General features: G+C 33.6%; 37 protein-coding genes (1 of these 37 running past the window's edge). 13 read left to right on the top strand and 24 right to left on the bottom strand.

Translation table 11 applies throughout. From position 1 onward, the window contains the following. From ACYSNM_RS10785 to ACYSNM_RS10755, 7 genes are all read right to left on the bottom strand, one after another. Positions 1 to 2,355: the 5' portion of an ATP-binding protein gene (locus ACYSNM_RS10785; RefSeq protein ID WP_461756916.1), read on the bottom strand. 705 nt of this gene lie to the left of the window's left edge; 2,355 of the gene's 3,060 nt are visible here — the first part of the coding sequence; its start codon is at positions 2,353 to 2,355; the stop codon falls past the left edge of the window. Beyond that, positions 2,355 to 2,837 carry a hypothetical protein gene (locus ACYSNM_RS10780; RefSeq protein WP_461756915.1) on the bottom strand — a complete coding sequence of 161 codons (483 nt, stop codon included), beginning with the start codon at positions 2,835 to 2,837 and terminating at the stop codon, positions 2,355 to 2,357. The genes ACYSNM_RS10785 and ACYSNM_RS10780 overlap by 1 nt, the downstream gene beginning before the upstream one ends. Positions 2,838 to 2,844: 7 nt before the next feature. Next, the gene (locus tag ACYSNM_RS10775; protein WP_461756914.1) at positions 2,845 to 5,115 is read right to left on the bottom strand and encodes a dynamin family protein; all 2,271 of its coding nucleotides are present in this window, start codon (positions 5,113 to 5,115) and stop codon (positions 2,845 to 2,847) included. Between the two features lie 271 nt (positions 5,116 to 5,386). Continuing rightward, positions 5,387 to 5,983 (bottom strand): hypothetical protein, encoded by a 597-nt coding sequence (locus ACYSNM_RS10770; protein WP_461756913.1) that lies wholly within the window; start codon positions 5,981 to 5,983, stop codon positions 5,387 to 5,389. A gap of 67 nt (positions 5,984 to 6,050) precedes the next feature. After that, positions 6,051 to 6,947 (bottom strand): helix-turn-helix transcriptional regulator, encoded by an 897-nt coding sequence (locus ACYSNM_RS10765; protein ID WP_461756912.1) that lies wholly within the window; start codon positions 6,945 to 6,947, stop codon positions 6,051 to 6,053. Positions 6,948 to 7,052: 105 nt separating this feature from the next. After that, positions 7,053 to 7,685 carry a YcjF family protein gene (locus tag ACYSNM_RS10760; RefSeq protein ID WP_461756911.1) on the bottom strand — a complete coding sequence of 211 codons (633 nt, stop codon included), beginning with the start codon at positions 7,683 to 7,685 and terminating at the stop codon, positions 7,053 to 7,055. Between the two features lie 93 nt (positions 7,686 to 7,778). Beyond that, the gene (locus tag ACYSNM_RS10755) at positions 7,779 to 8,669 is read right to left on the bottom strand and encodes a helix-turn-helix transcriptional regulator (protein ID WP_461752846.1); all 891 of its coding nucleotides are present in this window, start codon (positions 8,667 to 8,669) and stop codon (positions 7,779 to 7,781) included. Between the two features lie 334 nt (positions 8,670 to 9,003). Between ACYSNM_RS10755 and ACYSNM_RS10750 the strand changes: the two genes are divergently transcribed. The 6 genes from ACYSNM_RS10750 to ACYSNM_RS10725 all read left to right on the top strand — a co-directional run bounded on the left by ACYSNM_RS10750 (position 9,004) and on the right by ACYSNM_RS10725 (position 13,576). Beyond that, positions 9,004 to 9,279, top strand: a complete 276-nt coding sequence (locus tag ACYSNM_RS10750) for a type II toxin-antitoxin system ParD family antitoxin (RefSeq protein ID WP_461756910.1) — start codon at positions 9,004 to 9,006, stop codon at positions 9,277 to 9,279. Positions 9,280 to 9,490: 211 nt separating this feature from the next. Next, positions 9,491 to 10,399, top strand: a complete 909-nt coding sequence (locus tag ACYSNM_RS10745) for a hypothetical protein (RefSeq protein ID WP_461756909.1) — start codon at positions 9,491 to 9,493, stop codon at positions 10,397 to 10,399. Next, on the top strand, positions 10,393 to 11,028 hold the full coding sequence (locus ACYSNM_RS10740) for an ATP-binding cassette domain-containing protein (RefSeq protein WP_461756908.1): 636 nt from the start codon (positions 10,393 to 10,395) through the stop codon (positions 11,026 to 11,028). Before ACYSNM_RS10745 ends, ACYSNM_RS10740 begins: the two co-directional genes overlap by 7 nt. Positions 11,029 to 11,560: 532 nt before the next feature. After that, the gene (locus ACYSNM_RS10735) at positions 11,561 to 12,283 is read left to right on the top strand and encodes a GLPGLI family protein (RefSeq protein ID WP_461756907.1); all 723 of its coding nucleotides are present in this window, start codon (positions 11,561 to 11,563) and stop codon (positions 12,281 to 12,283) included. Positions 12,284 to 12,374: 91 nt separating this feature from the next. Beyond that, on the top strand, positions 12,375 to 13,124 hold the full coding sequence (locus ACYSNM_RS10730) for an SDR family NAD(P)-dependent oxidoreductase (protein WP_461756906.1): 750 nt from the start codon (positions 12,375 to 12,377) through the stop codon (positions 13,122 to 13,124). A 257-nt stretch (positions 13,125 to 13,381) separates the two neighbouring features. Then, positions 13,382 to 13,576 (top strand): hypothetical protein, encoded by a 195-nt coding sequence (locus ACYSNM_RS10725; RefSeq protein ID WP_461756905.1) that lies wholly within the window; start codon positions 13,382 to 13,384, stop codon positions 13,574 to 13,576. Between the two features lie 157 nt (positions 13,577 to 13,733). On the opposite strand, the gene ACYSNM_RS10720 is transcribed toward ACYSNM_RS10725, so the two are convergent. Continuing rightward, complete coding sequence (locus ACYSNM_RS10720) at positions 13,734 to 15,164, bottom strand: RtcB family protein (protein ID WP_461756904.1); 1,431 nt, start codon at positions 15,162 to 15,164, stop codon at positions 13,734 to 13,736. 94 nt (positions 15,165 to 15,258) lie between these two features. Further along, the gene (locus tag ACYSNM_RS10715) at positions 15,259 to 16,353 is read right to left on the bottom strand and encodes a slipin family protein (RefSeq protein ID WP_461756903.1); all 1,095 of its coding nucleotides are present in this window, start codon (positions 16,351 to 16,353) and stop codon (positions 15,259 to 15,261) included. Positions 16,354 to 17,096: 743 nt separating this feature from the next. Here ACYSNM_RS10715 and ACYSNM_RS10710 point away from each other — a divergent pair. Next, a complete protein-coding gene (locus ACYSNM_RS10710; RefSeq protein WP_461756902.1) occupies positions 17,097 to 18,119 on the top strand; it encodes a helix-turn-helix transcriptional regulator in 1,023 nt (340 codons plus the stop codon). 121 nt (positions 18,120 to 18,240) lie between these two features. Here the strand turns inward: ACYSNM_RS10710 and ACYSNM_RS10705 are convergent, their stop codons facing one another. Then, entirely contained in the window at positions 18,241 to 19,212 is a 972-nt protein-coding gene (locus ACYSNM_RS10705) for a porin family protein (protein ID WP_461756901.1), read from the bottom strand. 4 nt (positions 19,213 to 19,216) lie between these two features. After that, the gene (locus ACYSNM_RS10700; RefSeq protein ID WP_461756900.1) at positions 19,217 to 34,693 is read right to left on the bottom strand and encodes an MBG domain-containing protein; all 15,477 of its coding nucleotides are present in this window, start codon (positions 34,691 to 34,693) and stop codon (positions 19,217 to 19,219) included. A 414-nt stretch (positions 34,694 to 35,107) separates the two neighbouring features. Between ACYSNM_RS10700 and ACYSNM_RS10695 the strand changes: the two genes are divergently transcribed. Further along, complete coding sequence (locus tag ACYSNM_RS10695; protein ID WP_461756899.1) at positions 35,108 to 35,236, top strand: hypothetical protein; 129 nt, start codon at positions 35,108 to 35,110, stop codon at positions 35,234 to 35,236. Here the strand turns inward: ACYSNM_RS10695 and ACYSNM_RS10690 are convergent. Further along, positions 35,233 to 36,489 (bottom strand): erythromycin esterase family protein, encoded by a 1,257-nt coding sequence (locus tag ACYSNM_RS10690; RefSeq protein WP_461756898.1) that lies wholly within the window; start codon positions 36,487 to 36,489, stop codon positions 35,233 to 35,235. The two genes, ACYSNM_RS10695 and ACYSNM_RS10690, sit on opposite strands and share 4 nt — an antisense overlap. 155 nt (positions 36,490 to 36,644) lie before the next feature. Further along, on the bottom strand, positions 36,645 to 38,108 hold the full coding sequence (locus ACYSNM_RS10685) for a hypothetical protein (protein ID WP_461756897.1): 1,464 nt from the start codon (positions 38,106 to 38,108) through the stop codon (positions 36,645 to 36,647). 1,132 nt (positions 38,109 to 39,240) lie between these two features. Between ACYSNM_RS10685 and ACYSNM_RS10680 the strand changes: the two genes are divergently transcribed. The 3 genes from ACYSNM_RS10680 to ACYSNM_RS10670 are packed head-to-tail and all read left to right on the top strand — an operon-like array spanning position 39,241 to position 40,715. Continuing rightward, on the top strand, positions 39,241 to 39,459 hold the full coding sequence (locus tag ACYSNM_RS10680; RefSeq protein WP_461756896.1) for a helix-turn-helix domain-containing protein: 219 nt from the start codon (positions 39,241 to 39,243) through the stop codon (positions 39,457 to 39,459). Further along, entirely contained in the window at positions 39,444 to 39,764 is a 321-nt protein-coding gene (locus ACYSNM_RS10675) for a HipA N-terminal domain-containing protein (RefSeq protein ID WP_461756895.1), read from the top strand. The genes ACYSNM_RS10680 and ACYSNM_RS10675 overlap by 16 nt, the downstream gene beginning before the upstream one ends. 6 nt (positions 39,765 to 39,770) lie before the next feature. Continuing rightward, on the top strand, positions 39,771 to 40,715 hold the full coding sequence (locus ACYSNM_RS10670; RefSeq protein ID WP_461756894.1) for a HipA domain-containing protein: 945 nt from the start codon (positions 39,771 to 39,773) through the stop codon (positions 40,713 to 40,715). Between the two features lie 477 nt (positions 40,716 to 41,192). Here the strand turns inward: ACYSNM_RS10670 and ACYSNM_RS10665 are convergent, their stop codons facing one another. The 8 genes from ACYSNM_RS10665 to ACYSNM_RS10630 form a co-directional block, all read right to left on the bottom strand. Beyond that, the gene (locus ACYSNM_RS10665; protein ID WP_461756893.1) at positions 41,193 to 42,302 is read right to left on the bottom strand and encodes an efflux RND transporter periplasmic adaptor subunit; all 1,110 of its coding nucleotides are present in this window, start codon (positions 42,300 to 42,302) and stop codon (positions 41,193 to 41,195) included. Positions 42,303 to 42,321: 19 nt separating this feature from the next. Next, positions 42,322 to 45,498 carry an efflux RND transporter permease subunit gene (locus ACYSNM_RS10660; protein WP_461756892.1) on the bottom strand — a complete coding sequence of 1,059 codons (3,177 nt, stop codon included), beginning with the start codon at positions 45,496 to 45,498 and terminating at the stop codon, positions 42,322 to 42,324. Positions 45,499 to 45,508: 10 nt separating this feature from the next. After that, positions 45,509 to 46,894 (bottom strand): TolC family protein, encoded by a 1,386-nt coding sequence (locus tag ACYSNM_RS10655; RefSeq protein WP_461756891.1) that lies wholly within the window; start codon positions 46,892 to 46,894, stop codon positions 45,509 to 45,511. Between the two features lie 102 nt (positions 46,895 to 46,996). Further along, complete coding sequence (locus ACYSNM_RS10650; protein ID WP_461756890.1) at positions 46,997 to 47,425, bottom strand: hypothetical protein; 429 nt, start codon at positions 47,423 to 47,425, stop codon at positions 46,997 to 46,999. A gap of 146 nt (positions 47,426 to 47,571) precedes the next feature. Beyond that, complete coding sequence (locus tag ACYSNM_RS10645; protein ID WP_461756889.1) at positions 47,572 to 48,963, bottom strand: phosphatase PAP2 family protein; 1,392 nt, start codon at positions 48,961 to 48,963, stop codon at positions 47,572 to 47,574. Between the two features lie 339 nt (positions 48,964 to 49,302). Further along, positions 49,303 to 49,836, bottom strand: a complete 534-nt coding sequence (locus ACYSNM_RS10640; protein ID WP_461756888.1) for an ankyrin repeat domain-containing protein — start codon at positions 49,834 to 49,836, stop codon at positions 49,303 to 49,305. Positions 49,837 to 49,873: 37 nt separating this feature from the next. Beyond that, positions 49,874 to 51,397, bottom strand: coding sequence for a catalase (locus tag ACYSNM_RS10635; RefSeq protein WP_461752823.1), 1,524 nt, complete (start codon positions 51,395 to 51,397; stop codon positions 49,874 to 49,876). A 339-nt stretch (positions 51,398 to 51,736) separates the two neighbouring features. Further along, positions 51,737 to 53,134, bottom strand: a complete 1,398-nt coding sequence (locus ACYSNM_RS10630) for an SLC13 family permease (protein WP_461756887.1) — start codon at positions 53,132 to 53,134, stop codon at positions 51,737 to 51,739. A gap of 930 nt (positions 53,135 to 54,064) precedes the next feature. Here ACYSNM_RS10630 and ACYSNM_RS10625 point away from each other — a divergent pair. After that, a complete protein-coding gene (locus ACYSNM_RS10625) occupies positions 54,065 to 54,538 on the top strand; it encodes a hypothetical protein (protein ID WP_461756886.1) in 474 nt (157 codons plus the stop codon). Continuing rightward, positions 54,531 to 54,911: a hypothetical protein gene (locus ACYSNM_RS10620; protein ID WP_461756885.1), complete on the top strand. Its 381-nt coding sequence runs from the start codon at positions 54,531 to 54,533 to the stop codon at positions 54,909 to 54,911. Before ACYSNM_RS10625 ends, ACYSNM_RS10620 begins: the two co-directional genes overlap by 8 nt. A gap of 352 nt (positions 54,912 to 55,263) precedes the next feature. Here the strand turns inward: ACYSNM_RS10620 and ACYSNM_RS10615 are convergent, their stop codons facing one another. The 3 genes from ACYSNM_RS10615 to ACYSNM_RS10605 all read right to left on the bottom strand — a co-directional run. Next, entirely contained in the window at positions 55,264 to 55,560 is a 297-nt protein-coding gene (locus tag ACYSNM_RS10615) for a DUF6680 family protein (protein WP_461756884.1), read from the bottom strand. Positions 55,561 to 55,611: 51 nt separating this feature from the next. Further along, positions 55,612 to 56,361 (bottom strand): IS21-like element helper ATPase IstB, encoded by a 750-nt coding sequence (gene istB, locus ACYSNM_RS10610; RefSeq protein ID WP_461756883.1) that lies wholly within the window; start codon positions 56,359 to 56,361, stop codon positions 55,612 to 55,614. A gap of 72 nt (positions 56,362 to 56,433) precedes the next feature. Continuing rightward, positions 56,434 to 57,671, bottom strand: a 1,238-nt coding sequence (locus ACYSNM_RS10605; protein WP_461756882.1) for an IS21/IS408/IS1162 family transposase, incomplete at its 5' end; no start/stop codon positions are given.

Genomic DNA, 57,671 nt, shown 5'->3' with positions numbered 1-57,671 from the left:
ACTTTGTTTTGTTGAGATTCTATATTCATTTAACTTCATCAATAAAATCCCCATAAACAATGCTTTACTCTCAGAAGAAGCAACCCTTGATAAATCTACTATTACATTTTCATCGAATAAATCTCTATCAGGAATAGAATCCGAAGAAAAAATCACCTTATTTATACCATTTGTCATACTTCTTACTCTAGATACTAAAGCTCCTTCGTAATTACTTTTCACCTCCTGAGAAAAAACACTTTGTGAAATAACCCTCTCTAAGGATAACAGTAATTCCGTAAAAGTAGGGTAGATAACTTTTTCTCCATAAAACTTAGACTCATCTAAAAACCAACCTAATGATGTGTATGCGTCTTCAATAGCCTCTTTTAAAATATTAGGCATTGCAGCTTCCATTGGCCAACAAGCATTTAATATTTCAATAAATCTATCAATATGCTCATAGACATGGATTTCATCAGGAAATTCAAATGGATTAATCTTTAATAATTCTGACACGTTAGGATTTGTACCATAGACATTAACACCTTTTCTATTACCAAACTCATCCTTATATTCTCCTTTCACTGGCTCAATGACCATAAACTTTATATCATTTAAAATAAGTTTATCTAATAAATTATAAGTTACATTCGATTTTCCAGAACCTGTACTCCCAGTTACAAAAATATGACTCGTAAATTTATTATAATCAAGAACAATATCATTTTCAAAAATTTTATTATAATTATAAAGTTTTCCTATAGTAATACCCTTGTCTACTTTTATATCTGGATTGCTTCCAAAGGGTGTAATTTCAATAACGTCTAGGCCTTTGATTGATTTATGAGGGAAATTTATCTGAACCGTTAACTCATCGGTTGTAACTGCTTGCCCTAAAAAACCATAATCAACAATTCTAGGTATTTCATATCTTCTTAAATATTCAATAACCTTATCACGTTCCTGCTTTTGTAAAACGCTAAATGTTTTTACCACTGCAGCTTCAAAATTAGATTCAGCTCCTTTTACAACACCATTATAAATATTGGCAGCAATTACACTATTTTGAGCAGTAGTGGATAAGAAAAAAGCTCCCACGTTCCAAAAACCTACTCCTTTACCTTGTTCTAAACGGTCTACTTGCTTATCTAATCTATCTAAAAAATTGCTTACCTTTTTATTTGTAAAAGTTTTTTGTCGGGAACTATTTATCCCCTTACTTTCACTTTTTGTATTACTCGTAGATTCATTGGTAGAATTTGTATAAGATGTAGAGTTTGTATAAGATCTAGTAGTCCCACTTGTTTTACTGCCTTCTCCTTTTTCCTTTAGATCTAACAATCCTATTTTTCTACTTTTTAGATCATTGGAGCCTGTTAGAGTATCTTTAACTAAATCTTTACCTGCTAAAACACTTCCTACTCCTAATGCAATTGGCGCTGTTCCTACTTTTAGTGTAAACTCCAACATCTTAGCTAATCCGCCTCCTGTTTTTGATCCCGCTCCAAAAAGTCCATTTAGCATTCTACGCCCTAACCAAGGAGTAGAATTTATAGAATTACTTGTGCTAGTACCATCAGATGTACTAGTGGTAGTTGCTTTTGAAGAGGAACTACCACTAGTGAAAGAAGAGGAGGAACTTTGTGAATAATTTTCACCTTCTGTTACAACAAATTCTTTTTGACTTGATAATACACTAGAAATTTTCTCATAAACATCCAAGTTAGCATCTACCATGCTACTTTGGATAGGGTCAGCAATAAAAATAGCGGTAAAATCCTTACCATCCATTCCTAAGATAAGGTTTTCTATTCCTTGAATAAAAGAATCGTCCTCTTTGTTTTTTAAAGAAGGTATCCCTACAACTGAAGTAATCTCATTACATTTAGAAAAAGCTTTACTATTCAAGTCTAAAACATGGTCATTACGTAATACTGTATTGTTATTACTAAAAGATGTCCCAGGAAAGTTCCCAGTCAGTGCTCCTTTTAGTACTTCAGCTTTTTCATTTATCGCTTGCGATGATTTTACACCGATATATAGTTTACAAACTTTACCATCAGATACTATCTTATAAATAAGAGAACTATTAATTGAATGTAATGCACTAAATACAGATTTTAGTTTATTAGAAATCTTAACATCTTCTTGATAAACGAACTTCTCCATACAGAAAAATCTAATATTCTCCATAATCTCGTCCCTATTTATCTTCTTCAAAGGTACTTCGGACAGGACATTATTAATATTCAAGATTTCTAGCTCTTGATTATAATAGTATTTTTTTTGCAATTCAAACACAATTCGCTCAAAATCTAGTTCACTGCCCTGTGAGCTAGATACAACCTGCTGCTGATCTATTAATGATTTCATTAGTCTACAATTAAATATATTAGAATTGCCCCTAGTAATAAGCCTCCGCCAATTAACAAGTATTTCTTCTTTTTTTGCTCGTCCTCATAAACTTCTAAAGTTTCATTCTCTTCTAGTTTATAAATGCCATCCCTTTTCATTTGGCTTTCATAAGTATTGAGTCCATCGTCAACTACTTCTTTATAAGCTACTGCATATAAGTCGATGAGTTTATCAAAACGTTCTTTAGAAAAATTATCTTCCATATTAATAGCTTCATCAGCATATAAACTTTTAAAATTGGAGTTTTCCTTAGCCCAAATTCCATTATGCTCGTCAAAAGTAAAGTCAGTATGTAGATTAATATATTCTAGAGCGTTGTTAAGTTCCTTTCTATCTCCTTTCAAAAAGAAAATAGAATTTAACAACTCTTTTTTTAACTCTTCTATATTTCCCTCAGCAATAAACTTCATTAGGAAATCATTTTCTGTAAATTTTCTCATAGTCTTATTATTGTTGTAAAATAGAATAGGCTTTTGTGTTTTCTAAAATTCGCTTTGTTTGTTGTAATTCATTAATTAATGCAGTCTTTTTAGACTCGTCGGAAATAATTCCTTGCTTAGTGTTTTCAAATACTTGTTCTTTCTCACTTTCAATATACTCATCCATCTTACTGATAAACTCTTGATCCATATTCAATACCTGCTTCTTAAAAGCTAGCTCTCCATCTGCAAGAATCTTATCCAATTCATTCAGAGCTTCTCGTCCATGACGATTATAAAATTCACTAACGTTTACGATCGTTTTATTCTCAAAATAGGTTTCTTCTCTTTCACCTACTTTAAATCCAAAAATTTTTTTAAATCCAAAAATTTTTTTATCAACAACCCTCCTTTTCTCCTCCTTAATTACTCGTTCATATTGCCCCAAAATATTACTCTGAAAACTATTTATTGAATTTAAAAGCCTAGAATTAAAAAGATTAGTTGCAGTAGATGTACTTTCAATTTTAAAGTAATTTTGAGAAAGATCTTTCAATGTAAGTAAACGTTTTTCCAGAATCTTAACCATACTAGAGTTAAGTGTAGTTTCCATACCACTCTTAGCGTTTCTTAACTCTCTGTTAATAGTCTGTAAAATACTATTTGCTTCTACCTTATTAACTTTATCCTTCCCACTAACTAAAGCTTTCAAATTATTACTTACTTGAGTAATTCTTTTCTTTTCATTATTTAGTCCCTCATCACTTATCTTTAATTTTTTAATTTCATTACTAAAGGTTTTTTTTTTCTGATCTATTTCATTTAATGCCTTTTCTTTTTGTTGTACTCTTCTTAAAACATCTTCCTGTTTTGATTTATTAAGCTCTTCTTCTCTATTTTCAATACTACTCTCAACAACGTTGTATACATTTTGACTTATAATATACAATTCTCTTATTAAATTCTTCTGATGATGATCTTTTATATAATCCTCTATATATAATTTCAAACCTTCTAGTCCTGAGAAAACTAAATCTGCAGATTTTTCATCTGTAATAACTTTCTCTAACAAATATTCTTTCTTTTCTGAGCTCAATGATGAGTTCTCAACAAGCTTATATCCTTCTAATCTCCTTTCTTTATTGGGTTTGATCTTCTTTCTAAAAGCTTCTAAGGAATCTTGCTCAGCGTAATCATCTTCCGCTAAATCCAACTGAGATAACTTGGCATACTCTGCACTTATTGGAAAAATTTTGGGATTCAAAATTCCATAAGTCTTCAAATTACTGATCACCTTTTCAATTATATCCTCAATACTCTCCTTATTCTCTTTTGCATTAACTTTAATTTCGTCAACACGATTAAGTACGAATAAAATTCGTTCTAAAGTCTCCCCATTTTCTTCAATTACGCGACTAATTTCTTCGAGCATCTCTTTTTCATCATTCACTCTTAATTGTTGGGCATTTAACACGAATAGTATAATAGGCAAGTTCTTACTATCCTTAATATAGGTATAAATACTCTGACTATGTGCACTATTTTGAGAGTTATTTGGCCCAGGCGTATCTACAAAGCTTAAATTGAAGTTATGTGTATTTAAATTATTAACTGGTCCTTCAATTTGAATACGTAAATCAGATTGGGAGTTCGCTTTTTCATTCCAAGTAGAAATAAACTTATTGTCAATACTTGGAACCTCTATTTTCTTATCCTCTCCTTCATATACTAAACCTTTGAAGCTTTTCAAATCATTATTAATGGCTATCTCACAAGTTGTAGCTGTAGTAGCTTCGTTATATGCAGGTAGGATGTTTTGTCCCATAATTGCATTTAAAAGAGTTGACTTTCCAGCACTCATAGTTGCAATAACAGGTATCTCAACTTTATTATTTCTTAAAGTTTCAATCTTTTCTCTATGTGCTTCTATAGCTTCAGAAATTATTTTATCTTTACTATTTAAGGTTACTTCGATGAACTCTTCAACAGCTCTATTTCTATCTGTAATAACGGATTGGTTTATTTCATTCAAACAATATTGAATCTTAATGACTTTTTCAGAATCCAATAATTCTTGAAGGTAAATTCTTTCATAAACATCTAGTCCATGTACATCAATAACAAAACTCTCATTATTAGTTACATGCTTAACTTTATTAATAAAACTTCCAAACCAATCCGTTATTCTATGCCCCTTACCATCATTGATAACTTGTTGTAAACTAGATAAAACATTACTATTTGTACAGTTTACACTTGCTTCATAAGAAAGCGTATTATATTCAATTGTAAATTTCATTCCTTAATTTTAGATTTTAAATATTCCAGTTTTTATTGTATTAAGTTGAAGTTAAATAAGAATGACGGAGATACATCAATTTATTTTGTAAACTATATAGTATTGTTAGTAAATCTCGATTACTAGGCTTATTAGATTGACAACCTTTTTTTCTAAGTACTTTTCTAACCAAATACTTCAAAAAAGCCATCTATAACTCCCAAAATATGATATGCAAATATCCTAGACTACATCAGCTCTCTATTAAATTAGAACAAAAGAAATGTTCCCCTTAACTTTGTAGGAATTCCATAATTCTTAAGTGCCACCAATCCCAACTATATCCTGCACTAGGATGAGTGATACTCATTACTTTGACCTTTTTATTATCGGATAATAAATACTCCCAGGTTTCAATTGGCTCTTCACCCTGAAATACAATATCTTTGCCTTGTTTACCTACATTGGGTAAATTGTCATACAACCTTTTTCCCCATACAAGTACATAATCTGGTCTTAATAGCTCAAGTGCTTCAAAAAAGGCAGAAGTAGACTCTTCAAACTCCTGTGTACTTGGTGATCTTCTTGGTCCAGAAATTGGAAATTGAACATAATTATAAAAAGCAATAGAATCCCAAACCTGCTTCTTTTTTAGTTGATCTAAATCACTACCTATCATACTTTTGGCAAACTTTGTATAAGTATTTTTGTAAGGTTCATGAGCACTAAGAGGATCTAGTATATCCTTTATGATATCATTTGTAATACTAGAGACAGCCTCACTCGGGTCATTACAATAATGACTCTCTCCTAAAACTAAAACTTTTTTGGATTGGAATCCATCTTGGTAGTTTTCTCCAACCCATGGTGTAAATTTGATTTTATTCATTTCTTTCTTTTTATATTAATCTTATATGTATTGTAAACTCTAGAGTATCTGGAGTTCCTTTGTTGATTTATTTGGAATATAAATCGCTTAATTCTACTATTATTTGAGCTATTTCCTCTCTTAAAGCAAGTGGCTGAATTACTTGACAGTTACTCCCATACTTCAATATTTCCATCTTAAGTTCATGGGTAGGATACACAAAAAGCTCCACGTCAAATTCATATCCATTAGCACATATATCTAGTATGACTTGACTAGAATGTATAGGAAGAGATTCTAAATACTTATATTGAGATATATCAAATCTTAAAACTATCTTTTGAAGCTCCCCATAGGTTTCAATTCCGATGGCATCTTTATAGTGCTTATAGACATCAAAATCAATGGGTTGTTGTACTTCTTGAATAATAGCTACATTGTGCATTCTATCTAAAGCATAGTTTCTGATTGCCTTTTTATCCAGATCATAACCGATTAAATAAAATCTACCTTTAGCTTCTTTAATAGCTATGGGAACACATTTCCTGTCACTACTATCCTGCCAATAACTATCTAAAGTAAAACTTAGGGCATGACTATCTTTAATACACTTAGCTATGAGTTCAAAATATTTAGTCCCCTTATCAATAGTTTTCTCTAAGAACAAGAATCTACCAAATTGCTGTTGATTACTATAGGCAGAGACCACATCAACGGCTTCAATAAAACGATCTAATTTCTCTACTTCAGTTTCTAGAACAATGTGGTAGTAGTTATTTTTCCTATCAAATTCAATCTCCACTCCCCAAATAGTTGCAATTTCATTGCAATCCCTTTGAAAAGTTCTTGGACTAATTTGAATATCAAAGCCGTCGTAGTTCTGCTTTTCTGCTAAATAATTTTGTATTTGGATAAAGGTTCTACCTCCATTTCGCAAACATTCAATGATTGCGAAATGTCTTTTTATAAAATGCTTTTTAGACATATCTTCTAATTTGACTAACAAATATACAAGTTATCCCTTTGCTTTTTATCCACCTCAACAATCCTATAGTCCTATGCTAGTATTTGTTTTATTACCCTTTATAACTTAAGAGTTCTTATAGCGCTCCATCTCTTTTTCAAACTCCCTTTCTTGTTCTTTAGTAGGCTTAATGCTGTCTTTATTTTTAGAGTATTCCGTTTTACCTTCTTTGATGATATCTTTAATACTCTCTTTATTATTTTTCATGAAATCGTTCACTTCTGATTTTACCTCATCTGCTGAGAAATCAAAACGTCCATCGTGCTTTTGTGCCAAGAGAGTTAATGCTTTAAAATAAACATAACCTGAAGCAAGAGTAACAGCATATAGCGTACCTGCCATTAAAGCCATACCAGCAATTGTTCCAATTCCAGGAATGAGTTTAAAGACACTCCCAAGGGCTACTCCAGCAGCATAACCAAGTAAATTTGTTGCTACTCCTGATACGATGGTCTTGACGATGTTTTCCTTTAATTTTATACCTAATGTCTTGTTTATATTGAGATACATTCCCCATATCGCAGCTCCTGAAGCAACCATATCTACCCCTGGAATTGGAATAAAAGCAGCACCTACTGCAAATACAGCATGTGTCTTAACAATCCCTACTAATTTCTCAGGTAAGATTTTACTTGCTGAAGAGTCAATTGCTATAAGTAAATTAAAGGCTGCTTTGTATAATTTCGTATTGGAATTCATTGTATTTGTTGTTTTAAATGGTTACTTATTTTTGATTTAATAAAGAGTAATAATCTCCTATTACTTATTTTGTGGATTTGCCTTTTACTTTAGTTAAACTCTATATAACTGAGCTAGTTCCTTAACTATATCCAGCATTTCAAGGCGAAAACTCTCTGGAGCTAATACCTCACAATTACTGCCATACCTAAGTAATTCCATTACCAGGTCATTCGTTGGATATAGCTGTAATTCAACTTGGAAAGTATAGCCTTCTTCTTTAATTATTTTCTGAGAAGAGTGAATAGGAAGGGATTCTAAGTATTTTAGCTGGGATTGATCAAAGCGTAGAACAATGCGACTTACCTCTCCATAAGTCTCTATTCCAAAAGCGTTTTGATAATATTTACTTATGTCAAAATCGGGTGTTTCATATACCTGTTCTAAGACACCAAACTTGGAAATTCGATCTAATCCATAATTTCTGAAGTCCTTCTTGTCTAAATCATATCCGATCAGATAATATCTATTTTGAGACTCCTTGATTCCAATGGGAATGCATTTTCTAGTAGAGGGTGCTTGCCAATAACTGTTTAATGTAAACTTAACACCATAATTATTTTGAATAGCGTAACCTATACTAAGTAGAAATTCAGTTCCTTTTGCTTTTTTATTCTCTAGATGTAGATAATCTCCTAAGACTTCTCTTTTCTTAAAAGCAGAAACCACATCAAATATTTCTATGATTCTTTGATTGTAATCTTTTTCTAAATCATCTATAATCTCATAAACTCTTAGTGATTTATTATACTTGATTTCAACTCCCCAAACAGACTCAATGTCTTTGCAGTCTCTTTGAAAGGTTCTCTTACTAATATTGAAATCAATACTATAATAGTTCTCATTATCCTCTAAGTATCTTACAATGTCTTCAAAATTTTTCGGACTCTTTCTAAGACATTCAACTATTGCTAGTTGCCTTTTAATAAAATCTTTTTTAACCATTGCTTATTTATTTATAGGACAAACATAAAGTGACACTCGGCCATATGTTGTCGCTAAGGAAAAAGATTTTGTTTTTTTGTGATAATTCGGAAACTACTACTGTATAATTACAGCTCTGAGATGGTGTTTAGTTAATATAAGTATCTCCTTTAAAAATGGAGATTATACTAAAAAACAATACACTACTAATAACTTTACGCACTTCAAATAAAAGCATCAATCCATTTTATTTAAATACTTTATAAACAAACAACAACTCTTTTCAGTTGGAAATAATTTGGAATAAATACCTTATATTGGTATGTATTTTTTTAAAAATTTAAATAACGACCTTATGGCTAAGAACACATCCATTTTATTAGGTGATTATTTCGATAAGTTTATAAAGACACAAATAAAAAGTGGGAAGTATACTTCAGCAAGTGAAGTTATTAGAGCTGCTTTACGACTATTTGAGGTAGAAGAATCTAAAAAAACAGAACTTTTACAAGAATTAAGAAAAGGAGAACACACTGGTTTCTCAACTAATTTTGAACGGGAGAACTTTAAGCAAACTTTGCATCTTAAATATGACGCCAAAGAAGACAACTTACAATTCCCAGGAATATAGTTGGATTCATAATCCAGTCTATTTTTTATAAAATAAACTAAATAGCACAAGATTATTATAAATGGCAAATACTTCTAATTTTAAATTCCCCCATTTCATATCTTCTATGACTAAATATATAATGACTTAAAAATTTTTAAGTAGCTTTAGACTTTTATACAAGTAACTTACACTCTTAGGATTTGCCCTATAATAATAGTAAGTAATCGATATGACAGAGACCTCCATTAGGATCATATATGACTTAGTCAACATTCGTCTTCGTAAGTTTATTACAAGAAAAGACAAAACAGCAATAGGCTTAATTTGTACGGCATATGGCTTACTTTGCTATTTATTATACGCAAACTGGAAAGAAATTGGCTTTCTTACTTATTTTTTGTTTTTGGACAACCTAATTTATCATGCCACTAGAAAGGATATAAATCTACTTAAGGTATTTAAACATTATAAAATGATACTCTTTGCAGAGTACACCTTTTATACCTTACCACTTTTATTGTTGCTACTTGTAAAAAAACAGTACCTACCCATTTTGTTAATTCTGGTGGTAACCTATGGCTGTATTGTATTTATGCCTAAGATCAGGACAAAGAAAATCCAATATCCCTTTTACTCTATAGATCCTTTTTGGCGGATATACTTCAGAAAATACTACCTAGCTTTAGTAGTAGCCTTTCTACTGTTTATCCATTATATGGGTATTAGAGTAGCAAATAGTAACCTACAAATCTTCTGTCTTCTAATGGCGAGTCTTCTAAGCTGCTTACCTAGTTTTGATAGAGAAAATCCTATAGAGATAAATTATAATCCATATGTATCTAAACAGTATTTAAATCTCCTTATAAAAGCCAATCTCTTAAATAGCCTTTATCTATTTGTTCCTTTTATAGGCTTATCCTTGATACTGGTAAAAGACCCTAATATATTACTATGGGCGGTATTAGCTATACTACTAGTAGGATACAATGTTATTTTAAAATATGCTTTCTTTCAAAGTCCTTTAAAGCAACAGCTCTATTTTACATTTACCTTTTTAGCAATGGGCTTACCTTTACTTTGTGTACCACTGCTTTACAAAAGAGCTATTAAAAACTTAAACCACATCAAAAAATGCTAGATATTGAAATTTTGCAAAAGAAGTATGGCAATCAAATTGTACTTGAAAATTTACATTTACAAATTGATTCTCCGGGTATATATGGCATAATAGGTAAAAATGGACAAGGTAAAACAACTCTTTTTAACTGCGCCTTACACCTAGAAGATTTCCAAGGACATAGCCTTTTGCAAAGGGAAAAAGTTTGTTTACAAAATACAGGGTACTGCCCTAGCGAACCTCATGTATATGATCAATTAACTGCCATAGAGTTTTATCAATTCTATGCCAAGTTATTAAATGTACCTTTTCAAAAAGGCCAAGAGCTATTCCCGGTGGACTCTTCTAAGTTAATCAAAGACTTATCCACTGGTACCAAAAAGAAAGTATACTTAAATGCAATATTGCAAAAAAAGTACAAAATGTATTTTTTAGATGAGCCATTTAATGGGTTAGATATAGAGTCGAATTGGATTTTAATGAATGCCTTAAAGCATTTAGCTAAAGATACTATAGTTGTGATATGCTCTCATATACTTGAAGTGTTATATAGTAATTGTGACACCATCTATATGTTAAAAGACAAACAACTTACCTCTTTTAATAAGGAAGAATACCCACTGATTGAAAAGGTCTTTTTTGCACGATAGAAAAAGGTTTGTGCTAAAAATAAAAATACTCTTTGTAAAGTATCTAAATACCTTTTATAGTCCTAACCACTACTATTATAATATAAATTTCAATTAAATATAGCCTTTTTTTATATTATAATATAAAATCTAAAACGTATCACATAACTGTTTATCAACACAATAGTCAAAAAACATAAAAACCTTACATACGCATACTTAAAAACAAATCTTCAAAAGAAAATTAAAACTTGACAAACAAATCAAAGAAGATGTTTATGGGAAACCTGGAACTCCAAGACGAGGTAATCTTGAAAAAGATTTTGATTCGTTTACTAGGAGACTACAATTCAAAAAGTAGAATTAAAGGATTTACAAAATACAACAGCAAGTACTCCTTAAATAATAAGATAGGATGGTGTACTTTATTTTGATTACCTCATCTATCTCTACTACTAGCTTTTGAAAGCATTTTATCTAGATTTCACACCTATTTATCTTGGTTAAAATAAGTATCTTTAAAACAATCTAACTTCTTTACTTTATATCTGTTATGAGTGATCAAAAAAAATATAATTGGATAGTTTTACTAGGGATGCTTTTACTCTCCTTTACTTTGTTTTCACAAAACATAATAGTATCCTATGGCTATAGGACCGCAATAGATACTCTTGAAAACTATACAAATAGCTATACCTTAATGTATAAAGATGGTAGGTCTTACTTTAGCAAAGATACAGCCAATCTCAAGGATTCCCTTATAGAGATAGTACCACATACTACAAGACAAAATCAGCTAATTCATTCAGAACATATAAACAAAGAATTTTATTACTTAACAGATATTAATCAAGACTCTTTATTTGCTATAATAAACAATAAACAAGTAGTAGATCGTCCGTTAGACTGGGGGTGGCAACCTAGCACAGGCACCAAAATGATTCAAGGATATCTATGTACAAAAGCTGTTTCCAACTTTATGGGGAAAGATTTTGAGGTTTGGTATACTATTGAACTTCCCTATAATACTGGGCCTGAATATTACCACGGACTTCCAGGGGTAATACTACAAGCCTCCGATGGTAGTTTTGAGTACTTGGCAACAGCCATAGAATTTCCTGATAGTCTCCAAGATATTGCAGCGCCTAAACTTCTACCAGGTAAAAAACATACCTTTTTAGAAACCCAAGTGATTCCTTTAAAACCATCAAAAGATAAACCCATTCGCAAGATGATACACGACCCTACAGAACCGTTTCGCTTTAGGGTAGATTAGATTATAAATAAAAAAAGCGCCACTTTTAGTTCTATCTACTTTTTACAAACATCTGATTTTCGTATATTTAAGTATTCTAAAAATACTAACTATGAAAACATTAGATCAAAAAGTAGCCTTAGTAACTGGTGGAGCATCTGGCATAGGATTGGCAATTGTAAAAGCATACCTCAAAGAAGGAGCCAAGGTGATGCTATCGGATATTGATCCAATTAAAGGTCAAAAAATTGTAGATGATTTAAAAAGTAAAGGCGCACAAGTGGCCTTCTTTAAAGCAGATTGCTCCTTAGCAAAAGACAATGAAGATTTAGTAAATAAAACTATAGAAGTATTTGGAAAACTAGATATTGCTTGTAATAATGCAGGTATAGCTGGAGAGGCGAATCTAACGGAAGATTATTCATTAGATAGCTGGAAAAAGGTAATTGACATTAATCTTAATGGCGTCTTTTATGGGTGTAAATACCAACTGAAAGCAATGCAAAAAAACGGATATGGGGTAATTGTAAATATGGCTTCTATACACGGTAGTGTTGCAGCTCCTTTATCTAGCGCTTATACCACTGCTAAGCATGCGGTAGTAGGACTTACAAAGAATATTGCAGTAGAATACGCCTCTAAAGGAATTCGATGCAATAGCGTTGGTCCTGGATATATTGATACTCCTCTACTTGCTCATATTCCAATAGAGCAAAGAAATGCTCTGATTGCAAAACATCCTATTGGAAGATTAGGAAAAGCAGAAGAAGTAGCTGAATTAGTACTTTTTCTAAGCTCCGAAAAGGCATCTTTTATAACAGGTGGATACTATTTAGTAGATGGTGGGTATACGGCTATATAAAGCAAAAACATACATAATTATACTTATCCAAAAAATAAGGCCAATAGAGATTTGCTTAAAATAACAAAGAGGTAAAATAATCCAATTATTTTACCTCTGTAGGGGGTGCGGGCTTGCTCCCAACACTTAGGTTGGGTCCCTCACCAGTTCATACAAATATACTATATTTAAAATACTTTCTCGTGTGTTATGAAATTCTACTTACATTGCACTGTGGATTTAAAACTCCTAAGTAAATACTTTTACATACAACAAAGATGAAAAAACTAAAACAAATAAGCATTGCTGTTTTTACCGCACTAGTGCTGAGTTCTTGCGCTGTCCAAGTGAAATCCAACGCAAATCACGATATACCTCCTGGACAAATGAAAAAGATAACAGGTTCTAAATCAGCAAAACCTTATGCCCCAGGACAAAACAAGGCTAAAAAGCACAATAAGAAACATCATTAATATATTGATATAACTTATTAATTGCTCTGTTTATAACCTATAAAAATAGCTTAACTCCATTAGAACTTTATAAGTTCTAATGGAGTTAAGCTATTTGTTTTTTGCTCACCTATCAGTAGCGGCAGACACTACTGGGTTTTGGTTCTGATCTTATTTTTTAATCTTCCCTACTCCCATCATCTGCCATACGTACAATCTTAGGTATAAATTTAGCGACAACATCTATTAACTCATCTTGGGCAGCCATCACTTGATGTATATCCTTATACGCCATAGGAGCCTCGTCTTTCCCGGCGCCTATAACTTCTACACCATGATCCTTTAGAACAGCTTTAATATCATTGGTTTTTAAATTTTTAATTGCCTGAGTACGGCTCATTTGTCTTCCCGCGCCATGAGAGGCAGAGTTCAGAGCTTGCGCTTCTCCTTTTCCTCTTACTAAAAACCCTGGTGCTGTCATAGATCCTGGAATGATTCCCATTACTCCTTTAGCTGCAGGAGTAGCACCTTTACGGTGAACAATCACCTCTTTACCTTGGTAGGTTTCTTTCCAAGCGAAATTATGGTGGTTTTCAATCTTTGCTAATACCTGGGCTCCAATAGCACTTGTTAACTTAGCATGAATCACCTCATGGCAAGCAGAGGCGTAATCACCAGCCAAGTTCATCAGTGTCCAATATTCCTGACCTGCTTGTGAATTCATATCCAAATAAGCTAAATTCTTAGCCTCATTAGGCAACTTACATACTCCCTTGGCAATATTAGTATACTGTCCTGCAATAGTAGCTCCAAGACCTCTAGATCCCGAATGGGTTAATAAAGCTAAATAAGTTCCTTTTTCTATATTTAGAACCTCATCGGTCTTCTCAAACTCCATCAATCCCCATTCTACGAAGTGATTTCCTCCTCCTGAAGAACCTAATTGTTCCCATGCTTTATCCTTTAAGTTTCGTATAAAAGGATTTAGGTTAAATTCGTCTCGATCTAAAATAGCATGCTGTGACTTATACTGTCCTAAAAACCCATGTCCAGCCCCAAATTTGGTATGCTTTACTAACTGTTCTTTTAATAGATTTTCCATTGCGTAGAACTCTAGGCCTTTTATATCAAAAATAGATAAAGCCATTCTACATCCTATATCTACTCCTACTCCATATGGAATAATAGCATCTTGTGTGGCTAAAACCCCACCAATAGGTAAACCATAGCCAAAGTGAGCATCAGGCATTAAGGCTCCTGCAACTGCAACGGGTAATTTTACCGCTACCTCCATCTGTTCTATAGCTCCCTTTTCAATATGTTGGGCCCCAAACACTTTATAAGGTACTGCTTCCTTTTTTAAGGGGATTACCTCATTTTCTATTTCTTTCTGCTCCCCTTGAATAATTGCTCTAGCTAATTTTCCAAAAATAGGATGGCTAATATAATCTTGCGCACCATCTAATACTTTTTTATAATGTTCTAGCATCTGTTTTTTTGTAAGGCCTGTTCTTTTCTTATTGGCCTGTAGAGCAACTTTAAGGATACTTGACTCAGGATAACCTAAGTCTATTAAATCATTTCCATTTATTGGGGTGTTCTTTTTCATTTTAATTCTTTTTCACTGTGGTTAAATGTACTCTTTTAAAAATAAAAGAGCATTAACCAGCATAATTAGGACAATATGTTTTGTTTTATCTGTTTTATCTAGCAAATACTTCTTTGAGCTGTGTTAGTACATTCCCACCTCCAGATAAGCTGATTTCTCCAACTTTATCTGCAATCTTCTCAATGTACTCCATCTCTTTTAATCGCATAAGCATATCGTTTTCCTCCATGAGTTTGGCAGTATTTAGCAAACTTCTTGTAGCGGCAGTTTCCTCTCTACGAGTAATCATATTTGCTTGGGCTTTTTTCTCGGCAATCAAGACCTGGTTCATAATCTCACGAATATCCCCTGGCAAGATAATATCCCTGATACCACATGTCTTTAAGGCAATACCTAAAGCGCTAACTTGCTCTTTGGCATCTTGCAAAATACTTTGGGATACATTTTCTTTATTGTCCATTAACTCATCAAAAGACATACGGCCTACCTTTTCTCTTAACAATAGCTGAATAGTAGCATACATCTGTTTCTCTGCATCCTTATTCTCACAATAAGCCTTCAAAAAATCCTCTACTTGAAACACAGCAGTAAAGCTTACCCTTAGCTGTACCTTGTCTTTAGTTAAGATTTCCTGGCCATTAATTTCCATGGTCTGCTGACGTGTATCTACCATAGCAATATGAACTTTGATATCGTTTTTCCAATAGCTGTATTGCCCAGGGTTTAAAATCCCTTTGAACTGCTCATCCACAAAAAGTAGTCCTTTTTCATTAGCACCTACAGTGTAATTTCTTAGAAAACAGGACATATTGGCCTTATTCCTAATACTTCTGTGAATACTTGAAGCAACTTCTATATCGCTAATTGTATAACGCTCAAATCTGTACATTTTAGCTTTTTTCCAAAAGATATAACGCCCAGAAGAAAGTACAGTATGAAATACTTTATTCTTATAGACTAATACTACTTCATTATCCATCACATCGATAACCTCTAAGAGATTCGCTAAATCACTATTCTCTAATAATGCATCTATATCCTGTCCATAGGAAAACATTTCTGATGTATTATACTGCGTAACTTCCCTTTTACCCCACAACCAATAGTTTCCTTGGGTATATACTTTATCTAATTCTCCTTGTTTAAAAACTAAGGCTACATGATTGGTTTTTACTTGTAATTTTTTCATAACTATATCTTTATTTTTTTTGTCATTGCTTATAAAGCAGCAGTCCTAACTAAAGTCAACTAGCGCTCAGCGGAACAATAAATTGTCTAATAAACAGAATTACTCGTCTATAGTCTAGAGCACTTTAAAAAAAGTAAGTGACTCGTCCTATACAATCCCTAATCCTTTTTTATGTAGACTAATCTATCATTCAGGCTTTACTAGCTTTTCAATAAGCTTCTATAAAAGAAACAGATTAAAAACCCCTGTTAGACTGCGCTTTTAAAAATGGAGGATTTTTATTGAAGTCCTGCCTCACTTCTTCCATATTTGCTTTTAAGGCAACTGTCATTCTACTCTAACCCCTTTGGTTATACTGCATTTGCAATAGTGGGACTTTAACCCACGACCCGAATCACATAACTAAACCACTAGTCATTCCTTTAATAGAATGTGAGGAGTCGAACCTCATTGATCTATTTCTACAAACAGAATAAGAGAAACTATTGTGTCTTACTTCCGCGCTATACAGAAACGCTTCCAAGGTTTGCATCTTTCGAACATTACAAAGATGCATACCAATGTGCGCAAACTAATTACGCAGTATAATTTTATTTCAATTAATTTTTCAAAACATTAAAAATCAATTCATTAAATATAATAAATCGTAAAAAAACAGTAAACAAACGACATAGTACGCATTTACTCTGCGTAGTTAAAAGTAAAAACAGTATATTTGATATGAAAACAGATCAAAATAAAGCATGGCAACAAATAAATTAGCATTACTGCGCTACCGTCTTTTGGATGAATGTCTACAAAATAGATTTAGAAAATGGACCTTAAATGACCTTATTGAAAAGGTTGCAGATGGCCTATACCAATACGAAGGAATTGAAACAGGTATTAGCAAGCGTACCATTCAAATGGACATTCAAACCATGCGAAGCGACACCTTAGGGTATAATGCACCAATTATTGTTGTAGACAGAAAGTACTATACCTATGAAGATCCAAGCTATAGTATTAGAAACTCTCCATTTACCGAGACCGATATGGACAAGCTTAAAGAGGCTGTTTCCATTTTAAAACACCTCAATGGTTTTAGTCAAGTTCAAGAGATGAGTGAAGTTATTGCCAAATTAGACAATAACCTATTAACCCATAAGACAAAGGCTCCGAGTTATATTCAATTGGAAGGTAATCCCCTATTAAAGGGAATAAAGTTTATTACCCCGCTTTATGAGGCCATCAAAAATAAGCAGACTCTTTTAATTGAGTATAAATCCTTTAAATCCAAAGAAGCTACCAAGTTGTTTTATTATCCTTATTTACTAAAGGAATACCGCAACCGCTGGTTTTTAATTACTAGAAGTAATAAGACTTCTCATCTACTTACTCTTGCTTTAGATAGAATGTTACAGGTACATAGTATACCATCAGAACCCTATGTAGAATACACAGGAGTTGATTTTGAAAGATATTTCCAAGATGTATTAGGGGTTACTAAAACACAAATGGACCGCGCTCAAAAAGTAATACTTTGGGTGAATACTTATCATGCTCCCTATGTCAAGACAAAGCCCTTACACCCCTCCCAACAGGTATTAGAGCACAATGAAAAAGGCATGACAATACAATTAAATGTAGTACCTAACTTTGAATTAGAACGTGAGATCTTAGGTTTTGGAGAAGCCATGGTAGTTATCTCTCCACGTTTTTTACAACGACAGATTGCCAAACGAGTAGAGAAAATGCACCAACAGTATTTGAAGCGAGAAATCTAAGGTTTATGCTAAATAATAAAAGAACAACTGAAACAAAAAAAAGAACCGCATATCCTAAAATATACGGTTCTAATCTATTATAATTATTTCTTATTTTTTGTAAAATACACTAGAGGTAAAACTACCCTCCGAAACTATAGGAGAGTTTCACTCCAAAATTATGTGCCTTAAATTTCTTGGCATTGGCTTGATAAATACTGTTGAGTACAATTGGATTTTCCACTATCCCCTGGTACTCCACCAAATGAACATTATTTGTTTTACCAGTAGTTTGGGAGGATAGTGCTACATCCATAAATAAGGACACATGTATAAAGTCAAAATTGCCAATCTCTATCTTTGTTCCTACTTCAAGAAGATAGGAAAATCTAAAGTCTCTTTTTTGTTTACTACTTTGACTCCAATCTCCTAAATCACCAAACCCTAAATAAAGCGGCTGGTCAAACTCCACATCATACTGTGGGAAATAAGCCCTTGTTTGCAAGTCCTCTACTTTTAAATTCACTTTATTTTTAAGTGGCATTCCAAACTTAAATCCAGTTCTAGCATATACTTTACCTTGATCTAAAATATCATAATGTACTAAAACAGGAATAGACAAATAAGCCATATTCCATTTTTGGGTAACTTTTTGACTAGAGTACTTAAATATAAAAGCTTCTTCTTCTATATCGAATGTCTCGTATTCTCCCCTACTATCCTTAGCAGTTACCTTAGAGTTTAATTGACTATACTCTAAACCTACAACTATTGCCCAGTGGTAATCCAAGGCATACTTATAGTTTACTCCCAAATTAAAACCCCCTTCTACTTTACCTGAATACCCAGAAGGTACTTTGGTTAATGAAGTGAAATTAACCCCTGCATAAAACTCTAGGTTTTTATAATCTAAAGGAAAAAGAGGATTATTTGCAAACGGTGAATTTTTCAAAAAAGGTAATTCATCTGAATCTTTTACTTCTTTAGCCTGTAGTAAGCACCCCGTGCACAAGAACAAAAAAAGCACTGTTTGTTTGAAGTTATTTTTAGTAGGTATTAAACAAAGTAAACTTTGTTTAATACCTCTTTCTAATTTATTTATAGTTGTCTTCATTCTATTATTTTTTAACCATTAATGTAAAGGACTTCAATTTGTTATTGTATCTCAGAACTAAGAAATACAGACCTTCTGTTAAGTTATTATTGATGTTTACTTGAGATAAAGTATTTTGTAAATCTCCACTAGCTACAAGCTGTCCCTTGATGGTATATAACTGATAAAACGCACCATTAAACTGCTCACTTGGGAAATCAAAACGTATAGATACATCCTCTCCAATTCTAACTGGGTTAGGAGCTACTTCAATATTATAAGTAGCTTGAGCATCAAAACTTACCTCACAGGTATGGATTACCTCTCCATCCAAAGTAGTTAAGATTGCAGAATACTCAGCATTTCTATCAATCACATCATTTATAGTTTGACCAGCGCTGTATACTTGACCCGATGCAATTAACTCCTGATTTTTGAATATCTGGAAATCTTTAAATTGGAATCCTCCATTGGTTAGTGGATTATTGTTTATAAAGATCAGATTATCATACTTGGTCATTAATACATTAGAGGTATCTGGAGCAACCTCAAACTCTATAGTAAATTCCTTAGTAAGACCGCTACTTGTCGATAGTGTTATTACTAAATCCTCCGATACAGGCTGTCCATTTACAACGGCCACTTTGAAGTCTTTACCTGGAGTTACCTTTGTGTTTGGATCCGTTACTACCTCTACTTCAATAAAGGCCTGGTCTTGTAAACAAGATAAAGGTATTCTCATAATAGGAGATACATCTGTATATACCTCACCATTGATAATTAACTTATCTATCTCTAAGTTTCCTCCCTCTACTATTAGGTCTTGTGTTAGAGAAACAGCATTGTAATTATGATTCCCTTTTTGGGTTGCAGTTACCTTCATACTTCCCACCTGACTAACTGTTACTAATCCATCTATTGTTCCACTAGCTACATCACTTGGTTTTTTATCCTGGTAAGAGTATTCAATTGCCAAGCCACTTGTCGCACTAGCTTTTAATTGAAGGGTTTTAGTTTCATTGATGTCCACTACTATAGTAGAGTCAAAACCTATAATTTGTTGGTCTGCCTTTCTAATTTGGAAAGTAGAACCAATAAATTCAAGGTCATAATTGGCATTAGCCTCTAAGGTTCCTTGCTCAATTGGATAACTTCCTACATCTTCTCCACTTTGACGATCTAAAGACCCTTTAAGTAAAGTACTAGAAGATTCTCCAGTTGGAATACCACTTACACTGTAAGTGAATACAGGATCCTTTTGCCCATATATCTTAGCTCCATTTTCGGCTAAAACTATCAATTTAGAAGCAACAATTTGCAATTGAGCACCAGAGAAATCAACAGTATAATTACTATTAGACACTAAGCTTCCTTTGGTAATAGCATATTTTCCAACGTTCTCTCCTTTTTGTCTGTCTAACTTACCATTCAATACCTTATCAGCTGCATCTTGGAATTGTAGTCCTTGTACCTCATAAGACAACTCAGGATCTTTCTGCGAATAAACCTTCAGCTGATTATTAGCTTTTACCTTTAAGGTACTCGGTGTTATACTCAGCTCATTACTACTAAAGTTAATAGAATAATTTTCACTAGCTCTTAAGCTTCCTTGGTTGATAGTATACTTTCCAACATTCTCTCCTGCAGATCTTTCTAAGCTACCTGTCAATTGATCCTCATAAGCCATTTCACTTACCTCATAAGTCAATACAGGATCTATTTCACCATAGATTTTTTGCTGAGCCTGAGCCTGTATATCCAATTGCAATGGAACAATCTCTAAAGTATTACTCACAAGAACTGGCTCTTGGTAATTGGAATTACTCTCTAAAGAACCAATGCCAATGGCATAACTACCAACATCTTCTCCTTGGTCTCTTAAAAGACTACCCCAAACTATTTGATCTGGGCTTTGATCATATTGCATTCCTTCTACCTGATAGGTAAGCTCTGGGTCAATTTGACCATAAGTTTTAGTTTGATGATCCACTACAATTTTCAAACTTGCAGGATTGATCAACAACTTAGCTCCTTGGTAAGTCAGGTCATAGTTATTATTAGCAACCAATGATCCTTGTAAAACAGAATACTCCCCAACATCATTTCCTCTTACACGGGTTAAACTACCCTCTAATGTATCCTGATATACTAATCCATTAGCTTTATAAGTAAGGGCAGGATCTGCCTGTCCATACATTTTACTTTGAGCATCTGCTTGTATGGTTAAAGCAGCTTTTGTAATAGTTAGATAATTCGAAGAGTACTCAAAGGTGTAATTGTTCCCAGGATTAATACTTCCTTTTTCAATTAAATAGGTTCCAACTTCAAGGCCTGATTCTCTTTCTAAACTACCTGTAATTACACTTTCTGTATCCCCATTTTCAAGCCCTTGTACTTGGAAAGACAATTGCTTATCTGCTTGTCCATATACCTGGTTTTGAGCATCTGCAACAATGGTTAATTCCGCAGGCACAATATCTAAATAGTCTTCTATGAAGGTCACTTTATTACCTTCTCTAGAGGCTAAGGTCCCTTTGGTAATTGCATATCTACCTACATTTTCTCCTGCAGGGCTATTAGCCTGTTCTCTAGTTAACTCACCTATCAACACATCATTTCTAGTTAAGCCTGAAACCGCATAAGACAATCCTGGCTCCTGTTGTCCATAAACTTTATAAGCAGCAATAGCCGTTACGGTAATTTCATTTTCAGTAATATAAAACACACCTGGTATATAATCAATAATATAGTTGGCATTAGCCTTTAAACTACCTTGACGTATAGCGTACTTACCTAATCCATCTCCTGGATCTCTTTCCAAAGATCCATGAAGAACACTTAAAGTGGAATCACTATATTCAAAGCCATGGGTTTCAAAAGTCAACACAGGATCTTCAGTGTCGAATACCTTACTTTGATTATTGGCCTCAACTATTAGCTTCTTAGGAGTAATTTCAAAGTTGTTCTTTTTATAAACAAGTGTATAGTTAGGAGTTGCTTTTAAACTACCTTGTAAAATACTATAAACATTTACCTGTTGACCAGGCTCTCTTTGTAGCTCTCCACTTAAAACTTGGGTTTGTTTATCTTTATTTGTCAAACCGCTCACAAGGTAAGTTAACCCTGGGTCTATTGAACCATACACTTTAGTCTTAGCCGCTGCAGAAACTACTAACTCAGCAGGGGTAATACTTAAATCAGCACCCTTGAAATCTAAGTAGTAATTCTTATCCACTACTAGCTTATCCTCTAAAATAGGGTAGTCTCCTACATTCTCTCCCCCTTGTCTATACAAAGATCCTTTTAAAACATCTATTTGTTTATCGTTTGCTTTTAATCCCGTCACAGTATACTGAATACTCGGGTCTGCAGAACCATACACTTTAGACTGTGGCTCAACCTCTAGAGTTAGAGCAGCAGCAGTAATATTTAAAACCGAAGGTACAAATTCAAAAGAGTAATTTCCATTGGCTTTTAAATCTCCTTTTTCAATAGAGTACTTCCCTACATTTTCTCCTTTTTGACGGCTTAGGCTACCTGTAAAGACAGTCTCTTGGTCTTCCTGGTTTTGTAATCCTTCTACTGTATAATCCAATATTGGATCTGCATCTGCGTAGATCTTCGTCTGAGGATTTGCAGAAACAGTTAACTTACTTTTTGTAATAGTAAAGTCTGCTGGCTTATAGGTGATATAATAGTTGTTATTAGAAGATAAGTCTCCTTCTAAAATAGAATATTTTCCAACATTCTCTCCTTCTTCTCTTTTAATATCACCAGTTAATACCTGCTTTTGTGTTTGGTTGAAAACCAATCCTTGGGTATTGTATTTTAATACAGGGTCGTTCTCTCCATACACCTTTTGAGCAGCAATGGCAGAAATAATTAGCTCTTTACTTTCAATAGTAAAAGTAGCAGGATCAAACTTCAACTCATAGTTATCTGAGGTTTCTAAACTACCTTCTAAAATAGAATATTCCCCTACATCTTCTCCTTTTTCTCTAGTTAACTTCCCTTTAAGTACCTCATCTACTTTATCCCATGAAGCTACTCCTTGGTACTGATAATCTAAAACAGGATCTACTTGTCCATATACCTTACCATGGGCAATAGCGTGTAGGTAAAGAGGACTTTTTAAGATAGTAAAGGTACTATGGGTAAAAGAAATACTGTAATTCTTCCCTGCATCTAAAGTTCCTCGTTCTATAAAGTACACCCCAACATCTCTATTGCCTTCTCTTACTAAATTACCCGTTAAAATCGCTTTTGTATCTCCATTTTGGAATCCTTCTACTGTGTAGGTTAAAACAGGATCAGCATTTGCATAAAGCTTTGTAACCGAATCAGCCACTACAGCAAGCTCAGCTGGAGTAATGTTAAACTCATCTTCAATAAATTTTAATTTATAGTTACTTTTCACCTCTAAGGTTCCTCGTACAATTTTGTATGTTCCTACATTCTCCCCTTGTTCTCTTTCTAATTTTCCAGTTACAGAGTCTCCAGGCTGTAATCCTGTAATGACATAAGTTAGCTCCGGATCACCTTGTCCATACACTTTACTTTGAGCATCTGCTAAAACAGTTACTTGTTTTTCTGTGATATGAAACACTCCTTCTATAAAATCAATATTATAATTAGCATTACTTTTTAAACTGCCTTGCAAAATAGCATACTCACCTATGTCTTCTCCTGACTTTCTAGCTAGCTTTCCTACTAATACATTATCTTTTGAATCACCACTAGCAAAACCTGTGGCTAAATAATTCAATTCAGGATCTTTTTCCCCGAATATCTTACCTGTATTTTGAGCCTCTACTTTTAACTCTAGTGGTGTAATGGTGAATTTACCATCTGTGAAACTCATCGTATAGTTCTTATTACTTTCTAGAGTTCCTTGCTCAATTGGATAGGTGCCAACATTTGTTTGTGTAACATTCTTTAAACTTCCAGAAATAACATCTCCAATAATATCCTGGTTGACTAAATCCTCTTTATTATACCCAAAGGTTAAAGGTGGTTTGTTTTGAGCATAAGGGCTTGTTTTATCCTCTGCCCATACCTTTAAAGGCGCTGGAGTAATCGTTAATTTACCCTCCACGTACTTTTGGATAGTATAGTTTTTATTTACTACCAACTCATCTCCATGAATAATATACTCCTTAACATCTTGTCCAGGATCTCTTGTAAGAACTCCTCTTACTATTTCTTCTTTAGTCTGACCGTAAACTAATCCTTCTACTTGGTAAGTAAAAGCCTTATCGGATTGTCCGTATACTTTAGTCTGGTTATCGGCAGTAATTACTAAGCCTTTTGACTCCACGGTTAGCTCCCCTGGTTCAAAGACTATAATATAGTTTGGATCAGGTGTAAGATTTCCTTGCTCAATTACATAGGTTCCTACCTCTGGCTTATCTTGTGTAGATAAACTACCACTTAATACACTACTTGCTTCTTGTCCAGGTAAAAGACCAGATACGCTATAAGGTAGATTAACAGGCTCTGTCCCATAAGTTAAAGTAACATCATCGGCTTTAACCGTTAAAACACGTTGAGTAATACTCAATATACCAGGGGTATAGTCAATATTATAATTACCTGTTACATCCTCTAAAGTACCTCGAGTGATAGTATGATCTCCTAGAGCTTCTCCTGGTGTACGAGAAAGCTCGCCTTTTAATACATCTTCAGCGGAATCATCGAATTGTAAACCATCTACCTGGTAGGTAAATGCCGGATCATTCTGACCAAACTCTTTACTTACATTATCAGCTTTTACTGTTAATTCAGCTTTTGTAATAGTTAATACATTAGAATTAAAAGTAGTAATATTATAGTTTCCATTAGAGTTTAAGTGCCCTTTTTCAATGGCATAGGAGCCAACATTTTCTCCTTCTTCTCTAGTTAAAACACCTTGTAAAGCATCTTTAGGCTCTTGCTGGTATACTAAGCCCTCAACAGTAAAGGAAAGCACTGGATCAATTTGTCCATATATTTTTTCTGCTGGCTTAGCACTAATAGTCAAAGGAGCCGGAGTTATGGTGTAATTTCCTTGAGTAAACGACATAGAATAATACGGCGTACTTTCAAGACTTCCTCTTAAGATCAAATAACTACGAGCATCTGTTCCTTGCTCTCTGGCTAATTTACCAGATACAACCGCATTAGTGTCCCCATTTACTAATCCTTCCACAGTATAATCTAAAGACGCTTCTGCACCTCCATAGACTACACTTTTATTATTAGCTATAACCTTTAACACAGCCTTGTTAATTCTTAAAACACCACTAGTAAAATCAATAGTGTAATTATTATTCGATAATAAAGTTCCTTGTACAATATTAGATTGTAATGGATTAACAGTCTCTTCTATATTTAACTGTCCATTAAGTACATTTTGCTCAGAATCATTATACTGCCATCCGCTTGCCTTATAGGTTAACTCAGGAGTATTTTGTCCATAAGTCATATTTTGATCCACTGCCTTAATTTTTAAGACAGCAGGCGAAATTGTAAATAGAGCAGACTTAAATTCTGACACTTCATAGTTATTATTAGGCTTTAAAGTTCCTTGAAGTATAGTATACTCCCCTACATTTTCATTTTGCTCTCTAGATAAAGCCCCTGTAAATACCTGGCTTGCTAGCTCATTGTATTGTAATCCTTCTACTTTATATAAAAACTCTTTATCCTCTTGTCCATAAATTTTAGAGGAAGCCATAGGTGTAACAATAAGTTTAGCTGCACCTATCACTAAATCATTACCTATATAATCGATTTCATAGTTATTATTTCCTTCAACTAATGCTACACCTCCTTGATTAATAGGATATACTCCTTTTTCCTTACCAGGTTTTCTGGTTAAACTTCCCTGTAATATTGCACTGTTATCTCCAGAAACAAAACCAGAAACGCTATAATCTAACTCTGGATCTACCTGTCCATATATTTTATTTTTTGCATTGGCAGTGATAGTTAATTCAGCTGGTGTAATACTAAAATATGCTCCCTTAAAGGTTACTGTATAATTATCTGCTCCTACTGTGTCTTTAATAGTAATAGCATAACTACCTACATTCTCTCCTTGTGCTCTTTCTAAAGTCACTTCGATTTCATCGCTAGCTAACTTTCCTGAAAACTCAGGAGATAATAAAACAGGATCTGGCTCTCCATAGACTTTCTCTTGAGCAAGTGCGCTTATGATTAAAGCTGCCTTTTCAATAGTGAAATTAGCCTCGCTGTAAGTCAATTTATAATTATCCCCAGCAGCTAAGGTGTTTTGCAGAATCGTATATTTACCAACATTCCCTCCAGGTTTACGGCTTAATTCACCTGTAAAACTATCTCCTTGCATTAAACCTTCAGAAGTATAACTATAGGATGCAGGATCCTGTGTTCCATAAACTTTACTAGAAGGAGTTGCCCAAACATGAACTGGAGCTGGCGCTATAACCATATTAGCTTTCAACTCTAAATTTTGGTAATTACTTCCTTTATCTACTAAGGCCTTCACTATATAGGTTCCAACATTAACAGGAGCCTCTTCTAATGAATTATCATCATCATCGGTATCAGCATTAGCTTCAAAATAAGTATAAGTAACCTGATTTGTAGAAACATCCCCATCAACCAAAATACTCTGGCCTTGTTTGTTGTACACAAAAGAAGCATCACTTAAAGTCACGTCATCAATAGGAGCTGGAGTAATATTTAATGTTCCTTGAAACACTCCTTCCTGGTAATTTGTTCCTCTATCAACAGTAACGGTCAAAGTATATACTCCAACATCTGTAGGACATTCTTTTGAACTATATCCATTTGGACCTGTATAAAGTTTTTCAATTTTATCACCCTGTTCTAAGCCTTCCACCTCTAAACAAATTGGCTTTCCTTCATAGAATTCTTCACTATCTATTACTTCTACTCCTTGAATAGGAGCAGGCTTGATAGTCAAGGTGCTATTTAAAGTTAAGGTAGCAATACCTTGACCATAAACTAATGCTTCAACTGCATAATCCCCAACATCAATAGGCCTATCAACAAGCACAATCCCATTACTATCGGTATAAGTATAAGTATCAAAAGCACCATTAGGAACATCGCCTGTAACCTCTAAACTATGTGGTTGTCCATCATAAGTAAATGTCATTGGATTTAAAATTAAATCTCCTGATACATCTTTAGTTACAATAGTAAGAATTGCATTCCCTTGCCAAGGATTGTAATTTTCTCCTCTAGTAACGGTTGCACTCACATAATATTTGCCATCCAAAATTGCATCATTGACTCTATTTCCTGGTGTACCGTCAGCATTAGCTTGGTAATAAACATATTCAACATCATCATCAGGTTCATTTCCTTGTACCTTTATGGTAATAACTTCTCCTGTATAAGTAGCCGTTTGATCTTCAAAAGTAATTCCTTCTATATTACCTTTTACTATAGTTATAACCCCCGATAATTCCTTAATCTGGTAATTATTACTACGATATACTGTTGCATTTGTTGTTTGACTTCCCAACTCTTCACGAGAATTATAATCATCAAAGTCAACTTTATCTGTTGGCAAAGTATTTATAACGGTAAGGCTTTTTGACGTACCATCATACGGGAATGTTTGACTAGGAAGTTCCACATTAGGTATTTCTGCCTGATTAATAATTAGGCTACTTTCTAATTCTAAAGCTTCATAGTTTGGATCAGTAACTGTAGCCACTACCTTATAATCTCCTGCGTTAATAGCCTCTTGTACAACTACATCACCTAAGCTATAAGTATACTCCACCCCACTTTGATCACTAGGAAGAGCTCCTGTAATTTCAAGTTTTTTACCTTCTCCATCATAAACAAAGGACTGGGATGTAAGACTAACTCCTGGAATAGTTGTTCCAAGGGTAATTGTAAGTACACTTGGCATAAACTTATAGTCATAATTTGAGGCGGCGCTACTAGATAAAGTACCCGCAGAAATAGCATACTCCCCAACGTCTTCCCCTTCTTCTCTTGTTAACTCTCCTTCTATAGTATCCTGGTAATACAAATCACTACTTAAAGTATAACTAAGTATAGGATCTGCTTGTCCATACATTTTAGTTTGTGGGTCTGCAGTTATTTTCAGTGGAGCTTTAAATATATTTAAAACACCTGGTTCAAAGGAAAAGTCATAATTATCTATCACTTCGATATTATTTCTTTTTATCGTTAAAGTTCCTTGTAAAATTGCATAATTGGCAACATTTGTTCCTACCTCTCTAGCTAACCTACCCTGTATTTGATCATTACTTCCTACAACACCTTCTACAGAATAAGTTAAAGTTGGATCTTTTAATCCATACTGTACACTTAGATTATCTGCAATGATTTTAAGTGGAGCCTTTGTAATAGTCAAGGTAGCTTCCTTGTTTAAAACCTGATAGTTAGCCCCATTATCTAAAACTCCCTGTACTTTGTAGGTCCCAACTTCAATTGGATTGTGATCCATTTGTTGATTATTAGAATCAAAATATTGGTAATTTACTCGACTATTCTGTGGAATACTTCCTGTAAATAAAATAGTTTGCTCACTAGAGTTATATACTCTTGAGCTATTATTTAATGCAACACCTTCTATTGGAGCTGGTAAAATAGTAAGAGTCCCCTTAACTGTTTGTGTTAAGTAGTTCTCATTTCTATATACTGTAGCCTCTAAAGTATATACACCTACATTAATAGGACATTCTGAAGAGCTAACACCATTTTGATCGGTATAAACTAAAGTTAGAGTATCTGTTGGTAAGTAACCTATTACTTCCAAACACAAAGGAACTCCCTCATAATTCTCTTCAGAATCTACAATATCTACCCCTTCAATTGCTGCTTTTAATATAGTTAGTGTTGCATCTAGATTAATATCATTATAACCTTGGGCAACAACTTTAGCGCTAACCTTATAAACACCTGCAGCTATAGCGCCTCCATGTACTTCATTACCCTTACTATCTTTATAAATATAAGTAATATCTGCCCCTGGAGGAATTTCACCACTTACTTCTAAAATGTGAGGATTACCATTATAGGTTTCTTCTTTACTATCTAAGTGTACTTTATCATCACTCGATGCATTCTTAATAATAAGAGTAGCTGTTTTTTCCCAAGTTGAGTAATTAGCATTTCTAGTAACGCTTGCCTCTACGGTATATATCCCCGGCAAAATACTTTCTGTTACCGGTTTTCCATCCTTTTTATATACGTATACTACACTATCTTCCGCAGTAGTTCCTTTTACAAAAATTTTAATATTTTCTCCAGTATAGGTAATCTCTTGATCATTAAAACTCAAACCTGTAATAGGCGCTTGTTCAACTTTTAAAACTGCAGAAAGTGTTTTGTCTTTATAATTTTCATTGCGCTTTACTAAAGCCACTACATCTACTTGTCCAACATCGGTTAAACTATTATTTTGATAAGTAATATTATCTTCCGCTAGTACATTACCACTTACCTTTAAGGACTTCACACTTCCATCATATTGGAAGGTTTGGTCTTTAAGCTCTATACCTGTAATTTCAGCTGGGGTAATGGTCATATCCGCCTTTAAGGTTAAAGTAATATAGTTAGGATCACTTATTATAGCGCTTGCCTCATACACACCTGCATCTGTAGGCGAATTTACTAACTTCTCATTTTGTCTGTACTGGTATACCACCTTACTATTTTCAGAAGGCAATGTTCCTTTAATTTTTAAACCTTTGGCACTTCCATCATAAATAAAACTATCCTCTTCTAAGGTTATTCCTATAATGTTAGCAGGCAAAATAGAAAAAGTGGATCCTGTGAAAGTTAGAGTATAATTTTGCTCAGGTAGACTCAAAGTACCTTGAGTAATTTCATAATCTCCTATGTTTTCCCCAGACACTCTTTGTAACTCTCCTTGAATATTATCGTGATAATACACCTCTCCTATTTGAGTGTAAGTAAGCACAGGGTCTTTTGTCCCATAAACTTTACTACTTGGAGTAGCGTTAATTTGTACACTTGCTTTTCCTATAGTATAGTTTGCTCCTATGAAATTGAAATCATAATTACTCTCTACTAAAACTCCTTTATTATAAATATGTAAAGTTCCTTGGGTAATTGGATAATCCCCTGCATTTAAATTAGAGTTACTCTCTAGGTTACCAATTAACTGATCTGCTTGTCCAAGTTTACCTTCAGTTATAGTGTAATCTAACACTGGTTTATCTTGTCCATAAATAGTTGTCTTATCATTAGCCTTAACAGTTAATGGAGCTTTGGTAATTGTTAAAGTAGCATTGCTTACTAATGGAGCATAATTCGATCCATTACTCAAAGTTGCCTCTACATTATATACCCCAACATAAATAGGTGCATTACTCATTGAATTATTATTGCTATCACTATAAGAAAAGCTTGGAGTAGCACCTGAAGGTACATTTCCTGTAAAGGCAATACTTTGCATTTCTCCATCATAGACAAAACTCTGGTCATTAAAATACACCCCTGTAATTGGAGCAGGTAAAATCTCTAATACCCCTTTTACAGTTGCTTCATTATAATTTTCATTTCTATAAACGGTAGAAGTCAAAGTATAGACCCCCACATCTACAGGACAGTCTTCCGAGTTATATCCATTACTACTTGTATATACGCTTGTTATTTGATCTGTAGATTCATTACCCTTTAGAGTTAAACACAATGGAGTCCCTTCATATACTTCTGAACGTCCTGAAATGGATAAACCTCCTATATCTGCTTTTTTGATCTGTAAAGTAGCATTCTTGGTAACTGGTTGAACATTATCTCCTTCTAATATTCCTTCTACCTTATAAATACCTGCATTTACTGGCATTTGACTAGTAGTAGAACTCGCATCTAATACATTGGTATAAGTAATGCTTGATTGTGGATTATCTGGAAGATCACCCGTAAACTCTAAACCATGGGCTTGTCCATCGTAAGTAACGTCTCTACTTACTAAGAAAACCGCGCCATCGATATTTTTTGGTGTGATTGTTAAAGTAGCAGTATCGCTCCATGTGTTGTAATTTTTTCTTTCTACTGTTCCCGTAGCGTCATATACTCCTGGATTTATAGGAGTCACCTCTTGTCCTTTTTGGGTATAAATAAGGTTTTTTGTATCACCTGGTTGAACTCCTTTTATCTCCATAGTTATAGGATCTCCATAAGTAATAGATTCGTCATTTAAGCTCAGTCCCACTATATCTATAGGTGTAATTTCTAAGTCGGCTTTTAAAACAAGAGGTTTAAAATTTTTATCATTATCTCTACTTACAGTAGCTACGATCTCATAGTTACCCACTTCTGTATAGTCTTGCCCACTGTAACTTACAACGTCTTGATCCGTTTTCCCAGTAACAGATAAAGATTTAGGTGTCCCATCATATGGGAAACTTTCTCCTTTTAACTCAATACCAGTTATTTCTGCTTTAGTAATTATCATTTGAGCTGACAATTCCAAAGAAGTATAATTTGGATTACTGACAGTGGCCTTAACTATATAAGTTCCTGCCTCTGATGGTGCCTCCAAATTAGGCACTGTAATATCAATTACTTCATAGCTATAGCTTACTGTTGTCCCTAGTGGCAAATCTCCCTCTACCACCAAAGTATGAGGTTGACCATCATAAGTGAAATTTTGATCATTAAGCTCCAAATTGTTAAAGCTAGCGGGAAAAATCTCCAAAATAGCTCCCGTAAATTCTAAGTCGTAATTTAAAGGAGGAGCAGCTAGGGTACCTATTTCAATGTTGTAGGTTCCAACATTATCACCTGGGACTCTGGATAATTCTCCCTCAAGGCGATCTTGATTGTATAAAGTACCAACAACTTTATAAGTTAAAACAGGATCTGGTGTATTAAAGACTTTAGTCTTAGAATCAGCAATAATTGAAAGCTTTGCTGGATCAATAGTTAGGATGCCGTTTTCAAAGTTTACTGTATAATTGCTTTCTACATTCACTCCAGTATTTACTATAGTTAATCCTCCTTTAGAAATACTGTAATTTCCTATGTTTTTTCCAGTTTCTCTTGTAAGTTTACCTTGAAGAGTATCTCCAAAAAACAGCTCACCCTGTGTAATAGTATAAGTTAGCTCGGGATCGTTTTGCCCATAAGATACAGTAGCGTTATCGGCTTTAATCGTTAAAGGCGTTGGAGTGATAGAGAACTTAGAGGTTGTATCGATAATAAAATCAACGTTTGCTATACTAAAGCCATCTTTAATTTTAAAGTCATAAGTACCAACATGTTCTCCAGATTGCCTTTGAAGTAAATCTGCAGGTAAATTCAAAGAAGCTCCAGCCTGATTTACAGTATAGGTAAATGTTGGATCGCTTTGCCCATATATTTTAGATAAATTTGTCTCAGGGGTTACAACCACCTGTATAGGTAAGATTTCAAATTTTTTGGATGTATCTAAAGTGAAGGTGTAATTATCCACCTGGTTACTACCTACGGAGCTTTGTAAATTTTCAGTATTATATGAATATTTACCTACTTCTTCTCCAGGTTCTCTGGTCAATTTTCCAGTTACCGCATCCGGCTCTACAACTCCTTTTACTTTAGTTATAGTATAATCAAAACTTGAAGGGTCTTGCTGGTTAACAACTTTGGAATAGTCTTTAGGTACAATTTTAACCTGCCCAGGGGCGATTGTCAATTTTCCTGGAACAAATAAAAATTCATAATCATCCGTTGGTGGATCAAGAGCAATATTTCCTTGGCTAATGATATATTCTTGTACATTTTCTCCAGGCTCTCTTTCTAAAGAACCTACAATTTCAAAACCTTCTATTTTTGTATCTTTTGAGGAAGAATTTTCACTTTGTTGGCCAACCTGATCTAGTCCAAACTCTGTATAGGTCAATTCAGGATCCACTTCACCATAATATTTGGATAAATTATTTGCAGTGATTTTAATTAATTTTGCCTTTACCGTTACTGTTATCTCTACCGGATCACTATCACAGCCATCTACTACCGAATTAATTACAAAATACTTAGTTACTCCGACATTCTTAGTACTTGGGATAATAGGTAAGTTTTTAGGATCAATTTTTTTAGAATAATCTACCTCACCATCCTCTCCTTGCTCAAACCAGTGAACCTGACTTAAATTATCACTTGGAGATGCTTCTAGAGGAGCAGCTTTTTCTCCAAGTCCATAAACCAAGGAGGTCGTCTCTACAATAGGAGGCATAACAAATCCACAAAAATATTGATAAGCTCCCATAATATTTCTGTGTTGATCATAGCGCAAATTGCCTCCCAAGTCTTTCCCATCAAGTCCTAGGGTATTTACAAGGCCATTATAATTCAAAAGATTTCCTAAAACAGTAGGAGATGAAGTTCCAGGTACAATGGAATAATAGGGATAATCCCATTGATTTTCTTTATAAAATGTTGGTTCCAAGGTAAAAATACCTGTTTTTGGGTTCCCCATTATAGGAGCGAATTCCAACCAATCATTAGTTTCGATGACAGATTGACCATAGGTATTACCTTTACCCGAATAAAAATAGGATGGATTACTTTTCTTAGCATAATTATTAAAAATCACCATACTAACCATTTCAGATGTATAGCTGGCATTTTCACCATTTTCATTAAAAAAAAATGCTCCTGCTCTACTCTCTGCTAAGTTATCCGCAATGGTAATATTACTAAGAAATAACTGTCTTTGAGGAGTGATTTCTAATGCTCCTCCATCTTTTCGAGAATAATTTTGGTATAATAAACTACTTATAAGATATACCTTATTAGTCGGAGTTAAAGACGAACCACCACCTGTTCTAGTGGATAGTACACCACCACTACTTGAGGATTCATTAGCATGAAAAATAACATTATTAAAGATAATCGATCCTTCAGTAGCCCCTTTATAGTTCCCTAGAAAAGCTGCACCACCACTATCATACTTCATCTGCACTCCTTGTACAGTATTGCTAGAAGTTAAACCAGCATTACCACCAAAAATAGTAACACCATCTATTAGAATTTCATCCTGAACAAAAAGGTTTAAAACGCGTAGGGCATTATTGGTATTTCCCTGTATTTTCATGTTTTTTTCAGTACCAGTTACAGTAGTAGTATCATTAAAATCTCCACTTAATATAGTAACATTATTATAGGAGTCTCTTTGATCTAACTCCGTTTCATCTCCATTAAATCCACCATAAATATGCATATTCCCAGTAACGGTAAAACTTGCATATTGACCTCCATTACTACCAAAGCCACGAACATCAAAATAAGGTTTATGGGTACCTTTGGCTACCCAAATTTCGTACTCAGAGGTTTTACCCTCCAAAAACTTTAAGGCATCTGCCAAGTTCGCTGCTTTATCCCAGGAACTACCATTACCGGAAGCATCTGGTTTTACATAAACTCTACCATCTTGAGGTAAGATAGTAACAGGCCGATTTTGAGAGTACAACATAGTGGTACTAAACAATAAAACTAAGGTTAGAAAGGAGTAGATTTTTTTCATTATAAATAGATCTGAATTGATTTATACTTAAGAAATAGTGGATATACACGTGTTTTTATTTTAATAAAATTTATTTAAAATTAACAAACAATAAAACACCACCATAGAATTAATTACACTTAATTTCCATAAATTATAATTAACTCCCTATAAATTTAGCGTATTTTTTAATACAAAATCAAAACAACCTTAATTATATATAAATAAAGCTTTTAAATAAACAACATTTAATGAATTATTTGGATATTATTCAGACTACATGAAAAGCGAAAAACTACCATTCTAAATAAATTAAAATGGTAGTTTTTTCTATTTTTAAAAGACAAAAAAGTATGCTACACCTTAGTAGTAGCACTTATTTACTATCTTTTTTTAAAGTCATATAACTTTAAAATCAAAAATAATTAATAAGCCATGAGTAATCAACAAATAAGCATTCCTATATGTAATGTGGCAAGTGGAAATCCTTTAGAGAATCACTGTGGAAAGATTACTTCAAAAGAAAAAGCTTCTAACTCACTTTATGGCCTTTTTTTGTTTTAACGAAGTGGACGTATGCGCATATAATCTGGAACACTAGTTTGTTTGAAAAACAAAATACCATCAAAATAGTCCTTTAATCGAATTTTTGAGTAGTGTAAATATTCTCTACCGTTTTTCCAAGGATTACTTAAGTAGAGGTCCAACTCTTGCAGGGAAATTAATGAGCTATCTTCCTTATTTAAATCTATAAAAAAGGTATCCTTGTCTTGGGTAAGAAAATACTTATTCCAAGAGTCTTTTTCTATAAGAGGTAAAGTATATTTCTCACGCCTTACTATTGGGGAAAGAGTATCTAAGGTATCTTTGGTTTTTATCCAAGTTTCACCACTTGATGGTAAAGTACTTAAGGCATAATAATTATCTTGAAGACTACTTTTAAGATAAGCTCCTAAAGGTTTATTTACTAAAGTTCTCAAGGCTATATTACTATTAAATCCCCATATAATAACTTTATTATCTTTTTGGGATAAAAGCCAATCTACAACTACAACAGCCTCTAACTCGGCTTTAGTGACACTATCTTTATCTATAGGTAAGTCTTTAATAAGGATAAAGGAATTCTTTAAATACTGCCAAGCTGCCTTTTGTACTCTTACAAGCTTAATGTCTTTGCCTTGAATTTTTTGCTCTAATTCTATCATATGCTTATAAATAAGCTTGGAGAGTTGAATAGCGTTATGGTACTCTAAAGCGCTATAAGACTCGTTTTGATGTACTTTTAATAAAAACTTATCTAACTCTTTTGTACACTGTTTTAAAAAATCTATATCAGAAGCAAACTCCATATAAATACGATCCATTTCAAGTTCCATAACAACCTGGGATAAATCATAGGTATCAAGTCCTACTAATTGTACTTTTTCTGTATTTTGCTCATTGTATCTTTTCAGCCAGTAAAAAAACAACTCTAACTCTGTACTTTGCCATAAAGGATCTAAGGCTATATACATACTATGTTGAAAGCCCCTATTATACTCCAACATTAAACTAAGCTTATACACATCCCAATGGTTGGCTTCGAAGGCCAAAGTATATCCTTTTTTTTGAACTAATTCTTTTATAATTTCTATGCTAACTTGGTTAAACTCCTTGCTTGCATTTGCACCATTTCCCAAAGCTATCACCCTCTTTTGCTCAAGAACCTCAACAAGGGGCTTTAAAGAAGATAAATTCTGCATATCTATGTTATTTTGTCCTTTGCTTTCTAAGAATCCAGTAAGGCAAATAAAACTGAAAATTAATTTTTTAAACATATTCTTTAGGTATTTTCCAAGGTCAATGATTTCCTTTTTTACTACTATTGACTTAAGAGCCTAGATTAACCAATCCTTTTTATTAAAAAATGTTTTGTGGAGTTCTTTAGCTTAGAACACCATCGTTATATTCTAGGCAGCTAGTAAAGTATAGTTTATTCTTTATAGGTAGTATTAGTTTTAAAATCCATATAATAAGGTCTGTTTGATTCTTGCACTGGCACTACAAGACCACTGGATTGCATTCTACTATACCCTGTGTTTTGCTCCATATACTTACTTGAATTATCATATAGGAAAAAGGGATCCTCTTTGCCTTTTTGTAAACCAAAAATTTCATTTTCACTATCTAAAATTTCAATCTCCCAATAAGAAGGTAAAACCTCCCAGGTTTTGGTCTTTGTATTCCAGATTCCTCTTAAATATTCTTGATCATTTTCCTTCTTACTGACTATGTACAAGGGACTACCCTCTCCTACTCTATATATTGTACCAATAGAACCAGGTTCTTCCAATTCTTGACTACTCAATAAATCAAACTTGGTTGGCCAAATAAGTCTTCCTATTTGATCTACTACATAAAAGGAATTGGGCTCAATGCTATCTAATAGGTTTCCCTTTTGATCTAGATATATAAAATCGTATGCCCATATATCATGGTTGTAATTAAAACGTCCTACTAAAAAATAGGGAGTATCAGAAATCGAAAGTACCAGCTGGCTTTGGGTTAAGAAGTCCAATTGCTCTTTTGTTGCGCTTTGTATGATTTGAGGTAAAGGCTTATCATATTTGGGACAGATATAGGTTTGTTTTGTTTTTTTATCCTGCAGGACTTTAGGCAAACTTGCAAATCTCTCTTTGTGCAAAGAATCCAGTACAATGGTATTCCCTTCATATTCAAAACTAATAGTCTCTTGTGGAACTAAATTGGTTATCACTTCCTTGTCTAAAGAGGCATCGTAGAAGGCAAATTCTTTACCTTTAGATACAATGTATTTATCATTAGATAAAGCGCTCTCTATGCTCTTTTTCACTTTTGAAAAACGCCCATTTTTAAAAGTATATAAACTACCATCTACCAGGATATCTTTGGTATCTATCACTTCTATATCTACAGGACTACTAGAAGAATTTAAGTAATCATAAGAAGTATCTACTAATACTTGTCCTGTTTCTATTACCTCTAAATTTACCTGCATATAAGTGGCTGTCTTTTTAATGGAAGAGGAAAGAATATTAAAATCCCACTTATAGAAAGGAAGCTTCTTTTCAAACTCTCTATACTTAAATAGTAGAGTGACCCCACTAACTTGCCATAAATATTTACTATGCTCACTAAAAGGATCTACTAAATTACCTAGTGAATCTATAACACCTTGATTGCCTATATCATTGAGTACTAAGGCATGTCCTGAGGATAGAAATGGCTCCGCAAACACAAAGGTTTGGTCTATCTTGTGATTACCTTCTTTATCTACATAAATATAACTGCCGTCTTTTTTTAAATAAGGTACCCAGTCTATACTTCCATTTTTAAATGTAAAGTTTGCCTGGGAAGTAGCTTGCTTTTGGCAACTAAAAGAAAGTATTCCTAACAGTAGTATTTGTAATAGTTTCATAATCTAAACTTTTAGTTTTGCATAGTCCTCTTATTGTACCCCTTATAGATAGGGTAAATTACAAAAGAGAGACCTTTCAAAATATAAACGTAAAATTACCGCTTTGACCCCTTGTGAACTATCCCTTGAAATAGCCATTTTTTAAACTTTACTCTACGTAAAGCTTTGCTACATCTAACAGCTCCAGAACAGGGATAGATTATCTTTTTACAACTAGATTATAAAGAAGAATTTCAATGTAAATTAATAAGTTAGCCAAACATAGGGACTGAAAGCTCTTCGCTTCATCTAGAGTAAAAAACGAGCAAAAACTCTTATTTATACAAAAAGTGCACGAATAAGATTTTTTATGGTAAAAAAGCGACCTAGTTTGACAGATAAAATTATTTGCTCTTTATAGCAGGGGAAGTCGTGATAGTTAAATTAACAAATACCCTTGATCTATAAATAAATGACAAAATAGCTATATTCAGATCTATCTTATTCTTTTGTAAAACAATGCAACAGCCAAAGGACTATTGTTATGATGAGCCTATAGTTGTAAACAGTGATAATCTCTCATACGAACACTAGTGTTGTTACTCCAGACTTGAAGTCTTGAGTTTTATAAGAACATTCATTTTATATCTATTTACATATATTTTTATGCATTTACATTGATTTATATTCCTTCACATATAAATAACAGAAAGCGTATGTTTTAATGACACATCCTATTGCAATATTTCTAAATCAGAATGAAAATATAGAGATAGTGAAATAACCCTTTTACTGCTGACTTAGAAAGCTTTTTATAAGATAATTCTATGGGTTTATACCCATCAACATAGTAACATACCTAATATTAATATTGAAAAGGCTAAAATGCTTACTAATCAGCTCAGATATATAAAGAATAAAGGGAACATCGGATATAAGCAATGTGCTATTGTAGAAATAAAGCCATAGACTATAGAGAAATCATTTTCCACAAATCTGTTAATATACATCAATAGCAACATATAAACCTACCTAAAAATTATTAACTGATTTTATATTCTTTTACATATAATTCATTATCTTTATACTTATTTATATTCATTTGCATATAAATTTAAAATAAAGACCAATATCAATGTAATTGCATATAATTATGAAACAATCACTGGCAAATTTTGTAAAGGAACAACGTAAAAAAACAGGATTTACTCAAGAAGAATTTGCGGAACGAGCTGGAGTAGCTTTAACTGTAATTCGTAAGATAGAACAAGGAAAAGATAATTTAAGTATGTCTAAAGTGAATCAAGTATTATTGATGTTTGGGCATACCTTAGGACCTATAAATATTAAGGAATTATGCGACAAGCTTTAATTAAATACAATACTGTTGATGCGGGAGTCTTAACTGAAACGGATCAAGGGACTTACGTTTTTGAATACTTACCTGAATATATAGAAAATTTCCCAGAACGTTTTATTACATTTCAAATGCCAGTTAATAAGCACAGTTATCATAGTAAACATTTATTTGCTTTTTTTGATGGGTTAATTCCTGAAGGATGGCTATTAAACATTGCTACAGATAGTTGGAAAATCAATCAAAATGACCGCATGGGGTTGCTTTTAGCTTGTTGTCAAAATTGTATTGGTGCCGTAAGTGTTCATCCTCTAAATTAGAATAAAATGAATAAATGTTTGTATTGTTATCAAGGGTTGCAAGCAGATGTAACACAAGAATATCATGAAAAATGCGCTCAGAAATTCTTTGATTCAAAAATAGCTCCTGTACTACCCTATAAAATGAGCGATATGGTCTCTCTTGCAAAAGAAGTAGTAGAGCGATCAGTAACTGTACCTGGAGTTCAACCAAAACTATCCATGGGCGTAATTAATGATGCTCTGCAAGATGGAACTTCAGGTAGGATGACTATTTTAGACGCCTTGGAAGGTTTCTATATACTAAAACCACAAAACGAACAATTCAAGCAAATGCCCGAAAATGAGCATTTATCGATGCGATTAGCTGAATTGTTTAAAATATCCGTTGTCTCTTCATCATTAATACGTTTAGCATCTGGGGAATTGTGTTATCTAACAAAACGTATTGATCGAACACCTCAAAACACAAAAATTCACATGATTGATTTTTTGCAGATTTTAGAACTGGAAAGTAAATATCTAGGTACCATGGAACAATTAGGAAAAACTATTGGTGAATTATCCACGCATACTTTATTAGACAAGTTTCGTTTTTTTGAGTTAACAGTGTTTAATTTTATTATTGGAAACAATGATATGCATCTAAAAAACTTTTCAATGATACATTCGGATGCTGGGTGGGTTTTGGCTCCTGCTTATGATTTATTGAATGTGAAAATAATTCTACCAAAAGACGATGAAGAAATAGCTTTATTATTAGGGGGTAAAAAGAAAAATCATAATCGAAAATATTTCGAGCAATTTGCCTCCCTATTACAACTTAACGAAAAGCAAATGAGCTCTGTTTTCAATCGTATCTCAAAATGGCTACCTAAAGCAGAAAAGCTAATTAGAGAATCCTTTCTATCGGAAGAATTAAAAGTAGATTATATAAAAAGTATAAACAGACAAATAAACCAATTGAAGTAATATAAAAGTATCCTTAGCATTATAAATAAATAATCTGTGCAGGGCTAAAAAAACTCACGTTAAAAGACTCCATTCAGATTTGCTCGTAAATCTATTGTTCAATAACATATATTTCACTTGGATAGCTTTGCTATATCAAATTTAAACTTATAGGTCATATATTACTAATAATCATAATTTTAAAACTATATAGTACTATACTAGATAGTACTATCATCAGAAATCAAAATTGCACTAGTGTAAAAAAACATAAAACATATGATTATCAAAACAATAAACCTACAAAAGCATAATAAACCTAGTAGGTTTATTATCGCTACTCCAAGTTCATTATTGCTAGATACCACAGAAAATATATCTAAAAAACCCCTTAACACTAAATGAAAAGGGGTTTACTTTAAAAACCAATTTAGTAATGCTATAAGGATACTTATATCTAATTAGTTACAACTTTAAATCGGGATAAAACATACAAATCTAAAGAGAAATCTTACCTGGTTTTATTTGTTCAGTAGGCTTTATAATAACCTTGTCCAAAGGATCAAATTCGGCAAAAACTTCTGTAGTGGCATCCATGGTTTGTCCTAACTCCACACTAACTTTCTTGATTTGATCTTCATTGATTACATAAACGAAACTCCCCATTTGAGTGTGTAATATACTTGGAGTAGCTACCCAATAAGTAGGATTATCCCTTTGTAAATCTAACTTAACCTGAGCGTAATCTCCCCCATGTAAAACGTTATTTACATTGTCAATGTCTATTTCTACATAAAGTGATCTATCCTTTTGATTCAGCACTCCTGAAGTCCTAGACACTATCGCTTCAAATACTTTATTGGGCACAGAACTTACTGTAAAGCTAACTTTAGCTCCAATTTTTAATGCAGAAGAATACTTTTGTGGTAAATAAACCACTAAACGAAGCTTATCGTCTTGTGCCATCTTAAATAAAGCGGTATTACCTGAAGCATTAGTAAGGGCTCCCACAGAAACCTCTCTAGAGGTAATTACCCCATCAAAAGGCGCGGTAATTCTCAAATACTCACGCAGCTCATTACTTTGTGTAGCAGTTGCTTTAAGAGCGTTGTAAGTTGCTAAACTACTATCCACTGCTCCTTTAGCTCTATCTAATTCAATACTAGCTACAGCTCCGCTAGTTAAAGATGCCTCTTGCAGTCTCTCATAGGCTTGCTTAGCATAAGTATAATCACTAAATGCCTTTTCTACCTTAGATTGATCGGCTAAAACCTGATGCTGCATCTCAGGGGCTTTTAAAACAGCTAAAAGCTGTCCCTTCTTTACATAGTCTCCCGTTTGCACTAAGATTTGATCGACAAACCCAGCAACCTTAGCGTAAATCTCCACTTTTTCATAAGGTTCTAATTCTCCTGGTAATGAAATCTGAAACACTGGATTAATCAGCTGAATTTTTTCTGTTGGATAAGTAATGGTTGTTGTTTGCTGCACTTGTTCTACCTCCCTTTTGGAAGTGTTTTCAGAACAGCTCGATAAGCTAATAGCAATAAATGGTAATACGAAGCTGCTTAGTAATGGTTTTATATTTTTAAATATATATGGATACATAGTAAATAAACGTTTAAAATTAACAATGGTTGTCTGCCGTCTCTTTATAAAAAACACTCTTCGGGTCATAAGGATCTAATGAAGGGCTCTTAATAGAACTTCTATTCATAGTAGAAGAGAAGAAATGAGGCACTAATAATAAAATAGTTACTGTGGAAGCAATAAGTCCACCGATTACTGCTCTAGCTAGTGGAGCAACTTGTTCTGCACCATCCCCAAGACCTAAAGCCATTGGTAACATACCTGCAAACATTGCTGCGGCAGTCATTAAAACAGGCCTTAAACGGGAAGAGGCAGCAAGGCGCGCCGCATTAGCAGGTTTTAGACACATATCCTTTCTGTAATACTCTGCTTGATTTACAAGTAACACGGCATTGGAAACAGATACTCCCAAAGACATAATAATCCCCATATAGGACTGTAAATTAAGGGTACTACCTGTTAGAAAAAGCATAATCATACTTCCTGCAATTACCCCAGGTAAAACCGACAAAATAACTAATGGTACTTTAAAGGACTGATAATAAGCCGATAGCATTAAAAATATAGCAATTACTGCCACACCTAAACCGCTTACTAAGTTACCCAAAGTCTCCTCAAGTAATTTAAGCATACCTTCGGTCCAAATTGTCGCTCCAACAGGAGGGTCTCCTGCATCTTTAATGGCTTTATTAACTGCCTTAGAAGCTGATCCTAAATCTTTATTATACACATTGGCAATCACAGTTACATATCTATTTGGTCCTTTGCGGTTTATTTGTCCTGGACTTGTTGTATGTTTAATGGTTGCTACATCTTCCAATACTGGTCTTAAACTTCCTTTTTTTATAGGTAGAGCTCTTAACTGAGATTCCGACTGCATAATTCCCTGAGGAATCTGCACCTGGGTTTGGAACACCAAGCCACTTCTAGGGTCTAGCCATAAGTTCTTATCACTAAACTGTGTAGAAGAAGTTGCTGTTACTAAACTCTTGTGAATATCGGCCATGGTTAAATCAAATTCTCCAGCAAGTTGCCTATCTACATTAATCTCCAAGGTTGGATAAGAAATCGACTCCACTATACGCACATCCCTCAAATAGGGAACTTTCTTTAAATTCTCTTCTATTTTACTGGCAAAATTATAGGCATTTTGCACCTGGTTGGCTCCTACTTTCACTTCAATTGGAGTCATTGCACCTTGTCCCATAATTTTTTCTGTTAGCTCCATTGGTTCAAAATTAAAGGCTATATCGGGATATTTCTGGGCTATATGCTGGCGAATATTCTCTTTTAAATCCTCCATAGAGCCTTTATATAAATTTTGATCAATAGATACTTGTAACACGGATTCGTGAGAGGCAGAGGTAAATAAAAATATAGGGTTAATAGGCGATCCTGGAGGTTGCATCCCAACATATGCAGAAGTAAGATTAACCGCTCCATTTGGGGTAATATCCTTTATATCTTGGGTGATATTATTGACTAACTCCTCACTCACCTCTAACCTACTTCCATCACTAGCAGCAATACGTAGTTGGAATGCACCATTATTAGAAACTGGCATAACATCGGTTCCCACCACATTTAAAAGAGCAACTACCAAAGCCACACACACTACTACATAACCTATAAATAAAGGCAAGGCCTTAGTAGACCATTTACGCATTTTAAAGGAATAGTTCACACGGAATTTTTCAAAAAAGGCTTTTTTTCTTCTAGTATTGGCTACAATTGTCTTTTTTGTTTTCATCATCCAATTGGCCAGTATAGGTACAAAAGTCTGAGAAGCAATAAAAGAGGCAATCATGGCAAAGGCAACCGCCATGGATAATGGCATGAACATATCTTTGGAAATACCACTCATGATAAATGCCGGAGTTAAAACAGCCAAAATACACAATAAGATAAGCATCTTAGCTATGGATATTTCATACAAAGCATCTATAATAGCCAAGGGTTTTGGCTTTCCTAAGTCCATATGCTGGTGGATATTCTCAATGGTTACCGTGGCCTCATCAACCAAAATACCAATGGATAAAGCAAGTCCACTAAGGGTCATAATATTAATGGTTTGTCCTAGTAAGTATAAAACACTTACAGCAGATAAAATGGCAATAGGAATGGTAAAAACCACTATAATCGCTCCTCTTGTATCTCCTAAGAAAAGTAGAATCACAAGTCCTGTGAAAATTGCCCCTAAAAGTCCTTCGTGGATAAGATTGGTTAAAGAGCGCTCAATATAGGTAGATTGATCAAACTCATAACTAATACGTACATCCTCTGGCAATTGTTCTTTTATCCTTGAGATGGAATTCCTTAAGTTTTCTACTGCATCTAAGGTAGAAGCATCCGCCTTTTTAATGATAGGTAGATAGACAGATCTTTTGCCATTAATTAAGGCATAACCAGTGGTATTATCCCCATCATCCTTTACACTTGCTACATCTTTGATGTAAATGGTGCGCTTATCCTTAGTTGTAATTGGGGTGTTTAAAAATTCCTCTGGTCCTTTGGCTATGGAGTTTAGTGGGGTCATTAAATTTTGATCTCCAATTCTAATATTCCCAGCTGCAGAGGGTAAACTGTTTTTAGTAATTGCAATAGTTACCTCTTCACTAGAGAGTCCATTAGCCTGAAGGGCTACTGGGTCAATGTTTACCACAATAGAACGGTTATTCCCGCCAAAAGGCGCAGGAGCAGTAATACCAGGTATCTCAGCAAACATTGGCCTTACTTTGGTAAGCACTAGGGTTTTAATATCGTTTACCGATCTTTGATCACTCTCAAATACCAATTGCCCAATAGGTAGTGAGCTACCATCAAATCGAACCACCATTGGCGGCACAGCACCTTGGGGTAAGAATCCCATCGCGCGATTGGTAAAAGTAGATACTTCCCCAGCGGCCTGGGCCATATTAGTTCCTGGATAAAAGGTTAACTTCATAAGGGTTAATCCTTGTACACTTTTAAAGTCAAGGCCCTGAACTCCATTTACAAATAAAAGTACTTTTTGGAATTCATTTGCCATAAAACCATCCATATACGCAGGGGATAATCCCCCATATGGCATGGCTATATAAATAGCTGGAAGCTCTACCTCTGGGAATATATCCACATTGATATTCTTTACGCTATGGTAAGAGTAAAAAACAATGGAAAGAACCAAGACCATAATGGTTATTGGTCTTCTCAAAGCAAATTTTATAAGATTCATTTAGCTTAGATTAAAGATTAGAAAATAGATAGGAGAAATCATTGCTCAGCTCAGCCTGGTTGCAAAGCAATAGCCAATAATCCATAGAGGCTTGTAAGTGGGTATTTTCACTTTGTTCCAATACTAAGCGGATTTGCAATAACTCACTTAAAGAAATAAGCCCGCTTTTATATCGAGCTAGATACATATTATAGGCATTAGTAGATTGTTCCACTGCACTACTAGTATCTAAAAGCTGTTTGTATCTCTGGCTCTTTTGAGCTTGTAAAGCCAATAAATCTGCCTGCATAGCTTGAGAATACTCCTTCCAAAGTAAATCTGTACTCTTTGCTTTTTTCTGCAGCGCACTAGAGGTAACTTTCTTGGTATGCAATTGGGTTAAGTTCCAAGTAATGCCAATACCAAAGGCGTAGTTATTAGCTGTATTTTCCCATCCTTTGCTATAGTTTTCAGATACATTTCCAGTGGAGTTTATCCCTGAACCTCTCACAGAATAACCTGCTAAAAGATTCACCGAAGGTAAATAGCCTTTACTCTGGGATTTTGCGCTCCACTGATAAAAAGATTTCTGATTATCAAGGGCCTCTAAAATAGGATGATTCAAATCTACCTCAGCCTTATCTTCTACAAGAGAATAACTAGGGTTAAGAAAAACCTGAAGATCTATCCCATGAGGTAAATCACTTTGTCTAGTTAGCTCTAATACTTTAATTAAAGAGGCTTGTTCTAATCCTTGGTTTTTATTGTACTCTGCTCTAGCTTGCATATAAGAAGAGCTAGCTAATAGACTATCCGCTACGGGTTTTAAACCCGATAAAGACAGTCCAGAAGCAATGCTGGTAACTTCCTTTAGGCGCTGCATATTTTTGTTGGACCAATCCAATTTAGCCCTTTGATATAAGAACATTACATATCTTTGAGAGAGCTCCTTTTTCACACTTAAGATGTAGGTATCTTGCTCACTTAGCGCCTTTTGATATAAGGCATCTGCAGACTTATTATCTGCTCTATTTTTACCAAAGGAAAATACCTCCCACTCCATAGTGGTAGATCCATAGGTACTAAAAGTAGTAGAACTTTGACCATTATCTATTTTGCTTCCGTTAATGGTGAAGGTTCCTGGCTGAGCAAAAAAGCTTCCAATGGCAGGCTCTAAGGTGCTAAAATTATTTTGTCCTTGTAATTTAATTTGAGGTAATAGGTTACTCTTTGTAGCTCTTTTGTCTAATTCCACTGACTCTACCTGAGCAGTTTTGGATTGTAATCCAGGGAAGTTTTGCTCTACCTCTGTCCACAAATCCCTTAATACAAAAGAAGTACTTTGCTGAGCTACCACACCTTGAGGTATAGTAATGGCTATCCACCAAAGGGTAGATAACGAAATATATTTCATCATATTACGGTAGTAATTTGCTGTAGATTCTAAAACAGAATCTATAATTATCTAATTCAAAAATGTCTCTATGATCACTAAGGATATCTTAGTGAAAACAAACATCTAGGCGTAAATAATGATTTTTTGGTATTGTAAGAATAATGGGATGCGATAGCCTCTTTTACGGGTATCGGAGTATTTTGGATGATTCTGTTCTTTGAAGGTGTAAAACAGAAAAAATAGACCAAATAAAGCAGCGCTAAAAAGTAACACAGGTAAAAGATCCTGTACATCTAAGTGTTGACTCTTGACAATTTTGGCGTCAAGATCTTCGTATATACTACAATTATCCATAGACACATTTGTCAAACTATAGGCTCCTTTTACAGTATTGCTACCAAAAGCTACAGAAGTTTCTGCACTAGTTGTGTGTAGCAAATTTTTAATTCCCCCTTTTATAGAACAAGAGGAAATTAGCACCAAAAAAACAGCAGCATATACCCATTGGTATCGCTTTAAATTAGTTAAGATATGGTGCAGTTGTCGTATCATTTCACAACGAAAATAGGATTATTAGATTAACTAAACAAATCAATTTTTTCGTGCTACATAATTTTTAACATTTTTTATGTAAAAAAATATTCCATAAAGCTCTTTGTTTTCAATTAATAAAAGACCGAACTAACCTAGAGTACCGCTTAAAAATAAGCCTTTAAACCTACTCCTAGTGCCACATAGTGCAAATCTGTCTTTTTTGAAGTTGCTTCATAGGAAGAGTTGTTTAATAAAGGATTTTCAGGAGTTAAGAAAAAAGTAGGTTTACTATGGGCGTAGTCCCCATACAGACTTATTCCTAAAGTAGAAGTGAAATCATAGGTAAAAGCCGCTCCAAAGCCCAAGCGAATAGCTCCATGAGGTTTATAAGTGGCAACAACTAAGTTGGATGCCATTTTCTGTGGTAGCTCTATGTCTTTATCCATTTGCTTTACCTCTAACTTTCCTGCTGCTCCAAAGGCATACCCAAAAGTTCCCTTTAAAGTTAAATTAAAACTATCCCATAACTCTAGGTTGTAATAAGGTCCAACAGCAATATTTAAAAATCCCAAGGCAGAGCTAGTGTAATCCAATTTATACTCCTCTAGAACTACATCATTTTGCAAACCTTCAAAATCTTTTAAAGATAGTGGGTAACCCGATGTAGTAAAGTCTAAGCCAACTCCTACTCTAGGGCTAAAGAAATATGCTCCCTCAAAACCAGCTTCCCAACCAATTCTAGCTTCAGGCCCATTTCTATGAAAATCAAGTAGATCTACACTACTAAAACTAGCTCCCATTTTAACGCTTAAAAAGGATGGATTACCGTTGGAAGTAAACCTAGAGAGCACACTTAAGTTATCCCCTTTATTGCCATATATCTTATCGATAAAAAAATAAGCAAGATTGGTAGATAAAATTCCAAAACCTGCTCCAGCTAATATATCCGAAGACCAGTGACGATTATTCATGCTTCTTCCCACTCCAGTTAAAACAGCCATAGAGTAACCAGTAATGGAATAACCTGGGTTGACCATACCGTATTCTTTATCTAGAAAAGCTGCATTTGCAAAAGCGGTAGCTGCATGACCTGATGGCCAAGAGTTAGCCTTGGAGTTATCCGGGCGCATCACTTTGGTAGAGTATTTTAAACTATTGACAAAGATTCCCATAATTACCATACTACCTAAGTAATTATAAACACTTCTTTTCATGTTATTTCTTCCCTGTACACCACCAGCTTTAAGACCAAAGGCCAAAGCCCCAGGTCCATATTGTAAATAATCATCAAAAGTGTTGGAAAACTCTGGAATATATCTATTCCTAGTTTGCAATATATCGTCTCTTGCTCCATTAGTTGCTGCAGTTGAACCAAAAAAAACAGTAGGTACAAAGGCTATTTTTACTACTTCTTTATTCCAGAAATTCTTTTTTTCTACTATGGAATCTCCTTCTTGCAAATCCACTAGCAATAGTGCACTATTGCTTGCTAAACTTTGCTTTGCTACCCCTAGAGTAAAAATAAAAAATAAACTATATAGAAATCGAGCTTTCATAACCAATCCTATTTTTTAAACATTTGTTTTTTTACCTATGCTTTGTTTGTAATGGGGTACTATTATTACTTCTATCAAGAGTAAATAGTATCCCGTACACCTGCCTTTTTAAATAAGAACAACACCCGAATAAATATATAATTTTAATTCATTTTAACATAATAAAACACATACCACTAAGTAAATAAGACCATAACTAATAAAATATACAATAATATTCAGAAAAGGCATAATAAACCCTATAATCTAAAAGCATTTTATTTTTTTGGTATAGGGGTAAAAAAAAAGACTGTCTGCATGGTATGCAAACAGTCCTTTTCAACTATAATTTAAAAAACCTTATAAAGATTCTTTGTAGTTAGAAAGTAATTCTATAACTTGAGTGTTTTCTTGCAAGATAGCATGATCTAAAGCAGTCTTACCGAACTTATCTACTATGTTCCTATCGGCTTTATAGGACAATAGCAATTCTATAATTTCTGCTTTGGAAAAAGTACTTGCAAAGATAAGTGCACTAGCTCCGTTATAATTTACTATATCTACTTGGGCGAAGTGTTCTAATAAAAACTTTACCATAGAGAGATTACCTTTAAATACAGCTCCCATTAAAGCAGTATTACCCGAATTATCTTGCGTATTGATGTCTGCACCATACTTTAGCAAAACCTCAGCCCCATCTATATTATCGTTATATACCGCTAAAGTTAAAGGACTAAATCCTTGTGGATTTACTTGGTTTACCAAGCTTGGATCTTGCTTTAAGATAAGCTCTAATTCTTGTGGGTTACCACCTCTTGCTTGTTGGAAAACATCTTGTGCTTGAACAAGAGTTAAACATAATAGGCAGCTTAGTACTAAAAATATCTTTTTCATCTCTATGTGTTGGTTTTACTAGATTATATTTTTTTAATTAGTTGTTTAAGTAAGGCTCTATTTCTGAAAGATTCATCTTAGTTGCCTGTAATAATGCTTTACCATAGTTTTGATCTGCCATGTAAAAATGTGCAATCATCTTAGCTACAATAACTTTGTTTTCTACACTGTTTAAAGCACCACTTAAGTTTTGGATTAAGTTCTCTTTATCTTTCTTAGAGAAAGAACGGTATAACTCTCCAGCTTGGTAGAAGTTATTCTCCTTGTCAATCACTTGTTGTACAGCTTGTGTATTAGCTTCAAACACAACTGGTGCATATTTGAACTTAGCATCTTCCTTTACACTTGGATTATTAGTAGAAGGTTGGTAGTTGATATCTCCACTTTGCTCTCTAATACTCATAAAACCATCTTGGTTATATGTAGTTACTTTGTTTTTAGGTTGATTAACTGGGATTTGTTGGAAGTTCCCTGTTAATCTATGACGTTGAGTATCTGCATAAGAGAATAAACGACCTTGTAATAATTTATCTTCCGATGGCTCCACTCCTGGTACTAAGTTAGAAGGTGCAAAAGCAGCTTGCTCCACTTGTTGGAAGTAGTTCGTAGGGTTTTGGTTTAAAGTCATTGTTCCAACTTTTACCATTTTAGCTACGCTCTCTGGCCAAACTTTAGTTACATCTACTGGGTTAAAGTCTAAAGAAGCAAAATCTTCTTTTTTAAGCATTTGCACATATAAATCCCAAATTGGGTAATCATTGTTTGCAATTGCATTGTATAAATCTAAAGTAGCATGCTCAATATTTTGGCTTTGAATTTGATCTGCTTGCTTTTGAGTTAAGTTTTTAATCTCCTGACGTGGTACCCACTTATATTTTACGTAAGTCACCTCATTTTTATCATTTACCCATTTGTAAGCGTGAACTCCGTTTCCTTCCATTTGTCTGTAGTTAGCTGGAATCCCGTAATCGGAGAATAACCAAGTTAACATATGTGTAGACTCTGGAACATTAGAGAAAAAGTCAAACACTCTATTTGGATTAGACGCTCCATTAGTTAGTGGAGATGGTTTAAAAGCGTGAACCATATCAGGGAATTTGATAGCATCACGGATAAAGAACACTGGTAAGTTGTTACCCACTAAATCATAGTTTCCTTCTTCTGTATAAAACTTCACTGCAAATCCTCTTGGGTCTCTATAAGTCTCTGGAGAACCTGCTTGGTGAGTTACCGTTGAGAAGCGAACCATCACTGGAGTTGCTTTACCTTTTTCAGATAAGAAATCTGCTTTAGTAACCTCTGAGAAATCTGCATCTGCTACAAACTCTCCAAAAGCACCTGCTCCACGAGCGTGAACTACTCTTTCTGGAATTCTCTCTCTATCAAAAGCTGCAAGCTTTTCTATTAAATGAATATCCTCTAATAATACTTGTCCGTTTCTACCAATTGTTTTGGAGTTTTGGTTATCCCCAACTGGAGCTCCGAAGTTAGTTGTAAGAGTTTGTGCTGACACTAAACTCGCACTTAATATAAGTCCTAAGGCTATCGTTTTTTTAAACATATGATATATACTTTTGTTGTTTTTACTTGTTTTAACTGGGGCAAACTTACCACCACTTCCCAGCAAAAACCAGCCTTTATCAATGTTATAAATGATAGCACTATAAGAAAAACATATAACAATTACTTTTTAGTATTGAATATCTTTATAATAAAAAAATCTCTATATAATCAAGTAATTCCCTATCTATTATTCTAATAATTTACCCCTAACCTACCTGTATAGGCAAAGGAAACAAGCCATAAAAAAACCTGGTGTAGGAATTTTTAAAAAAATTTCTACACCAGGTTTATCCTAAGCTCTTTTTTATGTAGTAACTATAGTATAACTTCTAATCACCTAAAGCCAAAAATAATATGCTACTATAGCAATTACAAAGGCACAGATAATATTAAGTACAACACCAGCCTTCATCATATCTCTTTGCTTTATATCTCCAGTTCCAAATACAATAGCATTTGGAGGGGTTGCTACAGGAAGCATAAAAGCACAAGATGCGCCAAGACCAATAATCATCGATAGTCCTAATGGAGGCATGCCAAGTTCTTGAGAGATAGAAATAAATATAGGCACTAATAAAGCGGCACTAGCTGTGTTGGAGGTAAACTCGGTTAAAAATATAATGAAAAACGAAATTACTAAAGCTATAAAAAAGATATGGCTTCCCTTGATAAAGGAAACTAATAAATCCGCCATTACTTTACTAGCACCAGAATCACGTAATATCATACTTAGAGTTAGTCCTCCACCAAATAATAATAGTACACCCCAGTCTACATTGTGTTGTAAATCTTTCCATCTAGAAACCTGAGAGGTACAAATTAGAATAAAAGCTGCTAAAGCAATAAAGGTATCAAAGCTTTTAAATTTGCCTTCAAAGCCAACTAAATTAGCAAATAAGGGATTAAGCTCATTACTAAAAATCCAAGCAAAAGCAGTAAGTAAAAAGATTCCTAAAGTAATCCATCTTTGTCTATTCATAGGAACTACCTCCATAGAATGCTCAAAGGTTAAATTTAACTTTGGCCTAAAAATAAGGTAAATAACCCCAATCATTAAAGGTAATAGCAAAGCAACCATTGGAAGTCCCATTTTCATCCACTGTGCAAAAGATAAGTCTAATTGAGAGGCTACAATAGCATTAGGTGGACTTCCCACCACAGTTCCCATCCCTCCAATACTGGCACTATAAGCAATTCCCAATAGAACAAACACATAAGTGTTCCTATTTTGTTTTTTATCTAATTGACTTAAAATACCTGTGACTAAAGGTAGCATCATAGCCACTGTAGCTGTATTGCTTATCCACATGGATAAAAGGGCGGTTACTACAAACAAATACATAACAGCATAAAGTAATCTTCCCTTGGCTAAATACATAATCTTACTAGCAATAACAATGTCTAACTTTTGCACATGCAAAGCCCCTGCTAGAACAAAACCTCCTAAAAACAAATAAATAGTAGGATCAGCAAAGGAAGCTAAAGCCGGTTGCACATCTGTCAAACCTAATGCAATGGCTAAAACTGGTACAAACACCGCGGTGGTAGTTACGTGTATGGCTTCAGTAAGCCATAAAACTGCAACGAAAACTAGTAATGCTAAACCCTTATTCACCGTTGGCTCATAAGGTAAAGTATGTAATAATGTAAATAGTAAAATAACATTTAAAATGATAATCAATAAATTCCTTCTGGACCTATGATTAACTTTACTTTCTTTAATATCTAACTGCATATCCTTCTTTATTTTTGTATATTCAGTTTGAAAATTACGAAAAAAGAAAATAAGCAATAAAATTAAATACGGTGTTTTTACTATTTTATGGTAATAATAAACACAAAAAGTAAAAAAAATTAACTTTTAAAAAGAGTGTACTCTAAAAAAATGTATAATTTCTATCATTTAAGTAAATTATTACATATTTAAAAAAATAAGTAAACTACAATTACTATTCATTTTAACTCACAATATTTCAATGAATTGAAAAGTAATTATAGAGAAATAGAATCCTTTCAAAAACTATAAGAATCTACTTTGAAAAGATGTAAAATAAAAAATATGCTAATTATAGAATAGTGATGTATCAAGCAAGTTAGCAAGCCAAAGTACTTAAATGAGTAAAAACTTGGATTAACTCTCTTTACCGCATCGTTAGGTTCTAAAAATAAAGACTTAATAAACTACCTTTTCAAATAGAAAGGTAACTAGACAAAAGACTATTAAAAATTATCTATCTGCGTTACTAGTTATATACCTAACTAAGACCTAAAATCGTATTTGTATATCCCTTTAAATATAAGTGAGTTATACTAAATTAATTTCCCTTTAAACCAGAATACTTAACCAAGTCAAGATAATTAAATAACTAAGAGGGAATTAAAATTTGTTTATGAACAAAGTGATATAAAAATGCATATAACATTAATCTTATTACCACCTTATAACTACTTTTTCTACTGCATGTTGTGCATAAATTTAAACTGTTAACTTTTCTAGTAAAGTCCTGCGAAAAAAACTATTTCTATTAACCAATAAATAATAAGTGACTGAAGAATTTAGGGTCTAACTACCTTATATAATGTTTTTTATATCTAAAAAATAATGCGTATTTTTGTAAGAATAACTGTTACCTACTAAAAGGTTAATAGTAACAATACATTTATTATGTCAAGTACTATTTCGAAAGATCTACAAAATTATCTAAAAACTATTGAAACTGAATCAAAAGACGTTTTAATCGATCGATATTTCCATGTTGATTATGTTATTGATGCATTTCAAAAAGGGGAAGAAAATGGAGGTAAGAAAGCATTAGAAAATTTAAAAAACAAATTTACAAGGGCTTCAACTCAAATGTTTCTTTATGGTTTAGACTTAATTCGAAAACTTGAAGAAGAAGGGTTTGACACGGATGACTTTTATGTAAATCCTTTTGGTTTTAAATTTTTGATTGTTACAAAACTACAAAACACTTTCAATGAGGATTTTATCGAATCTTTTTTTAAACATTCTTTCTATTTCCAAAATAAGTTTAAAGAAGAGTTTCAAATAAATATTCAATATCTATTTATTCAAAATGAAAATTTAAATTCAAACGAACTTAAAATGGATGGATTTTTAAAAGTGTCAAATGAGTAAACTAAAACATGCATTGCGTAATAAAAAACTTTCAGAAAAATTATACTCTGAAGGTGTTTTTTTAGATTGGGCAAATACTACGGCATTCTATTCTGCTCTTCATTTTATTCATCATAAATTACTACCTGGCAAATACAATGGAGTTTTATGCGAGTCAATTGAAGATGTATTTAAAGCACTAAATTGCAAAGGAAAACATGAAGCAACCTGTCAATTAACCCAGGTTGGACTTCCTACTATAGCTGTAGAATACTCATTCTTAATGAACTGTAGTTTTACAGCAAGATATATTGATTATAATGTTCACCCTCAACATGCAAAATTATGTCAAAAATATCTTACTCTTATTGAAAAAGTTACAAGTAAGGAATAGTATTTTCGATATTCTAACATCATAAAAAATCTCGTCTCAAAAAAAAACACAACCACTGAACGACTCCGAATCTTTTACTATTCTTAAACTCGCATTTCAACACTACTTTTATAAGTTAGATACCCCAAAAAGCTTATAAATAGATTTTCATAATTACAAAGGATAAGCAATATTTTTTGGGTGTTTCAGTCGTACCGAGTTCTTCCCCACTTTCATCGCAATATCCTAGAAAAATTTCGGATCAGTCCAGAATACCCATTATTTAATAATATGTGTGCTATATTCAGTAATTTCCATGTCATTTAGTACTTTTCAGGCAAGGCGAAAGTTTAGTTATTACCTCTTACTTTCATTAATCTTCAACATTATCAGTTTCATTATGATTATTTGAGTCTTTAAAATGAGCTATCCAAAGTTTATGCATTTCGGCTCCGGATTCAAAAAAGTTTTTAGCAGTTTGCTGATAGCTCCAATTTTCATTACTTTGATTTAAATGAGCTTGAGGTGAATAATTTCTTTGGATTGAAGTCTGTTTCAGTTTTTGATAACCTAATGATTGAGCCATTTCTGATAATAATTGTAAACGGCAAATAGATCTGCAGCATTTTTGGCAATTAAGAGTGCAGCATTTTTGGCAACAAGACTGCACAACTTTGCAAAGAATATTTTCATAGTCTATTTCAAAAATAGAATAATATTTCTACGGTTCAAAGAAAGTTTTTCTATTTTCTAACCTATAACTTTCTCCTGTTAAGTTAATTACTTCGCAGCGAAATAAAATACGATCTAAAAGTGCAGTTGCTATTATTTCGTCATCTAACATTTTAGCCCAATCACTTGGTTTTTTGTTCGTTGTGATAATTAATGAGGTTGTTTCGTAGATCTGATTTATAAAATTAAAGAAGGCTACAGCTAAAGACTTTTCTACAGGAAATAACATAATATCATCTAAAACAAGGATATTAGCTTTTAGTAAGTTTTTGTATTGAGTAGCCTGGGATTTTACAAAATCCTTGGTTTTTAGAGTATTTAATATCTCATCCATTGTTCTAAAATACACTCGATAACCACTTTTTATAGCATCCATCGCTAGGCCTGCTCCCAACATAGTTTTTCCTGTACCACTTGGTCCCATTATTACAATATTAAACAATTGGTCTACCCAATTTAACTCTCGTAATTGAGCTAAACGCTCAGGAGTTAGGCCATTTTTATCTGTTTGGTAATTATCTAAGTTATTAGCCTTAGGCAGATTAGCTAGTTTAATCCTTCTGAGCTGATCTCTTTGATGTCTAACTGCAGCTTCTTGTTGAAGTAGGTTTAAGGTAAATTGTACAAAACCAATTTGATTTGTTTCAGCCTCTTGGATCGTCTCTTCAAAGTTCTCTGCTATTGTAGAGAGTCTAAAGCTAGTGCATAGCTTTTTGATTTCTTGTTTTTGTGTTTCCATATTAAAGTGATTTGGAAATTCCCTGGAGCAGGCTCCAAGGAATTTATTGATTCCGGTTGTAAGTGAACAGTTTTAGGAGAAAAATTGATCGTAACTATCTAGTTCACTTTGTTGTGGGGTAAGTTCTCGCAATTTATCTGATATGCCATTTAGAGGGTTTAACTGTATAATTTTAGGTTGTTGCGTTGGCTTTGGTTGTTTAGCAAACATTTGAACAATAGCCTTAAAGTCGCTAGCGGTATTAATTTTATTTTCGACAGCAAACTCTAAAGCCCGACTTACAATGTTAGTATCGATGTCTTGTATCGCACGAGTTATTACTTGGATTTGTTCACGTAAATACCTCGGATTAACATCTTTAGTAATAGAAATCCATTCTAAGGCAAGTTGTTTATCTTCAAACAATTCGGAAAAGCTCTCCATCATTTGCTCCAGAGTATAGCGCAGATCTCTTTTGTGGTTCCTAGCTATAATTTTCTGCCCTCTTAAAGCGGATAAAACGTGTCTGCATATTTCCTGTTCTTCTAAAGTTAAAAGGACTAAATATTCATTATCTATCTTGACAAGAACTTTCGTTTGAGGACCTTGGTAAGTTCCAATTGGAAGACTATATAAGTTGCTTTTGTAAGATATCTTATTGTCTTTGTGGACAGTATAACTCGGGTATTGAGCTTTAACTTGTAATTCTAAAGCATACCAAGGAAAGAGGAATTCCTTCTCTATAACAAATTCATCTTGTGGTGATTTTTTTGTTGTACCGTGTTCATTTGCATTAGCAGTGCGCTCTAACCATAGTAAGGCTGCTTTATTTAAATCATTTAAGGTAGTAAACATACGGTTGTACAGGAAGTTTTGTTTTACATACTTCACTACATTTTCGATTTTGCCTTTACTTTCTGGATCTGCTTTGCGACAAAAATGAGTATCCATTTTACGGGACTTCACATAAGAACTAAATTCTTTGGTCAATATTAGATCACCGTAATTTTCATCTACCATAAATAACCTATCTTGATCATAAACTATTTGACCTGGGATTCCTTCAAAGAAAGAAAAGGCGTTTTCATGAGCCTGAATAACTCTAGTGCAATTATAAGGTATGTCGCTAAACTCTATATACTTATAACGCGATCTCGATAATACCATGCAGAAGAACTGTACTTTTACAACTCTTCCACTAGTGGTTCTCATATTATAAAATCCAAAATCAACTTGTGCTTGAGATCCATAAGATACTTCTTGGACCATTGTATATTGTCTAATTATTTTTACTTTTGGAATATTATAAGTGGCGCGAACCCACATTATAA

The organism is Myroides sp. LJL116 (assembly GCF_054871685.1).
This window is presented reverse-complemented; position numbering and strand designations above follow the sequence as displayed.

Excerpts from the sequence above, each read along its gene's own strand:
- ACYSNM_RS10780 (WP_461756915.1), bottom strand. The coding sequence starts at position 2,837 with ATGAGAAAATTTACAGAAAATGATTTCCTAATGAAGTTTATTGCTGAG.
- ACYSNM_RS10775 (WP_461756914.1), bottom strand. The coding sequence starts at position 5,115 with ATGAAATTTACAATTGAATATAATACGCTTTCTTATGAAGCAAGTGTA.
- ACYSNM_RS10770 (WP_461756913.1), bottom strand. The coding sequence starts at position 5,983 with ATGAATAAAATCAAATTTACACCATGGGTTGGAGAAAACTACCAAGAT.
- ACYSNM_RS10765 (WP_461756912.1), bottom strand. The coding sequence starts at position 6,947 with ATGTCTAAAAAGCATTTTATAAAAAGACATTTCGCAATCATTGAATGT.
- ACYSNM_RS10760 (WP_461756911.1), bottom strand. The coding sequence starts at position 7,685 with ATGAATTCCAATACGAAATTATACAAAGCAGCCTTTAATTTACTTATA.
- ACYSNM_RS10755 (WP_461752846.1), bottom strand. The coding sequence starts at position 8,669 with ATGGTTAAAAAAGATTTTATTAAAAGGCAACTAGCAATAGTTGAATGT.
- ACYSNM_RS10750 (WP_461756910.1), top strand. The coding sequence starts at position 9,004 with ATGGCTAAGAACACATCCATTTTATTAGGTGATTATTTCGATAAGTTT.
- ACYSNM_RS10745 (WP_461756909.1), top strand. The coding sequence starts at position 9,491 with ATGACAGAGACCTCCATTAGGATCATATATGACTTAGTCAACATTCGT.
- ACYSNM_RS10740 (WP_461756908.1), top strand. The coding sequence starts at position 10,393 with ATGCTAGATATTGAAATTTTGCAAAAGAAGTATGGCAATCAAATTGTA.
- ACYSNM_RS10735 (WP_461756907.1), top strand. The coding sequence starts at position 11,561 with ATGAGTGATCAAAAAAAATATAATTGGATAGTTTTACTAGGGATGCTT.
- ACYSNM_RS10730 (WP_461756906.1), top strand. The coding sequence starts at position 12,375 with ATGAAAACATTAGATCAAAAAGTAGCCTTAGTAACTGGTGGAGCATCT.
- ACYSNM_RS10725 (WP_461756905.1), top strand. The coding sequence starts at position 13,382 with ATGAAAAAACTAAAACAAATAAGCATTGCTGTTTTTACCGCACTAGTG.
- ACYSNM_RS10720 (WP_461756904.1), bottom strand. The coding sequence starts at position 15,164 with ATGAAAAAGAACACCCCAATAAATGGAAATGATTTAATAGACTTAGGT.
- ACYSNM_RS10715 (WP_461756903.1), bottom strand. The coding sequence starts at position 16,353 with ATGAAAAAATTACAAGTAAAAACCAATCATGTAGCCTTAGTTTTTAAA.
- ACYSNM_RS10710 (WP_461756902.1), top strand. The coding sequence starts at position 17,097 with ATGGCAACAAATAAATTAGCATTACTGCGCTACCGTCTTTTGGATGAA.
- ACYSNM_RS10705 (WP_461756901.1), bottom strand. The coding sequence starts at position 19,212 with ATGAAGACAACTATAAATAAATTAGAAAGAGGTATTAAACAAAGTTTA.
- ACYSNM_RS10700 (WP_461756900.1), bottom strand. The coding sequence starts at position 34,693 with ATGAAAAAAATCTACTCCTTTCTAACCTTAGTTTTATTGTTTAGTACC.
- ACYSNM_RS10695 (WP_461756899.1), top strand. The coding sequence starts at position 35,108 with ATGAGTAATCAACAAATAAGCATTCCTATATGTAATGTGGCAAGTGGA.
- ACYSNM_RS10690 (WP_461756898.1), bottom strand. The coding sequence starts at position 36,489 with ATGTTTAAAAAATTAATTTTCAGTTTTATTTGCCTTACTGGATTCTTA.
- ACYSNM_RS10685 (WP_461756897.1), bottom strand. The coding sequence starts at position 38,108 with ATGAAACTATTACAAATACTACTGTTAGGAATACTTTCTTTTAGTTGC.
- ACYSNM_RS10680 (WP_461756896.1), top strand. The coding sequence starts at position 39,241 with ATGAAACAATCACTGGCAAATTTTGTAAAGGAACAACGTAAAAAAACA.
- ACYSNM_RS10675 (WP_461756895.1), top strand. The coding sequence starts at position 39,444 with ATGCGACAAGCTTTAATTAAATACAATACTGTTGATGCGGGAGTCTTA.
- ACYSNM_RS10670 (WP_461756894.1), top strand. The coding sequence starts at position 39,771 with ATGAATAAATGTTTGTATTGTTATCAAGGGTTGCAAGCAGATGTAACA.
- ACYSNM_RS10665 (WP_461756893.1), bottom strand. The coding sequence starts at position 42,302 with ATGTATCCATATATATTTAAAAATATAAAACCATTACTAAGCAGCTTC.
- ACYSNM_RS10660 (WP_461756892.1), bottom strand. The coding sequence starts at position 45,498 with ATGAATCTTATAAAATTTGCTTTGAGAAGACCAATAACCATTATGGTC.
- ACYSNM_RS10655 (WP_461756891.1), bottom strand. The coding sequence starts at position 46,894 with ATGATGAAATATATTTCGTTATCTACCCTTTGGTGGATAGCCATTACT.
- ACYSNM_RS10650 (WP_461756890.1), bottom strand. The coding sequence starts at position 47,425 with ATGATACGACAACTGCACCATATCTTAACTAATTTAAAGCGATACCAA.
- ACYSNM_RS10645 (WP_461756889.1), bottom strand. The coding sequence starts at position 48,963 with ATGAAAGCTCGATTTCTATATAGTTTATTTTTTATTTTTACTCTAGGG.
- ACYSNM_RS10640 (WP_461756888.1), bottom strand. The coding sequence starts at position 49,836 with ATGAAAAAGATATTTTTAGTACTAAGCTGCCTATTATGTTTAACTCTT.
- ACYSNM_RS10635 (WP_461752823.1), bottom strand. The coding sequence starts at position 51,397 with ATGTTTAAAAAAACGATAGCCTTAGGACTTATATTAAGTGCGAGTTTA.
- ACYSNM_RS10630 (WP_461756887.1), bottom strand. The coding sequence starts at position 53,134 with ATGCAGTTAGATATTAAAGAAAGTAAAGTTAATCATAGGTCCAGAAGG.
- ACYSNM_RS10625 (WP_461756886.1), top strand. The coding sequence starts at position 54,065 with ATGTCAAGTACTATTTCGAAAGATCTACAAAATTATCTAAAAACTATT.
- ACYSNM_RS10620 (WP_461756885.1), top strand. The coding sequence starts at position 54,531 with ATGAGTAAACTAAAACATGCATTGCGTAATAAAAAACTTTCAGAAAAA.
- istB (WP_461756883.1), bottom strand. The coding sequence starts at position 56,361 with ATGGAAACACAAAAACAAGAAATCAAAAAGCTATGCACTAGCTTTAGA.